Raw genomic sequence first — 55741 nt, 5'->3', positions numbered from 1 at the left:
GCTGGGCGCGCCGGCGGGGGCGGTGCCGGCCGTCGGCGGGCCGGGGGCCGCGGCGGGGGAGCTGGTGCTGCCGCCCGCGCCGAGGGCGGTGCCGAGGGCGACGCAGATACTCAACGCGGGGACGACGGGGTTTCTGTGGGCGCAGGAGGGGGACGACCGGCTGCTGTGGACGGATTACGCGACAGGGACCGCGACCGCGCTGCCGGAGGGACTGCCCGCGCCGGTCGAGTACGACATCGACAGCGGCTACTTCCGTGAGGCGGCTTCCTTCCATCCGGGCTGGTACGGCGACGGATCGGACACGGTCGCGCTGTACTCGGAGGATCCGGCCCCGCACGTGAGCCTGTTGAAGGGTTCGGGCGCCGACGGGGGCCGCGGCGTGGTGCCGGTGCCCGCGGGGCACTCGTACCGGGGGACCTTCGGCGACACCGTCGTCACCCGCAGCGGGGACGACGGCGGTCCGGCCGCGTACCACCTGTGGCGCGTCCGGGACGGGCGCGTCGCCGAGACGCCGGTGAGCGGGCTGCCGGCGGGGGCGTACGAGGTGGTGGTCGAGGACGGCGACGCGCGGTCGGTCGTCCTCCGGTACAGGATCGGCGGCTTGGACGACACCGGGTCGCGCTGGGGGATTCTCGATCTCGCGTCCGGTGTGCTCGCGCCGCTGCCCGACCGGATCCCCGAGGAGGGCAGCTGGGAGGTGTCCGGCTTCCGGCTCGGGAACGACTCGGTGCTGCGGCTGCGGCCCGGCCGGTGGGCGGTGGACGTGTACGACCGGGGCGATCTGACGGCTCCGCCGCGCACCGTCGACACGGGCGGGTTCGGTGACGAGACCGAGTACGGGGTGGTCGGCTCCGCGCTCCTCGGCGTCAACGGGGTGCAGCCGGGCAACAACCAGTACCGGGGCCGGCCGCTGGAGGCGGTGGTGCCCGGGGGTGAGGGCGAGGACGCGGTGTGGTCCACGGTCATGGACCCGGCCGCGCATCAGATCGTCCAGGCCCCGGACGGCTCGGTGCTGGTGGCGGGCGCGGAGCGGTATGTCGCGCAGGGCGATCTGGACTGGGGGATCCACCGGATCACGCAGGCGGCCGACAAGTCGGTCACCCGCACCAGGCTGACCGCGGTCCGGCCGATGCCCGCGCAGATCCACGGGCTCTCCCTCGGCAGCGGGGTGCTCACCACGGCGGACAACAGCACGCTGTACGAGCCGGGCACCTACCTCGGCGCGTACCGCAGCAGCTGGCTCACCGCGCCCGCCCCGGGAGCGCTCCCGAGCGTCATGAGGACCACCGTGGACGGGCTGCTCAGCGGGCGGGACGGGAACTGCTTCAGCGACACCCCCCGCTGCGTCCGGATGTTCGACGACGGCACCGGCAGACACGGCCGCCGGGAGTCCACCGAGTCGGATCTGACCATGCTGTACCTCAACGGCACCGCGAAGTGGGGCCCCTCCGTCAGCACGGGTGACAGCAGCCCCGAGCTGGCCGGGCTCTCCGGGCGGTACGGGATCGTCGACGGCGGTTCCTCCGGCAGGCAGTACATCGCCGAGTTCCCCGCCGAGGGCCCGGCGAAGGTGCTGCACAGGCGCGACCGGGTCGCCTCGGCGGTCTGGGGCTCCACCCTGTGGAGCGGCGCGGCCAAGGGCGGCAGGGTCACCGCCACCAGGCTCCCCGGCACCGGCGCGGTGGAGAGCTTCACCACGAGGAACGGCTGCACCCCGTCCGACCTCCAGGCCGTGGGCCGCTGGGTGTACTGGAACTGTCTGAGCCCCCACGGCGACCCGCTGGGCTCGGGCGTCTACGACCGCACCGCCAAGCGCACCGCCACCGCCCCGGCGGGCGAGGTCCTCCTCGGCGACGGCCATCTCGTCCACCGTGTCCCGGGCATCGCGGGGAACAGCGGGCTCAACCTCGTCGATCTGCACGGCGGACTGCCGGCCGGCGGCTCGTACACCGATCTGCCGAGCCGCAAGCTCGCCGACTGGACCGACCTCGGCCGCGACAACACCGGGGTGGGCACCACCTGGACCGTGGACCGCTTCGGCGGCGGTGTCGCGTACGCCGACGACGAGCAGCGGGTCCGGATCGTGCCGACCGGGGTGCCGGCCTCCGCGCTGAGCGCGATCGACTCCACGGTCACCGCCGGGGCGGCGAGCTGGTCCGGGACCTGGTGGCTGTCGAAGCCCGCAGCGGAGTGGAAGGTCACCGTCCGGCACAAGGCGTCCGGGGCCACCGTCCGCACCCTGTCCGGCTCCGCCGCCCGGGGTCTGCTGAAGGCCTCGTGGAACGGCAGGGACGCGGCGGGCCGCCTCGTCGCCAACGGCGAGTACACCTGGACGCTGAGCGCCCGGCCCGCCGACGGGAAGGGGGCCGCCCTGGCCCTCTCCGGCAGGGTCGGGGTGACCGCCGGGACGGCGGCCCCGCGCGACCACGCGGGGAACGACGGCTTCGGCGACGTCCTCACCCTCGACCCCTCCGGCACCCTCGCCGTCCACCGGGGCACCGGCAGGGGCACGCTGAGCGGCAAGGTCTCCGGCTCCGGCTGGCCCGCCGGCTCGCTGGTCGTGCCCTTCGGCGACCTCGGCGACGGCAGGTGCAACGACGTCCTGGTCCGGACGAAGGCGGGCGCGCTCCGCGCCCACCACCCGGCCTGCGGCAAGGCGGCGACGCCGAAGACTCCGTACACCTCGCTCGGGACCTCCGGCTGGAACCAGTACGACATCCTGACCTCCCCGGGCGACATCGACGGCGACCGCAGGCCCGATCTGGTGGGCCGCCACTCCGCCACCGGGGACGTCTACCTCTTCAAGGGCACGAGCGCCGGAAAGCTCTCGGCCCGTACGAAGATCGCCTCCCGCTGGAACGGCCACAAGAAGATCATCGGGGCCGGTGACCTCAACGGCGACGGCCGGGGCGACCTCCTCGTCCAGGACAAGTCCGACAAGCTCTGGCGGTACGAGGCCAACGGCACGGGCAAGGGCGGCCTCAAGCCCCGGGTCAAGGTCCTCGACGGCTGGGGCACCTCGTACAACGCCACGGTCGGCGTCGGCGACTTCACCGGCGACGGCCGCGCGGACCTCGTGTCCCGGGACACCTCCGGGAATGTGTGGCGCGAGAGCGGGAACGGCAAGGGCTCCTTCGGCAAGCGCGTGAAGATCGCGTCGGGCTGGAAGAGCTACACGTCCGTCTCGTAGCGGGCCGGCTGCCCGGGGTGCTCGGCGGCGGGGGCGGGGGCCGGGGCCGGGGCCGGGGCCGGGGCGGCGAGATTATCGGCCATGTTGAACAGTGGCCGCCCACTCGCCGTCAACTCGGCTTCCCCGTCCGACAGTTGTCGGTACTGGGCACATACACGGAGGGGAACGCGGGAGCGCGCGGCCCCTACGGTCCCGGAGGCCCCCGCGTCGAGTCCAGATCCGGACATACGAGGTTTAGCGCTCAACAATCGCGCCACTGACAGATTTTGGAGCATGTGTTTCACTCCCTGACAGGTACTCGGCCAGTGCGGGCGGCGCACAGCTGTGCCTGATGTGATCAGTGGGTCCCGAGCAGACGCCCCGGCGTCCGACGGGCCGGATGCCCTGCCTCGCCAGCTCGTAGCGCCAGATGTCGGGAGCGTTTCATTGCCAGAGCAGCAGAGCCGTCCGGACGCGCCGTCGCCCGCACGCGCCGAACCCGAGGCATCGAACGCCCCTCCCGGCCCCCTGCCGCGATGTCCGCGTCGCGTCCTGGCCGGATGAGCCGGATGAGCCGGGCGGGACGGACAGGACGGACGGGACGGACGGGACGCCACTGAGCCGCGAGGCCCGGACACCGGCCTCCGGCACCGTCACCACCACCAGCACCACCACCACCGCGCCATGACGCCCGCCCCGGGCACGACCCGGTTCGGGGGGTGTCCGGCGGGTGGCCTCGCGCGTTGAGCGCCGTCCCACCCGTATCAACGGAAACACCAACACCCCTGCGCACCAAGGGAAGACGGCATGCCATGGCCCGGCGGGGCCACGGACCGGCCGCCGCTCCCGTTTCCCCGTTTCATCGATGAGTCCGACCGAGGAGATGACATGCGACAGCCCCCTCCGCCCTGGAGCAGAAAGATGTCCGACACCGGACAGGAGCGGTTCGTCCGCGCGAAGTCGCTGACCCGCCGTGCGGCGGGTCCGGCGGACGATGCGCAGCGGACCTACGACAGCATCGTTGACATCGCCGGCAGACCCCGAGGACGAGCCCATGTCTGAGACCACGGCCATCCGGCCGGTCACCGTACCCGCGCAGCCGGCATCGGGCCCCGGCGACTCCGCTTCCCAGCGGTCCTACCGCCCGGAACTCGCCGAACTGATAGCGGACATACCGCTTCTGGACGTCGGCGACCCGGCCGGCGCCCGCCGGACGCTGAAGGGCCTTGAGGCGCAGTGGCCGCCGCCGGACACCAGCGCGCTCGTCATCACCGAGCACACCGTCCCGGGGCCCGACGGAGCACCCGATGTGCCCGTACGCGTCTACACCCCCAAGACCCCCGGCCCGCACGGCGGCCTGCTGTGGTTCCACGGCGGCGGCTTCGTCATGGGGGACCTGGAGACCGAGCACAGCCAGTGCGTGCGGTTCGCCACCGACGCCGACTGCGTGGTCGTCAGCGTGCAGTACCGGCTCGCGCCGGAGAACCCCTTCCCGGCGGGGGTGGAGGACTGCTACAGCGCGCTGGAGTGGACCGCCAAGAACACCGGCGACCTGGGCATCGTCCCCGGCCGGCTGGCCGTCGCCGGATGCAGCGCGGGCGGCGCGCTCGCGGCGGGCGTCTCCCTGATGGCCCGCGACCGGAGCGGCCCCGGGCTGGTGCTCCAGCTCCTCACGTACCCGGTGATAGACGACCGGATGGACACCCCGTCGGCCCGCCGCTTCCAGGACACCCCGGTCTGGTCCACGCCCCAGTCGAAGAAAATGTGGCGGCAGTATCTGGGCGAGGGGCACGAGGAGCGCGAGACCTCCCCGTACGCCGCCCCCGGCCGGGCCCGTGATCTGTCCGGGCTGCCGCCCGCCCATATCGTCACCGCCGAGTTCGACCCGCTGCGGGACGAGGGCATCGGCTACGGCCTGCGGCTGCTGCGGGCGGGAGTGCCCGCCGGGATCAACCAGTGGGCGGGCACGTTCCACATCTTCGACTCCTTCGGCACTCCGCTGGGAGACCGGGTGATGGTGGATCTCGTCGAGGCGCTGCGCAACGCGTTCGCCGACTGACCCGCTCCCGCTCCCCCACCCTCACCTCCATCTCCACCTTCACGACGATGAAAGGCAGCACCACCATGTCCACCGTTCCGGAACGCGTCCTCGTCACCGCCGATCCCGACTGGTACGCGTCGGCCGGCATCTCGCTCGGCGTCCGGGTGGGCGATCTCGTCTTCACCTCGGGCCAGGCCCCGGTCGACGAGCACGGCGCGACCGTCGGGGCGGGCGACTTCGAGGCCCAGACCAGGCAGGCGCTGGCCAATGTGGCCACCGTGCTGGAGAACGCGGGCTCGGGCCTCGACCGGCTGGTCAAGGCCACGGTGTTCGTCACCGACATCGGACAGCAGGATGTCTTCGCGAAGGTCCGGAGGGAGCTGATCGGGGCGCACTCGCTCGCCGAGTCGCTGGTCGAGGTCTCCGCCCTCGCCGATCCGGCCTGGATGATCGAGATCGAGGCCGTCGGACTCGTACGCCAGGACCCGGCCTGAGGGTCTGACAACGGCCGACGCCGTCCCCGCCAGGTGGCGGGGACGGCGTCGGCCGTCGCGCTCTCGCGCCGCACGGGACGGTTCCGCGCCCGGACACGACGAGCCGGGTGAGCCCCTCCCCGGGAACACGCGGGACGTACGGCGTCGTCGACGCCGGTCCGGCCCCGGCCGGGGTTACCTGGGCTGCGGTAATCCGCGCGGTGGACGGCCCGCGCGGGCCCAAGGTCGAGGGGACCGGGAAACCGGGAACGGAATCGGCGCGATGAGGGAGAGAAGCCGTGGTGGGTGGAGTGTGCTCGCTGGAGGAACTGGTCGGGGCGGTCGCCGGGGTGCGGGGGCGGCTGGAGGAGGTGAGCCTGGCGATCCACGCGAGGCCGGAGCTGAAGTTCGCGGAGGGGTACGCGCGGGATGTGCTCACCGGGTGGCTGGTGGACGAGGGGTTCGCGGTGGCGCGGCGGCCCGGGGGGATGGAGACGGCGTTCGTGGCGGTGCACCGGGGGCGGGAGCCGGGCCCGTGTGCGGCGGTGCTCGCGGAGTACGACGCGCTGCCGGGGATCGGGCACGGCTGCGGGCACAATCTGATCGCGGCGGGGGCGGTGGCGGCGGCGGTCGCCGCCGTGCGGGCGGTGCCGGGGCACCCGGGGACGATCGCGGTGATCGGCACGCCCGGGGAGGAGATGGGCGGCGCGGGAAAGGTCCGGCTGGCGGACGCGGGGGTCTTCGACGGGGTGGACGCGGCGGTGATGTTCCATCCGGCGGACCGCTCGGTGACCGCGCAGCACGGACTGGCGGCGGCCCATCTGCGGGCGCGTTTCACCGGGGTGAGCGCGCACGCCGCGAAGTCCCCGTGGGAGGGGCGCAGCGCGCTCGCTGCGGCGCAGCTCTTCCTCAACGCCCTCGATTCGATGCGGCAGTTCATTCCGCCGACGGCCCGGCTGCACGGGATCGTCTCCAACGGCGGCCAGGCCCCGAACGTGGTGCCGGCCGTCGCCGCCGTGGACTTCTATGTACGGGACCGTACGGCGGCGTCGGTGCGGGAGCTGGTGGAGCGGGTGCGCAGGGCGGCGCTGGGCGCGGCGCTGGCCACGGAGACGGAGGCGGAGGTGTCGGAGACGGGTCCGCTGTACGCGGAGCGGCGCAACAACATGGTGCTGGCGGCCCGGTTCGGGGCGGTGGTGCGCGCGCTGGGGCTGGAGATCGGGCCCGGTGACGCGGACGACCCGGCGGGCTCCTCGGACATCGGCAATCTCTCGCAGCTGCTGCCGGTGATCCATCCGTACATCCAGACGGCCGCGCCGGGCACGCCGAGCCACTCGGACGCCATGCGGGAGGCGTCGGCGACCGCGTTCGCCCACGACCGGACCGAGATCGCGGCGACCGGGCTGGCCCGGGTGGTGCTGGATCTGGTGACCGACCCGGAGCTGATGGCGGCGGCGCGGGCGGAGTTCACGGCCGGGAGGGAGCCGGCGGGCACCGCTCGTACACTCCGGCCATGACGGTGGTGATACTCCTGGAGGGGGCGCTGCCCAGCCACTTCACGGTGGCGGTGTCCCCGCTGGCGGAGCTCGCCGCGAGTCTGCACGTACTGACCGAGTACGGGCACCACACGGATCGCGCGCCGTGGGCGGAGGCGGTCGTCCGGGACGCGCCGGAGGCCTTCCGGGACGGGCTGCGGCGGTTCTCGCCGCTGTGGGCGGCGCTGCGGTGGCGGGGTTTCTACGCCGGGCTCGACCCGGCGGTCCCGGGCGGGGCCACGGCCGCGCCGGGGACGGCCGCCGCCCGGACGCCCGCCCCGGCGCGGCTCTCGCTGGACGCGTTCGCCGAGCTGACCGCGTACTCCTGCGCCAGCGGCTATCTCGGCTTCGCCTTCGACCGGCTCCTCCACGAGCCCCGGCAGGCCGCCGCGCTCCGGCGCGCGGCCTCCGGGCTGCCGGAACCCCATCTGGCCCTGGCGGAGGATCTGTTACGGGACGCCCGGCGGCTGCGCTCGGAGGTGCTGGGCTTCCTCGATCTGTGCCGGCCGGTCTTCTTCGGCGCGCTGTGGGCGGAGACGGGTCCGCTGCTCGCGGGGGCCGCGCACCGCATCCGGCAGCGGCTCGCCGACGAGGGCCCGGCCCGCGCGCTGGGCGCGCTCAGCCCCTCGGGCCCGCCCGGCGGGGGCGGCCCGCCGCGCGTCGTCTTCGACAAGGTCCATCACGCGGTGATCACTCCGGTCCGGACGCCGGTGCTGCTCATCCCCACGCTGTACGGGGCTCCGCATCTGATCGTGAAGAACGAGCCGGGGCTGCCGCCGGTGGTGCACTTCCCGGTCGGTGCTCCGGTGGTGGGTGTGACCCTGGCGCGCCGCCGCATGCTGGCGCTCACCGATCCGCGCCGGGTGCGGCTGTGCCGGCTGATCGCCCGGCAGTCGATGACCACCGCCGACCTGGCGCACCGGCTGTCGATGACCCGTCCGCAGGTCTCCCGCCATCTGCGGGCGCTGCGGGATCTGGGGCTGGTGCGCACCGAGCGCCAGGGGCGCTATGTGCTCTACGGGCTCGATGTGAACGCCGTGGAGCGCATCGGCCAGGACGTGGCCACCGCGCTCCAGTTCTGACCCGGGTCCCGTCTCATGGGATACCGTCCTGCGCCATGGCGATACGACCGACGAGGAACCCCCTGACGATCCTGGTGGTGACGGCGGCGCTGCTGCTGCTGGCCGTACCCGCGGGGTACTTCGTCCTCACCTACGGCTGCGGCGACCGCGAGGACCGGCTCGCCGCCGCGCTGGCCGGGGACCCGGCGCTGAACGCCGCGCCGGACGGGGCGAGGAAGGGCGAGTCGTACCGGGAGTGCGACGAGGACGATCTGTTCGTCTCCGTCGGGACGGAGTTCGCGCACGAAGGCTCTCCGAAGGACCCGCTCGCTCCCCACCTCGGGGCCGCGCGGGCCGAGGGCTGGCGGCCGGTGGCCGGTTTCGACTGCTACAGCAAGCGCCTGGACGGCAGGACCGCCTATCTCACCGTGGACGCCGCGGGCGCCGGCAGGGTCGAGGTGTCGATCACCGCCAACCACGAGGGGGACGAGTGGTGCTGACCCTGCCGCCGCCAACACCCCTGCGGGCAGTGGCAGTTGCCCCAGGGACCGCCGTACGCTCGAAGGCATGATCAAGACCGACCGGCTGATCCTGCGCCCGCTGACGACCTCGTACCTCGACGCCTTCGTCGATCTCCACGCCGACCCCCGGGTGAACCGGTTCGTCGGCGCGTACTCCCGCGAGCGGGCGGCCGAGCGGCTGACCGCCGTGGAGCTCCAGTGGGAGACCCGGGGGCACGGACTCTTCGCCGTGGAGCTGAGATCCACCGGCGAGTTCATCGGCCGGAGCGGGCTCCAGTACTGGGAGCGGTACGACGAGGTCGAGCTGGGCTGGACGCTGCGGGCCCGGGAATGGGGGCACGGGTACGCGACCGAGGCCGGGCGGGCCTGTCTCGACTGGGGTTTCACGAATCTGGACGCGGAGTACTTCACCGCTCTGATGCGCCCCGGCAACGACGCGTCGATCCGGGTCGCCGAGCGCCTCGGATTCGCCCCGCGCCGGCAGGACACCCTGTCCGGCGATCCGGTCACCGTCTACGCGATCGACCGGCCGACGCGCTGACCGGTCTCCCGTCCCGGAAGCCGGTGATCACGCCGTGCCGGGGAACTTCTCCGTAGCGCGCCGCGACCAACTCAGCACAACGCGGATCGCGTTGTTCCACCGACGACGGAGGTCCCCGCCATGACATCGATCGATCGCAGAAGCGCCCTGGTGACGGCGGCCGGGGCCGGGGCGGCGGTCACCCTCGGCGCGGGCGTGGCCGCCGCCGATCCGGCCGACCGCCGCCACCGGAACCGGTGGAGCAAGGAACGCCCCCTGCGGGTGGACATCGTGGTCTTCGACGGTGTGGAGGAACTCGACCTCTTCGGGCCGCTCGAAGTCTTCGGCCTGGCCGCCGCCATCGGCCAGCCCATCGCCGTACGGCTGGTCACCAGCGGTCTGCCGGGCACCGCCAAGCTCTCCTTCGGCACGGAGATGACGGTGCCCGGGGCCTGGGACGCCCGGTCGGCGGATGTGATCGTGGTGCCCGGCGGCGCTTTCCGCAGGAAGGACAAGCCCGGCATCTGGACCGAGATCGAGAAGGGGGTGCTCACCCGTGAGCTGCGCCGCGCGGTCCGGCCCTCGCTGACCCTGATGGGCGTCTGCACCGGAGTGGTGGTGCTGCACGCCGCCGGGGTGATCGGCGACCGGCCCTGCACCACCCACGAGGGCGCGAAGAAGTATCTGCGGGACGCGGGGGCGGACGTCCGCGACGCGCGGGTGGTCGACGACGGGAACCTGGTCTGCGCGGGCGGCATCAGCTCGGGCATCGACGGGGCGCTGTGGCTGGTGGAGCGTGAGCTGGGCCCGCAGGCGGCCGTGACCGTCGAGTCCGTGATGGAGTTCGACCGCCGGGGCACGGTCCTGCGCACCTGAGAGAGCGGGCACGGAGCGGCTCCGGGGCGGGCCCCGGGCGGGATCAGACCCGCCGGGCCATGCCCACCGAGGCGGGCGCTGTCTCGGTGAAGCCGAACTTCGCGTAGAGGTGGCGGGCGTCGCCGTCGGCGATGAGGGAGACATACGCGCCGGCGGGGGCCCGCCGTTCCAGTTCGCCGGTCAGCTCGGCCATGATCAGCTTCCCCAGGCCCTGTCCCTGGTGCTCGGGGAGCACACAGATGTCGACGATCTGGAAGAAGCAGCCGCCGTCGCCGACGATCCGGCCCATGCCGACCGTCTCCCCGCCGTGGTGGACGAGGACTCCGTGCCAGGTGTTCGGCAGTCCGGCCTCGGCGGCGGCGAGCGGCCACACGGTGAGGCCGGTGGCGCCCCGCAGCCGCCGGTAGGTCTCGACGGAGGGCACACCGGCCCGGACTTCGTAATGACCGCTGAGCGTATTCATGTGTTACACACTAGAACACTGCCCGGTCCGAGCAGCTCGGGGGCGCTCGGAGCGGATCGGGGCCTTACGGGTCCGGGTCGGCGGGTCGACGGGCCGGGTGTGCCGGTGTGCCGGTGTGCCGGTGTATCGGTGTGCCGGTGTATCGGGTGGGCTCAGTGGCTGTCGCCGGCGGCGGCGAGCGCGCGGTCCACGCCCTGGCCGCGCAGCCGGTAGCTGTCGCCCTTGAGCGTGATGATGTCGGCGTGGTGCGCGAGCCGGTCGATCATGGCGTAGGTGACCGGGGTGTCGCCGAACACCTCGCTCCAGCGGGCGAAGGGCTTGTCGCTGGTGACGACGACAGAGGCCCGCTCGTAGCGGTGGGAGACGAGCCGGAAGAGCAGATTGGTCTCCTCGGCCCCGAAGGAGAGATAGCCGATCTCGTCCACGATGATCAGCGCGTACCGGTCGAGCGCGGCCAGCTCCTCGGTCAGCCGCCCGGCGGCCTGGGCGGCGGTGAGCCGGGAGACCCACTCGGAGCCGGTGGCGAAGAGCACCTCGTGACCCGCCCGGCAGGCCCGCATCCCGAGCGCGATGGCCAGATGCGTCTTGCCGGTGCCGGGCGGGCCGAGGAAGACCGCGTTCTCGTGCGTGTCCACGAAGTCCAGCGTGCCGAGCCGGGTGATGGTCTCCCAGTCGAGGAAGCGCTGATGGTCGTCGTCGAACTCCTCCAGCAGCTTGCGCGCGGGGAACCCGGCGGCGCGGACCCTCAGTTCGGCCCCGCCGGCGTCCTTGAGCTCCCGGGGGCCGTTCTTGCCCTGGGCAGGGATGTACTCCCGCAGGACGACGGGGGCGGCGGGATCCCGTTCCGCCGAGACCGGGCGGCCCGCGTCGCGCTCGGAGCGGTCAGCGCGCTCGGACCGGTCCGAGCGGTCCGAGCGGTCCGGCAGCTCCGGGAGTTCGCCCAGCTCCGGCAGGTTCAGATCCCCGGACGGCAGGGTGGCCCGCCGCCGGCCCGGGACCGGGTCGCCGGGCATCGGCTGGCTGTGCCCCTCCATCGGTCCCGACATGTACGCGAGGATCGCGGCCGAGAGGATGAAGGCCATGTGGATGATGGTTCCCCACATCAGCGAGTGGTGCGAGGTGTGGTCGACGTCGACGAACATCTGGAGCAGGTGCACGGAGGAGATGCCCACGATCGCCGTGGCCAGCTTCACCTTCAGCACATTGGAGTTGACGTGTGAGAGCCATTCGGGCTGATCCCGGTGGCCCTGGAGGCCGATGCGCGAGACGAAGGTCTCGTACCCGCCGACGATCACCATGATCAGCAGATTCGCGATCATCACCACGTCGACGAGCTTGAGCACGGCGAGCATCACATGGGTCTCGTTCACCTGACCGCTCAGAACATGCAGTACGAGGTGCCACAGCTCATTGAAGAATTTGTAGACATAGACACCCTGTGCCGCCACCAGGCCGAAGTAGAGCGGGGCCTGGAGCCAGCGGGTGGCGAACAGCGCGTATCCGAGTGAGGGAGCCGCGTAACTCCTGAAGTCGGGTTTGGGTGTGTGGGTGGGGGCGGACATGGCGTGGCCGAGCAACGGCATCTCCAAGGTGCATGGCGAAGAACGGGCGCAGCGCCCGCTTACACGCCTCCAACGACCCAGCGCGGCCGGGCGTCACGGACGCCACGCCGATGACCGGCCCGTTGAACTCGCGCACAAGAGAGATCATCAGGACTCGCGAAGCTCCCTTCCGGCCATTCTCCGGCTTGTATCGAGCAAGCGGCCGGAGATCATTTACGTTGTGTGGGCACCCGACTCCCCAGGGTGACTCCCTTCGGGGAGCCCTCCGGAGCCGGGCGCCGGAGCCCGGGAGCGAGCCGGATCCGCCGGGCGGAGGCCGCCGACACGCCGCCGCGACCCGGCCCCTTCCCGTGACGGGCCCCGCTGGCGTACACCGGTTTCCTACGATCACTGAAGGGCGGTGACCGTGATGCTCATGGAAGCGTTGCGCGATCTCCCGCCGCATCTGCGGCTGCTGGCCTGGCCCGCGCTCAATCTCCAGGGTGAACTCCCCGGGGTGCGGGTGACGGTGCCCGTCGAACTGACGACGAGTCCGGCGTCCCTGCTCAGCTACAGCCGGGGCACGAGCGTCGAACTGTCCCCGGAGGCCGAGGCGGACCCGGGGGCGCTGCTGACGGCCGAGAAGCCGGCCCGGCTGCTGGCCGAGCCGCTGCGGCTGGTGACCACGCTGGCCCTGTGGGACGAGGTGGTCCGCGAGAGCGGCGTCTACCCGGGCAGCATCTATCTCGCCTCGGAGGCGGCCGTCGCCCGGCTGCTGACCACCGCGCACGACTGCGCGCCGCCCTCGTCGGTGGAACTCCCCGAGCTGCTGGAGCAGTTGCACGCGCTGGAGCTGCTCTACCGCTTCCCGGTCCCCTGCAAGTTCCGGGGCGGGCACGGGCGGGAGCGGCAGTGCCGGATCAACGGCTGGGGGAGGCTGCTCTTCCGGCTGCTGTGCGAGGCGGACACCGATCCGTACGGCATCGGCGCGGCCCGCGAGCGGCTGACCGAGCACCTGGGCACGCACCGGGAGGCGTATCTGCGCGGGGTACGGGCGGCGACCGCCGCACCGGACGGCGCGGGGGCCGGGGTGTGGGAGTCCATCCACGCCGAGCAGCCCATTCCGGTACTGATCTGAACGGCCTTGCCGGGCAGTCCGATTGACACCGCGCGACAGATTCCGCACCCGCATCCGTACCCGCACTCGCACCCGAGCCGCGGCCGGAGCGGCCGAAGACGAAGGAGACATACGTGATACGCGCCGCACGCAACCCCGCCGGGCTCTCCGCGATCGGCTTCGGGGCCCGGGAGCCGGGCGGCTCCGGAGGCCGCCGCCCCTCGTCCGGCGAGCCCGCCGAGGCGATCCGCGCCGCGCTCGACGGCGGGGTCAACTGGATCGACACCGCCGAGGTCCAGGGCGGGGGCGGCGGCTTCGAACGGATCGTGGGCGAGGTGATCGCCGGGCGGCCCGAGGCCGGGGTGTGTACGAGGGTCGATCCCGAGCGGGACGACCATCTCGGCGGCAAGGGCATCCGGGCCGCCCTGGAGGAGTCCCTCACCCGGCTGGGCCGGGACCGGGCCGAGGTCGCCCTGCTGCACCGGCCCGCCGAGGACGTGCCGGTGCGGGAGGCCTGGGAGGCACTGATCCGGCTCAAGGCGGAGGGGCTCGTCGGGGCGATCGGGCTCGCGGGTTTCCCCGTCGCTGAGGTGAAGGCGTGCGCCGCCACCGGCGAGCTGGACTATCTCCAGGTCCGGGCCTCACTGCTGCACCGGAGCGAGCTGTCCTCGCTGGGGCCGCTGTGCGAGCGCTACGACGTCGGTCTGCTGGTCGCCGGTCCGCTCGCCCACGGTCTGCTCGCCGGAGGGCCGCCGGGAGGCGCGGACGCCGGGCCGGCGGACTTCCGCCGGGCCGGGATCCACGCCCGCTACTTCGCGCCCGGCGTCCTCCCCGGCCACGAGCGCACGGCGGCGGCCCTGCGCGCGCACGCCGCCGGAACCCGGCAGTCGCTCCCCCGGCTGGCCCTGAGATGGCTGCTCGCCCGGGGCGAGGTGACCTGCGCCCTGGTCGGGGCCCGGACCGCCGGGCACGCGGCCGACAGCGCCGCCGCCGCCGGGCCCCTGCTCACGGCCGACGAGTTCGACGAGATCAACGCCGTACTCGCTCTCGCCGAAGATCACTGACCCGGGGCCGGGGCCGGGGCTCCGGCACGCCGTCGCCCGACGGCGCGGGCGGTCTCCTCGTCCACGAGATCGTGGTGCAGCGCGATCGCGGCGGCCGAGCCCGCGCCGGCGGCGGTGATCAGCTGGGCGCGCCGGTCGGCGACATTGCCCACCGCCCACACGCCGGGCACGCTCGTCCGGCCCGAGGAGTCGACGCGCACCCAGCCGGTCTCGTCCACGGCGCAGCCGAGGCCGGTGAGCAGGGCGTCGCCCGGCACCGGGCGCGGGAGGACGAAGACGGCCTCCCGGGAGATTTCGCGGCCGTCGGCCAGCTCGACGCCGCGCAGCCGGCCGTCCGCCGTCGACAGCCGCTCGACCGGGCCCTCGACGGTACGGACGCCTCGCGCGTCCAGCCGTTCGCGCTCCTCGTCCGTCACTGCGGCGGTGTGCGCGAAGAGGATCACATCGGGCGACCACTGGCGCACCAGCAGGGCCTGCTCGACCGCGCCCGGCCGGCCGCCGAGCACCCCGAGGGGCCGGTCGCGGACCTCGTGGCCGTGGCAGTACGGGCAGTGCAGGACGTCCTTGCCCCACCGCTCGCGCACTCCGGGGAGGTCGGGCAGTTCGTCGCGCAGACCGGTGGCCACCAGGACCCGGCGGGCGGTGAGGGCCGGGCCGCCCGCGAGCCGTACGGAGAAGCCGCCCGGGGCGGGGGCGATGTGGTCGGCGCGGGCGTCGACGAGGTGCGCGCCGTACCCGGCGACCTCGGCCCGGCCCGCCGCGAGCAGGGCGGCGGGGGCCGTGCCGTCCCGGGAGAGAAAGCCCTGGAGGTGCGCGGCGGAGGCGTTGCGGGGCTCCCCGGCGTCGATGACGGCCACCCGGCAGCGGGCCCGGGTCAGCACCAGCGCGGCGCTCAGCCCGGCCGCTCCCGCGCCGACGATCGCCACGTCGTACCGAGGATCCTCTGCGGTCCCGTTCGTCGTCTCGTTCATGGGGGCAGCGTGCGCCCGGCTTCCCTGGAGCGGCAACCATTGTTGCTGTTTCCGGGACGGCCGGGGTCCAATGGACGCATGGACCACGCACCCGCCATCGCCCACGCGCTCGCCGGGGTCGGCCCCCGGCTCAAGCGTCTCCGTACCGAGCGCGGTGTCACGCTCACCGCGCTGGCGGAGGCGACCGGCATCTCCAAGAGCACCCTGTCCCGGCTGGAGTCCGGCGGCCGGCGGCCCAGCCTGGAGCTGCTGCTGCCGATCTCCCAGGCCCATCAGGTCCCGCTGGACGAGCTGGTGGGAGCCCCTGAGGTGGGCGACCCCCGGGTCCGGCTCACGCCCCGGAAGGGGAACAACGCCACTGTGCTGCCGCTGACCCGGCAGCCCGGACCGCTCCAGTCGTTCAAGATGATCCTCCCGGCGACCCGGAGCACCCCCGAGCTGTGCACCCACGAGGGGTACGAGTGGATGTACGTGCTGGCCGGACGGCTGCGGCTGGTGCTGGCCGACCACGATGTGGTGCTGGGGCCCGGCGAGGTCGCCGAGTTCGACACCCGGCTCCCGCACTGGTTCGGCTCCACCGGCGAGGCCCCGGTGGAGGTCCTCTCCCTCTTCGGCCGGCAGGGCGAGCGCATGCACGTCCGGGCCAAGCCCGCCGCCCGCCGGGAGAGCGCGGGGTGATCCCCGGGTGGCCGGGGTCCGTCGCCCGGCCGGCCGTCCCCGGATGCCGTCCGCCCGGCGACCCGGCAGGGTGATCCCCAGCAGGGAGTTCCCGTACAGACAAGGACCGCCCATGTCCGTGACCCATCGCCGGCGTCTCGCCCCGGCCGCCGGGGCGGTGTTCCTGGCCCTCACCCTCGCGGGCTGCTCCGGCCTCGGCCGTACCGCGCCGGGGACCTACTCCTACGACACTCCCGGCCATCGCCATGTGCTGGAGTCGAATCCGCTGGTCACCGGGTGCCACAAGCTGGGGGAGGACGGGGCTCTGAAGCTGGAGAACAACACCCTCGTGGACATGCAGATGTATCCGACGGAGGACTGCTCCGGCGAGTCCTCGGCGTACATCGCCACGACGACGTCCAATGTCGTCGCCCCCGGGGCGGTGCCCTGGCGGGCGTTCAGCCTGATCCACTGAACCTGCCCCGGAACCCTGCCGTCCGCCGGCTGACCGCCACCCCGCCCCCATCCGCCCTTCCGGACGGGGTAGTTGGCCGGATCCCGCCCGGCCCGGTGCGGGGGTGCCGGGCACGGGCGGGAAAGGTGGGGCCGTGCGGTCAGGAGGCGAACGAGGCGTCCGAGTAGACCGCTATCAGGGCGAGCTGGACGCGGTCGCGCGCGCCCAATTTGGCCATCAGCCGGCTGACGTACTTCTTGGCGGTGAGAGGGCTCAGGCTGAGCCGCTCGGCGATCTCGTGATTGGTGCAGCCCTGCCCGATCAGCGCGGTCACCTCGCGCTCGCGGGCGCTCAGCAGGGCGGTGAGGGACCGGACCCCGCGCGCCGTCATGGGCGGGCGGGGTCCGGTGCGCGAGACGTACTCGGTGATGAGCCGGCGCGTGTGCCGGGGTCCCAGCCAGGAATCCCCCCTGGCCAGCACTCTGATCGCGGAGAGCACGACCTCGGGCTCGGTCTCCACGGCGAGGAAACCGCTCGCACCCGACGCGAGCGCGGGAAACAGGAACTCCTCCTCGTCCTCCCGGTAGTTGCTGTAAGCGAGAACCCTGGTGTGGCCGGGGCCGGAGCGCGCGGTGATACGGGAGATGGCCTCCAGACCGCTCATTCCCGCGAGCCGCACCTCCAGCAGGGCGATGTCGGGGCGGGTCTCCGCGACCAGGGCCACCGCCTCGTCACCGCTGGCCGCGTCGCCGATGACCTCAATGCCCGGGTCCGACGCGAGAAGCAGCGAGAAGGCGGCGCGCACCGCGGCCCTCGGCTCGGCGATCACAACTCGGATGGGCACGTACGTTCCTCTCACAAACCTGAGTCAAATGACCGTGGCAGTACCTGCCTAGCGGATCGTAAAGAGATCGCAACGGACTGCTCAACCACGTGTCAATGAAACGAGTCGGCAAACGTCAACGACGCATATGAATCGGCCAGATGTGCCGGTCTCCCCCGAGTGCGCCCACTCCACCCACTCCACCCACATCGGTGGAGATCGCACCCCTGCATGTCCTCCCCGGAGGACATGACCGGTCACTGCGACGGCCTGCGAGTGAGGCAAGTGTCTCCCGTGGCGTCTGGTGACGGCCGCCCCTTGCTGCCTAACGTGCACATGCCATGACGACCGGTGCCCATGGACACCGCGCCCGGTCCACAGGTAGCCCCCGGCCTCGCCCGGGGCGTCGGGAGGGGGATACGGACATGACCACGGCCTTGCCAGGACAGCTCTCGCCCTGTCCCCGCGCCCACGCTCCCGCCCGGCGGACCGCCGGCCGCTCCCCGGCCCGCTCCGTCCGCACGGGACTGACCTGAGGGTCGCCCGTACCCCTGGCGGACCGGCACGGGAGCGCGAGCGCGCCCCGGCCGGAGCACCGGGCCCGCGAGGCCCGGCGAGCACCCCGAAGGCGCACCCGTCCCGTGGCGAGCCCTGGACCCCGGCCACCGAAGCCCGGGCCCCGCCGGCACCACCGCCCTCAGGCCCCCGTCGGCTCCCCGGAGCCGGCCCGTTCGCAGGAGACCGTCGGTGCTCACCCTTCTCATCGATAATTACGACTCGTTCACCTACAACCTGGGCGATCTGATGCACCGTGTGTACGGGGTCGCGCCGCACGTCGTCACCCATGACACCCCCTGGCGGGAGATCGACCTCGACGCGTACGACGCCGTCGTGGTCTCCCCCGGCCCCGGCCGTCCACAGCGCGAGGCCGACCTCGGGATCTCGGCCCACGCGCTCCGCCAGGACCGGGTCCCGGTGCTGGGGATCTGCCTGGGCCACCAGGGCATCGCGCACTTCGCCGGGGCCAGGATCGGCCACGCGCCCGAGGCGACGCACGGCCGGACCTCGGAGGTCTTCCACCGGGAGGGGGACGGGCTCTTCGACGGCATCCCCTCGCCGTTCACCGTCGTCCGCTACCACTCGCTCGCGGTCACCGAGCTGCCCGACCGGATCGCCCCCCTCGCCTGGACCGCCGACGGGGTCGTGATGGGGGTGCGCCATCTCGAAGCGCCGCAGTGGGGCGTGCAGTTCCACCCCGAGTCCGTACTCACCGAGTACGGCGCGGAGCTGCTGCGCAACTTCCGCCGGCTCGCCCTCGACACCGGACCCGACACCACCCGGGAGGGCGCGCGCACCCGCCCTCCGGATCCGGCCCCGGACAGCGCGCCGGACGGCGACAGCGGCAGGCGGCGCGTCGAGAGCCGGGAGATCGACTGCCACCCGGACGCACCCGCGCTCTTCCGCGAGCTGTACGGGGAGTCCGAGCACTCCTTCTGGCTGGACAGCTCCCGTCACTCCCTTCCCACCAGCCGCTTCAGCATCATGGGCGACGATTCGGGACCGCTCGCGGAGTATCTGTCGTACTCGGTGCCCGAGCGGGCCTGGACCGTCGAGCACGACGGGCGCGTCACCACCGTCTCCGCCGGTTTCTTCGACCACCTCGGCGAGCGGCTCGCCGAGCGCCGCACCCCGCCGCCCGCGTCCGGGCCGCCGATCGACTTCAACCTCGGCTATGTGGGGGCGCTGGGGTACGAGCTGAAGGCCGAGACCGGCGGCGGCGCCGCCCATGTCTCACCGCTCCCGGACAGCCGCCTGATCTTCGCCGACCGGGCCGTGGTCATCGACCACCAGGAGCGCCGCACCCATCTCCTCGCCCTCACCGACCCGGCGCTTCCGCACACCGCCCGGGCGAACGCCGAGTGGTTCGCCCGTACCGCCGAGACGGTCCGCCGGCACCCGGACAGCGGACCGGACAGCGGACCGGGCAGCGGACCGGGCAGCGGACCGGAGCAGCCGTCGGTGCCGGCCCCCGGGGAGCCCGGGGAGCCCGTCCGCACCTTCCGCTTCGACCAGCCCAGGACCGCCTACCTGGGGAGCGTGAAGTCCTGCCTCGACGCGATCAACGACGGCGAGTCGTACGAGATCTGCCTCACCAACACCGCCGAGTCCGAGCCGCTCGACGCGCCCCTGGCGAGCTATCTGCGGCTGCGCGCCACCAGCCCCGTCCCCTTCGGCGCGTATCTGCGGTTCGGCACGGACTCGGTCCTCAGCGCCTCCCCCGAACGCTTCCTCCAGGTGCGCGGCGACGGCCGGGTGCAGGCCAAACCCATCAAGGGCACCCGCCCGCGCGGTGCCACCCCCGAGGCCGACGAGGAGATCCGCCGCGCGCTGGCGGCCCATCCCAAGGACCGCGCCGAGAATCTGATGATCGTGGACCTGCTGCGCAACGATCTCAACCGGGTCTGCGCCACCGGCTCCGTCCAGGTGCCCACCCTCTTCGACGTCGAGACCTACTCCCATGTCCATCAGCTGGTCAGCACCGTCGAGGGCCGTCTCGCCCCCGGCCGCTCCGCCGTGGACTGCGTACGCTCCGCCTTCCCCGGCGGCTCGATGACCGGCGCGCCCAAGATCCGCACCATGGAGATCATCGACCAGCTGGAGCGGCGGGCGCGCGGCTACTACTCGGGAGCCATCGGCTGGTTCTCCCTGAGCGGGGCCGCCGACCTCAGCATCGTGATCCGCACCGTCGTCAGCGGCGAGCGGTCCGCGACCTTCGGCGTCGGCGGGGCCGTCGTCTCCCTCTCCGACCCGGCGGAGGAGTACCAGGAGACGCTGGTCAAGGCGGAGGTCATGCTCTCCGCGCTCAACGCGGCGGTCGACGAGCCCTGAGCGGAGGACGGGGCAGGAGCAGGGGCACCCGCCCCCGGGCCGCGCATCCTCCGATCGGCCGACCCCCGTGTCGGCCGATCGCCCCGGCCCGCCCTCCTGAAGAAGGAGGAAAGGCCTCCGGTCGTTGCCGGAGGATGGAGGGGACCTTCTCCGCCTTCGTTGGGAGCCGCCCGTGACCACCGCTGACCGCATACTGCTGGAGGCCGCCGGACGCGGTGACGACGCCGGGGTGCGCGGGGCGCTCACCGCGGGGGCCAGGATCGAGTCCCGCGACGAGAATCTGCGCACCCCGCTGCTGCTGGCCGCGCTCGGCGACCATGTACCGGTCGCCCGGACGCTGATCGAGGCGGGTGCCGACCCCGACGCGCAGGACAGCAGGCACGACAGCGCCTGGCTGGTCACCGGGGTGACCGGCAGCGTCGCGATGATGCGGGTCCTGCTGCGCGGCGACCCGGACGTACGGCTGCGCAATCGTTTCGGCGGGGTCTCGGTCATCCCGGCGAGCGAGCGCGGGCATGTCGCCTATGTCCGCGCCGTCCTCGCGGAGACCGCCATCGACGTGAACCACGTCAACAACCTCGGGTGGACCGCCCTGCTGGAGGCGGTGATCCTCGGCGACGGCGGCCCGGCCCACCAGGAGATCGTGGAAGTACTGCTGGCGGCGGGCGCGCGCCCGGAGCTGGCGGACGCCGACGGGGTCACCGCCCTGCTGCACGCCGAGCGCCGTGGGTACGAGGAGATCGCGGCCCTGCTGCGGGCGGCCCGGTGAACCGCCGCCCGCTCACCGCCCTGGTCCTCGCCCCCGTGGTGGCCGCGCTGCTCGCCGGGTGCGCCGCCACGGCCCCGGACCCGGCCCCGGACCCCGCGCCCGACCGCCCCGCCGTAGCCACCACGGCCCCGGTCCCGGTCCCGGTCCCCGAAGACAAGACCCCCGGCCGTGCCACCCCGCCGGGCACCCTCCTCGTCGCCGACTTCGGCGGCGACACCGTCACCTTCCTCCACCCCGAGCGCGGACCCTTCGCCTCCGTCCGGGTGGGCACCGCCCCCTACGGTCTCGCCGTCGGCGCGGACGGCCGCGCCTGGGTCGCCACCGCCGAGGGCGTCGCGATCGTGGACACCCGTACCCGCACCCGGCTGGGGCGGATTCCGTACCGTACGGACTCCGGCCCCGTCACCACCGGCGAGTACCGGGGCGGCGGCATGGGCATCACCCTCTCCCCCGACGGCCGGCGGCTCTACGTCGGCGTCAACGTGCCCGACGGCCCGGGGGTGCTGGAGGTCGTGGACACCGCGACCCGGAAGGTCACCGGGACCGTCCCCGTCGGCCGCCGCCCCTTCGACGTCGACGTCTCCCGGGACGGCCGCGAGGTGTACGCCACCAACCACGACTCCTTCGACGTGACCGCCGTCCGCACGGAGGACCTGCGCCCCCGCCGTCACGAGGTCGCCCCCTACGGCACCGAGGGCGGCCTCGGCTCCTGGCTCAAGCCCCACTACGCCGTGGTCCGCGCCGACGGCCGGCTGCTGCTCCCCTTCGAGGGCGAGCGCCTGGCCGTACTCGACCCCCGCACCGGCCGGGTCACGATCGAGCGCATGACCGCCAACACCCACCAGCACGGCGCCGCCCTCACCCCCGACGGCACCCTGCTCGCCGTGGGCACCGGCCCGATCGGCTCCGGCGACCGCGACGCCTCGCTGACGGTCCGCCCCGAGGACGGCACCGAGCGCGTGATCCCCCTCGACGGCCCCCACGAGGACGTCGCGGTGTCGGCGGACGGGCGCACCGCCTATGTGACCGGCGGCTTCACCCGCGACGGGTACTGGGACGGCATCACCGTGGTCGACCTCGAACAGGACACCACCCGCCGGCTGCCCGGCGGATCCCGGCCGCTGGGAATCGCGGTGCTCGGCGGGTGACCAGCCCTCTTTCCCTCTCCCCCGAGTGCACCGCGCGCGAACCGTGCCGGTGTGGGGGATGGTGGATCTGTGGATCTGCGGATCTGCGGATCTGCGGATCTGCGGATCTGCGGATCTGCGGAGGTAGGAGAGGGCGATGAGCAAGGACCCACCGTCGCAGGAAGAGCTGTACGAGCGGGCCATGCCGAGGGCGGCGGGCTGGTCGTGTACGCCGGAGGGGACGCCCCCGAGCAGGCTCAGATGTACACGGCCGGGTTCGCCGAGACGTACCCCGACCTCGACATCGAGGTCACCGTCGATCTGAGCAAGTTCCACAACGCGCGGATCGACGCGCAGCACATCCGCGGGGACAACCGCGTGGACGTGGTGCATGTGCAGACCGTCAACGACTTCCCGTACTGGAAGGAGCAGGGTCTGCTCCAGCCCTTCCGGCCCGAGGGTCTGGACCAGGTCGACCCGGACTTCGTGGACCCGGACGGGGCCTACTACGCGCTGTTCGTGTTCGCGTTCTCCAATGTCGTCGACACCAATGTCATCCCCGAGGAGCGGGCCCCGAGGGAGGCGGCCGACTATCTGCGCCCGGACCTCAAGGACCGCATCGTGCTGACCTATCCGCACGACGACGACGCCGTCCTGTTCCAGTTCGAGCGGATCATCGCCGGGCACGGCTACGGCTGGCTGGAGAAGCTGCTGGCCCAGAACCCGATGTGGGTGCGGGGGACCGCGACACCGCTGGCGGTCATCGGCTCCGGTGAACGGGCGGCGACCTTCACCTCGTTCTACTGTCTCAACCCGCCCGAGGGCGACCCGATGAGGTTCATCCTGCCCAAGGAGGACTTCTTCCAGGCCTGGTACCAGACCGGAGCGATCCTCAAGGACGCGCCGCACCCCGCCGCGGCCAGGCTGTACATGAACTACCGGCTCTCGCTCCAGGCCCAGCGGGCCTCGGCCCAGTGGCCGGCCCGCCGTGATGTGCGGATCCCCGGCTGGAAGCCGATCGACCAGTACCCCAACACCGACCCGCGCGGATTCCGCGACTTCATGCTCGACCGCGCCCGCGTCGAGCGGCTGCGCGGCATCATGGAGGACTTCATCGGCCCCGTACAGGGCGACAACCCCACCGGCGTCGACCGCGGCTGGCACTGAGGCACCGCCTCTCCCGCCCGGTGTATGGCATTCCGCGCGCAACCCGTGGGGCCTCTGTTACACAGCAGTAGGGGAGTTGTGAACACAGCCCCGTAGTTTTTGAGATGTGCCGCCGACCGGGGGGAACCGGGGGAAGCGGCGGGCACATCAACGAGGGGAATCTCCACCATGCGTACGCGCAGCATCGTCATCGCCGCCGTGACCTCCGTCAGTCTGACCATGGGTCTCGGCGTGGCGGGAGCCGTCGCGACGGCCCAGGCCGACACCGCCAAGTCCACGTCGGTGTCGGCCGTCAAGGCCGCCGCGCCCGCCAAGAAGAAGTCGAAGACCAAGAAGATCGTCGGGCAGGTCGAGTACCTCGCCCCCGGCAAGATCATCGTGACCCCGCTCAACAAGACGGGGCAGGCTCTGTGGCTGGCCACGGACACGAAGATCAAGGACGAGATGGGCGACCTCTGCTTCAAGGACAAGCCCCTCCCGTACACCTGCACGCCCGACGAATTCGAGGAGACGCTGAAGAAGCTCCCGTACCACCCCTGGGTCACCGTCACCCACAAGAACGGCGTCGCGCTGACCATCACCAGCGTCGTCCCGGTCTGACGTACAACGGCCATGACACCGCCCCGACCAGGCGGTGTCATGGCCTTTTGGCGTACCGGGTCCGTCACCGGGACTGTCACCGGGAGCCGTCGTTCTCCTCGAACAGTTCCCGGGTGCGGCGCAGCAGCGTCTCCCGGACGGCGTCCGGGGACAGTACGCGCAGTGGGGTGCCCAGGCCGAGCAGATACGCGGCGAGCTGGCCGGCGTCGTTGCCGCCGATCTCGACGACGGTCGCGTCCGGGCCGTCCGGGCGGTGGGTGCCGATCGTCGGCGGGACGATCCGCAGGGCCCGGTCCATGGGGTGCGGAAGCCGTACCGTCGCGTAGAGCGGGTAGACGACGCCCGCGATGCCCTGCGCGACGAGCAGGGCCGGGTCGGGCGGATCGACGAGTTCGGCCGGGTGCCCGGTGGGCAGCGCCCGCACCACCCGGTCGGCGCGGAAGGTCCGCCACTGGTCCCGCGCCACGTCCCGCGCGACGAAGTACCAGCGGTGGCCCGTGCGCACCAGCCGGTGGGGGTCGACCTCCCGGACCGTGGTCCTCCCCGCGTGGTCGCGGTACGACAGCCGGGTCCGCTCGCCCCGGCGGCAGACGGCGGCCAGCTCCAGCAGCCTGCCGGGCGGTATCCGGGGCTCCTCGGGCCTGGGGGTGTGCACGAAGGTCGCGTCCATCTCGCCCAGCCGGTCCGCGATCCGCGGCGGCAGGAACTGCCGCAGTTTCAGCAGCGCCGACAGCGCGGCCTGGTCACTGCCGAGTACGCCGCTGAGCGCGGCCTCCCGCAGCGCGACGGCCACGGCCAGCGCCTCCTCGTCGTCGAGGACCAGCGGCGGCACCCGGGTGCCGCCCCCGAGGCGGTAGCCGCCCCACGGCCCCGGGTCGGACTCGACGCCGTACCCCAGCTCCCGCAGCCGGGCGACGTCCCGCCGGACCGTGCGGTCGGTGACCGCCATCCGCTCGGCCAGTTCACGACAGGTCCAGACGGGCCGCGCGGACAGCAGCGAGACCAGTCGCAGCAGGCGGGCGGAGGTGCTGATCACGTCCCGCAGTGTGCCCCACGACCAGGACCGGATCTGTCCTGGTCCCGTCCTAACGTCCCTCCCATGAGCACCGATCCCGCCGCCGGAACCGTCACCGCACCGGCGATCCGCGTCCTGTCCGTCGACTTCGACGGCCCCGACCCCGCCGCACTGGCCCGCTTCTACGGCGAGGCCCTCGGCCTGCCCGTCGCCCTCTCCAGCGACGATTTCGTCCTCCTCGGCCGGGAGGGCTCCCCCGGACTGGGCTTCATCCGCGTCGCCGACCACCAGCCCCCGACCTGGCCGGACCCCTCCCAGGGCAAGCAGGCCCACCTCGAACTCGGCGTCGACGCCGACCAACTGGACGCCGCCCACGCCCGCATGCTCGCCCTGGGAGCCGTGGAGCCCCCGTCCCAACCCCACCCCGAGCAGCGGAGGGTCCTGCTGGACCCCGCCGGCCACCCGTTCTGCCTCTCCACGCTGAGCTGAGCACCCTGGTGGGGGCGGGGCCGTCGAGGGGCTCCCCGCCCCCGCTTCCCATTCACTTGCCCAACCAGGTATCTTGCATCGCATGGAACCAGGCGATCCGACCAAGCAGGCCCGCGCAGCCACCCAGCTGCGCAAAGGGGTCCTGGAGTACTGCGTACTCGCCCTGATGCGGGACCGCCCCCGCTACGGCGTGGAACTCCTCCACGCCCTGGAGGACTCCGGCGCCCTGGCCACCAGCCAGGGCACGGTCTACCCGCTGCTCTCGCGGCTCCGCCGCGACGACCTGGTCACCACCACCTGGCAGGAGTCCGCCTCCGGTCCGCCCCGGCGCTACTACGCGCTCACGGAAAGCGGCCGGGCCGCGCTCGACGAGTTCACCCGCGTCTGGCCCGGCTTCCGCGACGCGGTCGACACCTTCCTGACCGCCCCGCCGTCCCCGTCCTCCTCCCCCTCCTCCTCCACCGGAGACCTCGCATGAAGACTTCCGCCGACCCCGTACGCGACTACCTCTCCGCCGTCGAACGCGAGGCCTCCGCACTCCCCGCCGACCGCCGCCAGGAACTCCTCGCCGACCTCGCCGAACACATAGAGGTCACGCGTGCCGAACGCCCGGGCGTCGCGACGGGCGAGATCCTCGCGGAGCTGGGAGACCCCCGTACGATCGCGGCGACCGCGCTGTCCGAGGCCGGCGGCGAGGCCGGCGTGTCCGAAGGCGCCCCGGCCCCCGCCCGGCGCGGCAAGGTGCACCCCCTGGTCCCGCTCCTGATGCTCACCCTCTCCCTCCCCTTCACGATGGTCTTCTCCATCGGCCCCGACGCGGCCTTCGACCCCGGCCCCGTCTTCGGCGTCCTGTTCCGCATCATCGGCGCGGTCCTCCTCTGCACCTCGGTCCACTGGACCGCCGTCCAGAAGACCACCGGCGTCCTGCTCACCGTCGTCGTCCCGACCGTCCTCTTCGTCACCTGGAACCTGATCAGCGGCTGGGCGGCACCCGAAACCCAGGCCCTCCTGGGCAGCCTGGGCGCACTCGCCCTGATCACCGGCACGTCGGTCTGGCTCTGGCGTACCCGCCGCGTCTGAGCCCCTCCGGCGACACCGGTAGGTTCTCCGCGGTGACTTCCATGGAGACTCACGGACTCGTATCGACGACCGACGGGGCACGGCTGCACTGGACAGCCCTGGGCGACACCACCCGGCAGCCCGCCGTGATCCTGCTCCACGGCGGCCCGGGCCTGCCCGACTACCTCGGCGACCTCGCCCCCATGATCGCCGACCTCGCCCCCGTATACCGGTACGACCAACGCGGCACCGGCCGATCCCCCTGGCAGGGCCCCCACTCCCTCACCCGCCACACCGACGACCTCGCCGAACTCCTCGACGCCCGGAACCTACCCGGCGCCGTGCTCATCGGCCACTCCTACGGCACCGACCTCGCCGTCCGCTTCTGCCTGCGCCACCCCACCCGCGTCGCCGCGACCCTCCTGATGTGCGGCCCCTTCACCGGCGACTGGCACACCGCATACCGCGCGGAACGCCTCCGCCGCATGTCCCCCGCACAGCGCGACCGCCTCCGCGCCCTGAAGGAACTCCCCCGCCGCACCGAGGACCAGGAAGCCGAACTCCTCACCCTCTCCTGGTTCACCGACCACGCCGACCCCGCACACGGCCTGCGCCAAGCCGCCCTCGCCGCCCGCCGGCGCCGCCCCGTCAACTCGTCCATGAACCGCCAACTCAACGCGGAAGCCCTGACGGATCCCCTGGACGACCACCTCACCGACCTGCGCGCCCGTCTGCCCCAGCACGCCGAACTCCTCGGCGGCACCGAAGACCCCCGCCCTCTCGCCGCACTCGCATCGCTCGCACACCGCCTCGGGCTTCCCCTGACCCGTATTGAGGGCGCGGGGCACGAGCCCTGGGTGGAGCGGCCCGAGGTGGTGCGTGGGCACCTTCGGCGCTTTGTGCGGGGGGTTGTGGGCAGGTAGGGATCCCTCCCGTACGGGCCCGGCCGCCTACTTCCCGAAGAAGGCGTTGTACACGGTCACCTGCGCCGTACCCCCCTGCTTGTCCGTCACCTTCGCCCGCAGAGCGACCGCCTTCCCCCTGGCCGGGTTCTTCAACGTCGCCTTGTCCTTCACGACCTTCAACCTGGTCCAGGTCTTACCGCCGTCGTACGACGCATGCGCGGTCACGGACTTCACATTGCCCTTGGCCGCCGCGCCGTGGATCTGGAGCGGGACGGTCTGGGTGGCACCCGCCGGGGCGGTGCTGTCCGGGCCGACCCGGGCACCGGTGAAGCGGACGGTGGAGATCGGCAGTACGGCCTCGTCGTTGGTGGGTGCGGCGGGCGCGCGGAAGGTCCAGTCGGCGTCGATGCGGGTGCTCACGCGGGCCGTGGCGGCGGCGCGCCGGACCGAAGTGGTGAGCTTGAAGTCTCCCGCTTCCTGGCCGATCGCCAGCGGTTCACCGTAGATCAGCGGATCGTTGTTTTCGCTGATCTTCTTCCCGTCCCGGTACAGGACGGTCCTGGCGGACTCGAACGAGAAGTCCTTGGAGCTGCTCCCGCTGCCGTCGGAGAAGAGCGGGACTTGGGCGCTCAGAAGGCCCCCGTAGCGCGAGAAGCCCGACTTCCGGTCCAATGCCGGGCCGAAGACGGCGGTGTTGAGGAGTTCTTGATGGGTCTTGCCCGCCGTGTACGTCTTGGGCTCGGATTCCAGTCGCAGTTCCGTCTTGTGGCCGCCGTCCGGGTCCGGCTTGACGGCCTCCTGCCTGAAGGCAAAGTTCCACTTCGCCTTGTCCACCGTGGAGACGTACATCGTGCGGGTGTCGGGCAGTGGACGCGCGCCGCTCTCGTTCCTGTACTCCACCAGGCTCCCCGGGAGGTGGCCGTTCGCGCTCAGGACGGCTCGCTTGCCCTTGGCGGAGACGCCGAGGCCGGCCTTCACCGTGGCGAACTCCGACGCCTTGAAGGCTCGGGTGTAGCCGGTGGCGATCCGCTTCACCACGCCACCGGAGGCGGTGTTGTACTCGGTGGTGGAGTTCTTGCGCCAGTTGCCTTTCCAGGACTGGCTCAGGGAACCATCGGTGACCTGCGGTCCGAGGTGGGCGACATACAGATGGGAGAAGGAGTTCACGGGGTAGTACTGCCCGACGCTCTGCTTCCTGTCCGGCGAACTCCGGTTGACCTGAAGCACCCCGTAAGCGGCCTTCGCCTTCGCGTCGGGCACGGTGATCTTCACCGGCTTGGTGGTACGGGCGTCGACGGTGACCGTACGTGCCTTGTCAACGACGAGTTTGGGCTGGAGCACGATGTCGTGCCGGACGGGCGGATGTTCCGTCGGGTCGGCGGGGGCGACGGCCTCGAGGAAGTACTCGCCCTTGGGCAGGCGGAAGGTGGTGTCACCGTTCGACGAGTCGAAGGAACGCACGACCCAGTCACTGGACAGGGAGTTCAGGTTCGACTGGAAGCTCTTGCTCGGCTTTCCGTCGCGTCCGATGTGCTTGAAGGTGATGTTGTGCATCTCGATCTCGCGCTCGACCGCGGCGGTCGTGCGTACGGTCTGACCGCCGCCGGACGCCACCACGGCCGCCGCGTAGTGCCCGTCGACGTCACCGCCGATACGGGTGTCGACGGTGAGGCCGACGGAGGCCGTACCCCCGGCCGGGACGGTGACCCGGTCCGTGCCGAGGGTGAAGAACCCGGCCGGGACGGGCTTGCCGTCCGGGCCGTGCGGGTTCACCTTCAGATCGAGCGCGATGTCCTTCGTACCGTGGTTGCGGTAGGTGACCTTCTTCGTGACGGGCTTGTCGTCGGTGTGCGGCCACAGCTGCTTGCCGAAGCCGAGGGAGATCTCCTCGGTGGTGACGCTCTGGGTGATCGCCCGGTCTGCGGCGATCCGGCCGGCTCCCTGCTCATGGGGGGTGTGCCCGCCGTCCTCGGCGGACGAGGCCAGCGCGCTCTTCAGCTCCTTGGCCTTCCAGTGCGGATACCGCTGCTTGAGCAGGGCTGCGGCACCGGCGACATGCGGGGCCGCCATCGACGTACCCGACATCTCCTGATGCCCTCCGCCCGGGGCGGCGGCGGTGATGTCCACACCCGGCGCGGTCACATCCGGTTTGGCCGCGCCGCCGCCGACCCGGGGCCCGGTGCTGGAGAACCCGGCGAGCTTGTCCCGGTCGTCCACGGCCCCGACGGCGAACGCGCCGTCGGCGCCGGCCGGCGAACCGATCGAGTTCGGACCCGAATTGCCCGAGGCGACGGCGAAGAACACCCCCTTCTCCGCCGTGACCTTGTTGATCTGTGCCTCCACCGGGTCGATCTCCGGGGTGTCCCGGCCACCGAGGCTGAGGTTGACGATGTCGGCCCCCTGCGCGACGGCCCAGTCGACGGCCGCGACGATGCCGGACTCGGTACCGCCTCGCCCGTCGTCACCGAGCACCTTGCCATTGATGATCCCGGCCTTCGGCGCGACGCCCCTGTACCTGCCGTTCGACCCCGCTCCGGAACCCGCCGCCGTGGCCGCGACATGCGTTCCGTGGCCGTCGCGGTCCTCACTGTCCGGGGAATCACTGAAGTTCCGCGCGGCGACCACCCGGCCCTTGAGATCGGGGTGCTCGCCGTCCACCCCGCTGTCGAGGACAGCGATCTTCACCCCCGCGCCCTCATACCCGGACTGCCACACCTTCGGCGCGCCGATCCGCCCCGCGCTGGTCTCCAGATTCGCCCTGCGGATGCCGTCCAGCCAGATCCTGCTGATCCCGGACGCGGCGGCCCGCGCCCGCCCGTCCTCACCGCTGGTGAGCGTCTCCCACAGCTCGGGCGTGCTCTTCGCCGAGACGGTCACGGCATCCGCGTTCAGCGCCTTCAACGAACGACTCACCTCCGTGCCGTCCCCGCCCCGCACCGCCCTACGGGCCCCCGGCCCGGCCGAGCCCCCGCCGTACTCCACGATCAGCCTCAGCCCGTCCCCGTACACCCTCCGGCTCTCCGCCCGGCCCAGCTCGGTGACGTCGAACAGCCGCCGGTCCAGCTTCCCTTCCGCGATCAGCCCATGCGCGTCACGCGGCACCACATGGGTGTGCCCACCCTCGGTGTAGGTCTGCACGGGTATGCCCGTACGCCCCCTCCCGGGCTCGAACCCGACGACCTTGCCCTTGCCGTCGACCGTCACCCTGTCCCCCGTGATCAGGGTGACCTGATGAACACCACCGACCGCCGAACCCGCCTGGACGGCGACCTCCCCGGGCGACGCGGACGCGGTGGTGGGTGCCACCCCGCTCAGTCCGGCGGCCAGCGCCAGCGAGATCGCGGCCGTCAGCGCCGCGATCCCGGCGTTCCGATGTCTCTTGCTGAGCATGTGTCCTCCTGGGGAAGCGGCGGGGCCGAAGCGGCCCGCTCGCCCTGGGAGAACAGAGGTATCCATGGTTCGGGTTGGGCCGCCCTTCCACGATGTCCGGAAGCCGCCGACCGAGAGACGCTTTCGGGCCGGGGCCCCGGCACCGGTGAACGACCCTTCCTTCGCCGCCGTCTTACGGCGAATTGGGACCGTACGCGGGATCCACAGCGCCTGAGCGCGGCCACCGCGCTATGAGCTTCCCCGGACGCCCCGGATGCCCCGGACGCCCCGGACGAACAGCGTGCCCGTGCGCCGGCTCCCCGGGGGCGCGTCGATCACGGAGGCCGACACATCCGCGTAGCCCTGCTCCTTGAGGATCGCCTCCCACACTGCGGGCTCGTAGTCCCACCGCTTGACGACGGCCGGGTCCTCGTCGGGCCCGCGCGGGATGTACGAGGCCTGGCAGCCGTAGCACCCTTCGACCGGGGGCCGCTGGGAGAAGGCGAACACGCCCCCCGGCTTGAGGTTCGCGTGAACGGCCGGCAACAGCAGCCCGGGGTCGGTGAACCAGGCCGCGCCGAACACGCTGTAGACCGCATCGAAGACCGCGACCGTGTCTTCGAAATAAGCGAGGGCATCGGCCTCGTGGAGTTCCATCCCGTCCACGCCGGGCCATCGCTCGCGCGCCTTGTCGAGCTGCTTGACCGAGAGGTCGACCCCCACGGCCCGCATACCGATCGCCGCGAGGTGAGCGGCGTTCCCTCCGGCCCGCACCCGAGGTCCAGCACTCTGTCTCCGGGGGCGAGGTCGAGCACGCCGGCCCCGGGGCCGTGGTCCGGGTACTGGGTCCAGTTGAACCAGGTGGTCTCGCCGTTGGCGTTGGTCTTCCGCCGCTGGGGCTTGCTCTGGGAGTAGGCGTCCCATGCGGTGGTGCGGGTGTCAGTCACTGCCTGTCCGTTTCGGCTGGAGTATGGGAGGAATGACAACGCGGCAGCCGTGCCGACGGATACGGTGCTCCTAGAGCTTGTCGTCAAAGTGATCTTGGATTGTGGATCATGGAGGGGTGATACGCCGCCATGAACTGTCCGATGCCGAGTGGGAACTCATACGGCCACTGCTGCCCCGACCTGTGCTGGGGCGGCCTCGGCTGGACGACCGGACGGTCCTCAATGGGATCGTGTGGAAGTTCCGGACCGGGGTTGCCTGGCGGGACGTGCCTGAGCGATACGGTTCCTGGACCAGCCTCCATACCCGTTTCCGCAGATGGGCGGCGGACGGCACGTTCGACCGGATGCTCCAGGCCGCGCTGGCGAAGGCCGATGCGGCAGGAGACATCGAGTGGCTGGTGTCGGTCGATTCCACCATCGTCCGCGCCCACCAGCACGCGGCCGGAGCCCGAAAAGGGGGCTCCGGAGCCCGGCCCTGGGCCGGTCCAGAGGCGGATTGACGAGCAAGATCCACCTCGCCTGCGACGGGGACGGCCGCCCTCTGGCCTTTGTCCTGACCGGCGGGAACACCAACGACTGCACCCAGTTCACGGCCGTGATGGACGCGATACGAGTCCCTCGGATCGGGCCGGGCCGACCTCGCATCAGGCCCGACCACGTCATTGGCGACAAGGGCTACAGCTCGAAGGCCATCCGCACATGGCTCAGGCGCCGCGGCATCGCCCACACCATTCCCGAGCGGGCCGACCAGACCCGAAACCGGGCCCGGCGAGGCCGTACCGGCGGCCGTCCGCCGGCCTTTGACCGTGAGACCTACAAGCACCGCAACGTCGTGGAACGGTGCTTCAACCGCCTCAAGTAGTGGCGCGGCATCGCCACCAGGTACGACAAGACCGCGCAGTCCTACCAAGCAGCCGTCACCCTCGCATCGCTCCTGATGTGGGCCTGACACTTTGACGACAACTCCTAGGTTGCCCTGTGCCGATGAACAGCGCCTGGGGCCGCTCCTGGAGCAGGTAAAGCAAAACAGCATGATCACGTGGCAACGCCCCAGGTCATGAAGTGTCGGCCCCGCACGCGCGGGGGTAGCCCGGCGGCGGCGGCGCTCGATGGGTGAGGCTCAGCGTCGGCCCCGCACGCGCGGGGGTAGCCCCCCGTCCCGCGTGACCGCGCGCGAATATGAGAAGTCGGCCCCGCACGCGCGGGGGTAGCCCGATCGCGGCCCCTGCGGAAGAACTTGCAGAACTGTCGGCCCCGCACGCGCGGGGGTAGCCCCCTGACAGGCCGAGGCGGTTCGGTTTTAATCAGGGTGCCGGGCGGGTTGGGTGCGGAGGACGGCGAGCCTTCGCTGATAGATCTGGCCCGAGTAGTAAGAGGTCTCGGCCGGGCTGTCCGCACTGGTCTCGATCACGTGCTGGGCGGCGGCCTTCAGAGCCGCCGCCCAGGCGAGGGTGTGGTGCCGGCCGTCACGTCCGCACTCCTGGGGCTCCCCGGCGAGGCAGAGAGGAAGAGTAGGGCCGACCTTGTTCGCCGCGTGCCTCACGTACATGGCGATCCGGTGCCACTGTTCTTCCGCACGCTCCACTGCCGGTCTGTGGCCCTCGATCCATGCGGTGAAGTCGTCGCCGTGATCGTCCATGGTGCCTGCCTCCGGCTCGATCGGTTGGGTGGGCGATGAGCGATCGTAGACAGCGCTCGGGGGTCGGGCGGGGCCTTTGGGGGCACGGTCCCCCTCACGGGAGGCAGGGCCCGCACGCGGGGAGGCAGACCGGGCCGGCCGCGCAGGCCTGGGTGGTGGCCTGCGCGATCCGAGTCCTCGCCGTTGTCATCTCGGTGCTGTTCCAGATGGCTGTCAGGGACGCCTCACGGACGTTGCCGACAGGGATGAAGCGGCCCATGGTGCACGGCCACACGTCGCCGTTGGGGCCGATCGCCAGTCGTCCCTGGGCGCAGTGCCCGCACAGGTCTGCGGGCGTTGGCTTCGCTCCCAGGCTCGCCCGGCCGAAGGGCCGCTGCCGGTCCCCGCCCACGTTGCTGACGCCGAGGGCCAGAAGGTCCTGGTGTGCGGCCGGGCCGCGCTGGTCCGGGCTGATGTGGACCGTGGCACCTCTGACCGTCAGCCCCAGCGCTTGAGCCTTCTGGATGTTGGCGCGGGTGCGGGTGTGGGACCCCGGGCGGGCGGTGATCGTGTCGTGCTCGGCGGCCGTGTCCGAGTAGTACGAGGTCGCGAGGTCGACCCGCTGCTTCACGAAGGTCTCCCAGAGGGAATCACTCACACGGATGAGGTTGCTGAAGACCTCGATCCTGATCCCGGTGATGCTCCGGGTCCTGACGTGGTCGATCAGCTCCGCCAGGTGCGGGTAGAGGCAGGGCTCGCCGCCGATGAACTGGAGGCTCTCGACGCCCATGTCGGCGAGCTGGTCGATGGCGGACTTCCAGTCGTCGGTCGTCATCGTGCCGTGGGTGCCCTTGGGGCTGGAGTCGGCGTAGCAATGGGTGCATGCCAAGTTGCAGAACCCCGTGACCTCCAGCCAGGCGAATGTGAGCTGAAGCGGGGGAATGGGCGGTAAGACGGCAGTGCTCATCAGACATCATGTCCTTCTCGTCTGGTCAACCTGCTCCAGGCCAGCGCGGCCGGAGCAGGCCGTTCCGCCGGGCGGGGCGGGGTCTGGTGGCACGGGTGGGTGCAACGGATCGTGTGGACCGGTGTCTCGGCTGCGGACTGCCACGGCAGGCGGATCTCCTGCGGGCCGGGGCACAGTCCGCACTCGCCGAGGTGGCACTCCGGGGTGAGTCGGGGTGCCGGCGGGCGGCCGGTCATCGGGCGGGGCGGCAGAACTCCCGCACGGGTGGTCCGGTGCTGATGACGAGGGCGGTCGCGGCAGCATCTGCGCTCGGACGGTTGTACGAGCAGGCGGAGGTGGTCGTCATCGGGCTCCCCAGTCGTATGGGCTGATGCCGACGACACTAGGGAGGCTGAGTGTGCGCACATATGGCGGTTGCGCAGGATTGCGCGCTGGGGCTCTACCGGTGCGCCGGATTGCTCACATCGCGTCGAAGAAGGCTCGTGCCCGGTCGATGGCGCGCTGTGCCTGCCGACCGGCTACAGCCGACTCGGCTGCCCAATTCCACGCGCGCTCGTACAGCTGGATCGAATCCTCGTCGTCCAGCCACATCTCGGTGGAGATGGTCTCCACGATGACGAGCCGCTGGTCGTAGATCCAGAAGCCATGGGTCGGGGTACGCCGGAGCTGGGCGTCGAATGGGATGACTCCCAGCTCTACGGTGTCCAGGCCGATGAGCGAGACCAGCCGATCCAGCTGGCCCGCGTGGACCCCGCGTGGGCATGTGCGCACGTAGAGCGCACCTTCCCAGATCAGGAATCTGAACTTCTTTCCTGGCTGGTACAAGGCTTCTTGGCGGCGGATCCTAGTCCGGACAGCACCCTCGATGTCCGTGGTGGTCTGCCGAAACTCGGCTGACGCCTCGAACCCGTAGCGCGCGTACTCCGCCGTCTGAAGCATTCCGGGGATTCGGGAGACCTCCAGGCCCCGGATCGTCTGCGTCGCGGCAGTCTCCGCGATCGCCAGCTCCTGTCGTGCACGGTATCCGCCCGCGAGCTGACGACGCCACGACCGGTACTTCGTCTCCAGCCCCGACAGCCGGCCCTGCAACTCGCCCGCGAGTTCTGGGTGTCCAGCCGCAGTCGCCCACGCGGTGAGGTCAGCGGGCGAAGGAGTCTGCTTGCCGTTCTCCAGGCGGGAGATCTTCGATCGCTGCCAGCCGAGCTCTTCGGCGAACGCTTTGCCCGTGAGCCCTGTCTCGGCGCGCAGTTCGCGGAGCCGGGCACCGAGGGCGATCCGAGCGGTCTGGAAGTCGGTGGTCACATGGTGGAACGTACCTGGCGCGCGACGTCGGCGGTACGGATGGCGTAGTGCCAGGCGGTGTCCCGGGCCTGGCAGGCGGCGAGGACCTCGGTCGGGTCTTCGGTGACGTACACGCCCAGGGTGGTGTCATCCTCGTCGAACGCGAACCGGGCGAGGACACGGGAGTCGAAGAGCCAGAAGTCGAAGTCCGGCAGGCGCAGCTCCTGAGCCCGGGCGCGGGGCAAGTACCGGATGTCCTCCCCGGCCGCGATGTTGCCGAGGCCGGAGTCGAGAAGGAACCGCTGCCCTTCTGTCAGTGGCTCGTCCACCAACCGCACCCGCTCGAATCGCTTTCCCTTCGCGACCTGATCAGCAACGTTCTGCCTCCAGGCATTGGCTGGATCTGCGGCGATGTCCTCGCCGGCCTGCCAGCGGGGCCATACCGGGCTGTTCCGGTCGGAGGCGTAGCCGCGCCGCGTCTCCAGACGCCAGGCGGTGTGCTTGAACTCCCTGAACAGGTGGGCGATCGACGGGAACGGTTGCAGCTCCGGCGCGGGAAGGCTCGGCGTGTAGCGGACGAGGAGGTCTCGCGGCACGCGGACGAACGTCTCGGAGTCCTTCACGTCCCGCAGCTGGACGAGGTGGCCCGGGTCTGTCTCCCGGTCACCCTGGACAAGGATCTGATCCGTGCCCTCGATCTCGTAGAGGGTGGGGCAGTCGCCATCGCCGCTGGTCGTGCCGATGAACCTGAGCGTCATGTGGGCGTCCTCCGTTGAAGTGTGGTTCAGGAACAGGATGCTCAGAACAGCTCCCGCATGCCGAAAAGTTGCAGCAGATTGCTCAACGGGTCGACTGGCGAGTGGTTGCGCGCAACAGCGATGGGACGATCCAGAGACGACTGCCGAGGAGGAACGGCAGCGCGGCAGCCGTGATGGCGGGTACGGTGCTGCAAGGTTGCCCCTGTGGTGGTGGACAGCGCCTGGGGCCGCCTCCGGAGCAGGTAAAGCAAAACAGCATGATCACGCGACAACGCCCCAGGTCGGGAAGTGTCGGTCCCGCGCGTGCGGGGGTAGCCCCCAGGGCCGGGCCGTGAACGTGCTGATGTGGCAGTCGGCCCCGCGCGTGCGGGGGTAGCCCGCCCTACGGGCACGACGATGGCGTCACCAGGCAGTCGGCCCCGCGCGTGCGGGGGTAGCCCGGCTATTTCCACCGAAGGGAAAATGCGCCGCCCGTCGGCCCCGCACGCGCGGGGAACCTGGCCGCCCCCTCCCCCACTACCGCCTCACCCCAAAGCCAAACCAGCACCCCGCCCACACCGAACATCCGGGCAGCGAATCGCCGTTACAGCCCCGGTCTCGCCGTCCCTGAGTACATGAGTGTGTGAGGTCGCGTGCGCGTGCGTACGGACCTGGACACCCCAGCGGGTGAGGCGCGCCGCGACCCATGGCGCGTGTACGTCGTACGTCCGGGCGATGGCTTTAAGCGAATCGCCACGGGTGTAGCGGTTGATAACGGTGGCGCGGTCGGAGATGAGGCGGTTTCGGGCGGCGGCTTTCTCCGCTGGGGTACGGGGTGGCACTGGGGGCTCCTGTTCTGGGGTGGGTGGCCCCGGCCGGGGCGGGGGAATGGACGGCCGGGGCCGGAGGGGGCGGGGTCAGAGGCGGAGGGTGTTGGCGTTGGCCTCGGCGACGGCGGGGGAGGGCTGGTCGGAGGTGGTAGCGGGGCGGACCTTGGTCTTGGGGACGTCCCATTCGCGGCCGCCGCCGAGGGGGCGGAGGAAGTAGAGGGTGCCGTATTCGGCCATGAGGACGCCGAGGGCTTTGGACTGGGTGTCGTAGGCGATGTCGCCGACCGCGAGAACGTTGTTTGGTACAGGGAATTCGGAAGCATCGGCCGTCGCCATTCCCCACTCCTCTCCGTAGTGCTTCCACTACTCTGGGCGGCCCAGCGTGACGGGGAGTTGGGGACTCTTCAACAGGCCAGAGGTGAAGGAAGGATTGGTCCCGATCGTGAATATCAAGGAACTCGACCCCGAAGAAGGGCCGGTGGCGGCCTACGGAGCACGCCTACGGGCGGCGAGGGAGGCTCGGGGCTGGACGCAGGAGCAGTTGGGCGACCGGATGAAATATTCCGGGCAGCATATTTCGGCGCTCGAAACTGCCCGAAAGCCGCCAACTCTGCGAAGCTCGGTGAGCGCCGACATGGCCTTCGGAATCGCAGGGAAGGTCGAATCCTTCAAACGGGCGTACTACGAGATCAGGCGTGGTTCGCTGATGGAGGGCTTTCCGGAGTACCTGATGCGGGAGTCTCAGGCGGCGGAGATCCGGCTGTTTGACTCAGGGCTGGTCCCAGGGCTGCTCCAGACACACGCGTACGCATGGGAGCTTGCCAACGGTGCGGTGCAGCGAGACGAGATCACGCCGGAACAGGCCGCTGAACGGGTCGAGTTCCTGATAGAGCGACAGGCCGCTCTCATCCAGACGCCACCGCCACTGATCTTCGCGGTGCTGGATGAAAGCTGCATCCGTCGCCCCATCGGCGATCAGAGCGTCATGGACGAACAGCTCGCACGACTGATCGAGTTCTCACAGATGTCGAACACCTCGCTTCAGATCGCCCCGTACTCCATGGGGGCGCTCAGGCCGTTCGACCGGTTGGTAAATCTTCTGACGATGCACGACAGATCTCTGATGGCCTACACCGAATCGCAGAGTCAGGGGTATCTGGACCGCGAACTCACCTCTGTGGTACCGCTGATGAAGAGATATCATCAGCTCCAGACCCATGCGGCTTCCCAAGCTGAATCCGTCGCCATGATCGAACAGCTACGAAAGGGCACCCCGTGACGACCACGACCGACTCCCACCTCCACTGGGTCAAGTCGAGCTACAGCAACAATGGTGGTTCCTGCGTCGAGTGGGCCCCGTCGCACGTGTCCGTCACCGGTACCGTCCCCGTCCGGGACAGCAAGAACCCCACCGGCCCCTCCCTCATGGTCAGCCCCTCCGCCTGGACCGGACTGATTGCCCTCGCCCGGTCCGCCGACCTCTAGGCAGGACCCTCACCAGCGTTCGGGGAGCCCCTTCCGGACTCCTCGGGCGCTGAGCCGTGCTCAGCGGTGCTCAGGCTCCACGGCCAGCCACAGTTCCGCGTCCGCCTCGGTCTTCTCCGGAGACAGGCGGGTACGCAGGATTTCGGGGCCGGTGCGAGTGCGGTACGGGTTGGACGGGAACCACTCGGTGAAAACGTCCCGCCACAGTTCCTGGATGGCCTGCGGTATCGGCCCGGAGGCGGTGAAGACCGCCCACGTGCCGGCCGGGACCGACAACATGGTCGTACCCTCCAGAGCGGCGGCGGAGGTGATCACGCCGTGGTGGTAGTCGAGGAGAGTGCCCTCGGCGCGGCCGGGGTCCATGCCGTCGCAGACCGAGACGATGCCATGGGGCTCCTGGTCCGAGAGCTTCTCCAGGCGCTCCAGGGTCCGCGGGTTGATCCTGCGGACGAAGTCCATGATCGCTCGGTTCGGCCCCGTATGCACCAGCGGTATCCGGGTCTTGAGCCCGACGACGGTGAAGGCCGCCTTGTCCACGACGCGGTACCGCATGCTGCTGCTCCCCTCGACGGTGAGGCGGAAGGCCATCCGGGGCTGGGAGGTGAGTGCCGCGCCGGTACGCCGGGCCTCGCCCGGTCCGATGCCGTGCATGGCGCGGAAGGCCCGCGCGAACGCCTCGCCGGAGCCGTAGCCGTGGCGCACCGCGATCTCCAGCAGCGTCCCGCGTCCCGCGAGTACTTCGGCGCCCGCGAGGGTGAGCCGACGGCGGCGGACGTACTCCGACAGCGGCATTCCGGCGAGCGCGGAGAACATCCGGCGCAGGTGGTACTCCGAGGTGGCGGCGATGCGTGCCGCCTCGGCCATGTCGAGGTCCTGGCCGAGGCGGCCCTCGATGTGCTCCATGGCCTGGTTCAGCCGCTCCAGCATGCCCGGTGGCCTCCTTCCGTCTACCCGATGCCGCGGTGGGGGCCGTCTCCGTCCGGACCGGGGGTGTCCTGGCCCAGACCTCGGCGGATCGCGATCTCCACGGGGGAGTACGCGCCGTCGGCCCGCTCCAGTTCGTACGGTGCCGCAGGCATCAGCGGCCGCTGCGCCATGAAACGCGGGCGCACACCATGATGCGGCTGCGCCGCGTGCACCAGGAACGGATGGCACAGGAAGACATCGCCCGGGGCCCCGGTGGCAAGGGCGAGTGGCCGGTGGTCGGACGCCGCCACCAGATCGGGGGCGAGGGCCGGCCCGCTCGCCCCGTCCTCCCCGTACTTCTCCAGCACCTTCGGCACGTCGAGGTGGGAGCCGACCCGGATCCGGGTCGGGGCGTCCTCCTCGCCGACCTCGCTGAACAGGAACAGCATCAGCAGCGCCCGGCCCCGGGAGCGCAGATTCGTGAAGTACCAGCTCTCGCCCTCCGGGAGATAGCTCCCCTCGATGTGCCAGCCCGCGTCGTCCGGCTCCTCCGCGTGCGGGAAGCGCAGCGGGAACGTGCCCAGCGAGTAGCGCGGCTCCCAGCGTCCCGCGCCGACGAGCAGGTCGTACGCACGCTGTAGCGAGGGGGAGTTGGGCGCGGCGGCGAACGGCCCCTGCGCCATGCCGCCCACCCAGTGGACGGGCCGCGTCCACGTCGACGGGTCGTCCGGGGCACAGCCCGTCTCCCGCCACAGCAGCCGCGCGCAGTCCGCCGCCACGCGCGGCGCGACAGCGCCCTCCAGCTTCACGAAGCCGTCGCGAAGGAAACGGGATACCAAGGCCGTGTCATCCATGCCCCCATCGTGCGGCGGCACCGGCCCCGGGCACCCGACATTCCCCGCACCGCCTTTGTCGGGCGAGCGCAGTCGGAGACCGGTCAGGACCCCGCGCGCGGCGGCTCACCCTGTTCCAGATAGACGGTCGAGCCCTCCGCCCGCGCCCGGATACCGGCGGTGATCCGGCGTACGAGCCGGGGGACGGTCAGCTCCGGCAGCCGTTCGGCGGGGTGGAAACCGTACCCGCGAAGCTCGTCGGCCTGGAGCCTGACCCGCCGAAGCTGCTCCGCGCCGAGACGGCCGCCGTCGAAGAGGTAGAGGACCTTGTCACCCTCTCCCGGGTTCGGCGCCCAGTCCACGACGAGCAGTCGGCCGATGCGGGGCGCGATGCCCAGTTCCTCCTGGACCTCTCGCGTACAGGCCCGCAGGGGGGACTCGCCGCGCTCGACGTATCCACCCGGGATGTCGCGGTAGTCCTTGTAGGACGGCTCGACGAGCAGGACGCGGTCGGCCTCGTCGAAGAAGAGAGCACCGGCTGCCATGCGGGGGTGGGCCATCTTCGCTTCGTGCTCGTTCACAGGGCGGACTCTAATGCCGCGAATCCAGTCGATGGCCGGTTCCCGAAGGGGAACCCCCGGATCCCGCCGGGCGTTCTTCCGGTGGACCGCCGGGGGCGACACCCAGTCGCTCTTGGGCCATCACACCGCGAGGACCGTGCGCATGTTCCAGTTCACCAAGCCCGTCGAGACCGCCCGGCTGACTCTTCGACCGTTCGCCCTGGGGGACGAGGCGGACATGCTGGAGTTCGAGTCGCGGCCGGATGTGGCGCGCTATCTGTACAACGAGCCGCGTACGCCTGAGAACAATGCCAAGGAGCTGGCGGCGCGGACGGCGCAGACGGTGCTGCTGGCGGAGAAGGACGCGCTGACGCTGGCGGTCGATCTGGACGGCAAGGTCATCGGGTATGTGCTGCTGGTGTGGCTGAGTGAGGAGCACCGGCAGGGGGAGTTCGGGTTTGTCTTCAACCCGGAGTTCCAGGGCCGGGGTTATGCCACGGAGGCGGCGGCGGAGATGCTGCGGATCGGGTTCGGGAAGCTGGGGCTGCACCGGATCATCGGGCGGTGCGATGTGCGGAACACCGGGTCGGCGCGGGTGATGGAGCGGCTGGGGATGCGTCAGGAGGCGCATTTCAGGGAGGCGGAGATCTTCAAGGGGGAGTGGGGCGGGGAGCTGCACTTCGCGATGCTGGCGTCGGAGTGGCGTGCCTCGCCGCTCAGCGGGGGAGCCGAGGAGGCGACGGCCTGAGACGATCCCGCTAACCCCGGCCGCCCTCATGGGGCCGGGGCTAGCGGGGGAGCCGAGGAGGCGACGGCCTGAGACGATCCCGCTAGCCCCGGCCGCCCTCATGGGGCCGGGGCTCGCGTGTGTCCGGGTGAATTCAATGAACTCGCCATTGGGCGAGTGGCATTGGCCTCCGTGATGCGGAATCCGCTACGATCACGGCATGATTACGGAGCGGCCACCCTTCGGTGCGCTGCGGGCCCGGGAATACCGGGGTCCGCTGCGTGTCCTGTGGCTCGCCCTGTTGGTGATCAGCCTGATGTACGCGCATGGGCTGTATGGGGAGAATCCCGCCCACCACCTCTCCAGCACTGCTTTCTCCGCTGCGAATTCCGGCCATTCATCGGCCGAATCCCATGGGGGCCCGGGGGCCGGGAGCGAGTCGTCGCCGGGCCACGCCCACCATGAGAGCGATCTGGCACAGCCTGACGAGCAGTGCATGCCGGGACAGCCCCAACTCACGGTCACCCAGCAGGTTTCCGGCTCGGACGGCCTGGGGCAGAGCACGCTCCGCGACCGGACGGCCGAGCGGGTGCGGCCCGCCGAGGGCGGCAGTGGCGGCTCGTCCCCCGCCTGCCCCAGGACTCCCAGCATTCTGCGCATTTAGGCCGCGAAGGCTTTTCGACGGCTGGCCGAAAGCTGTTTCCGCGCTTTCGACGGCACTTTCCGTGACCTCAATCAGCCTTTCAACCGGTGAATGCCGCACAGGGATTCGCGCTGCCCGAAAGTAAAGCGCCATTCCCTTATTTCGTGCTGCCCGTAAACAACCGGTTCGGGGCATCATCACGAAACGAGAGCCCAGCGATGTCATCTTCCGCGCCCACGATCCGTACGAGTCTGTCCGGGCTGGTCGGCAATACCCCGCTGCTGCGGGTCGCCGAGCCCTTCACCCCGGGCGACCGGGGGTTCTGGGCCAAGCTGGAGGGCTTCAACCCCGGCGGGATCAAGGACCGGCCCGCCCTGCACATGGTCGAGCGGGCCCGCGCCCGGGGCGAGCTGCTGCCCGGGGCCAGGATCATCGAGTCGACCAGCGGGACCCTGGGTCTCGGTCTGGCGCTGGCCGGGATGGTCTACGGGCACCCCGTCACCCTGGTCACGGACCCGGGCCTGGAGGGGTCCATGACCCGGCTGCTCACCGCGTACGGAGCGCAGGTGAACGTGGTCTCCGAGCCGCATCCCACCGGTGGCTGGCAGGAGGCCAGGCGGGAGCGGGTGGCCCACCTCATGGCGCGGCATCCGGACTCGTGGTGCCCCGACCAGTACAACAACCCGGACAACACGACCGCGTACACGCCGCTCGCGCTCGAAATCGCCGCCGAGCTGGGGCATGTGGACGTCCTGGTGTGCAGTGTGGGCACCGGCGGCCACTCCGCCGGGGTGTCCAGGGTGCTGCGCGGGCTCTATCCGCAGCTGCGGATGGTCGGCGTCGACACCATCGGCTCCACGATCTTCGGACAGCCGGCCCGGCCCCGGCTGATGCGCGGTCTCGGCTCCAGCATCTATCCGCGCAATGTCGCGTACGACAGCTTCGACGAGGTCCACTGGGTCGCCCCCGCCGAGGCCGTGTGGGCCTGCCGCGAGCTCGCCGCCTCGCACTACGCCACCGGCGGCTGGAGCGTCGGATCGGTCGCCCTGGTCGCGGGCTGGCTCGCCCGCACCCTGGGCCCGGACGCCCGGATCGCGGCGGTCTTCCCCGACGGGCCGCAGCGCTATCTCGGGACGGTGTACGACGACGACTACTGCGCCGCCCACGGACTGCTGGACGGCCCGCCCGCCTCCGAGCCCGAAGTCGTCGGCCGGCCCGACGAGAAGGAGGTGACCCGCTGGACCCGGTGCACCGATGTCGCCGACCCGCTCACTCTCGCCCGTACCGGCGGATCCGGTGAGGACCTGTGACGGCGGGCGCGCTCGCGCAGTTCCGCTCCCACCGGTCCAGCGTCCAGCTGCTGATGGTGAATCAGTTCACCATCAATCTGGGCTTCTACATGCTGATGCCGTATCTGGCCGCCCATCTCTCCGGCAACCTCGGACTCGCGGGCTGGACCATCGGGCTCATCCTCGGCATGCGCAACTTCAGCCAGCAGGGCATGTTCCTGGTCGGCGGCACCCTCGCCGACCGGCTCGGCTACAAACCGCTGATCGTCGCGGGCTGTCTGCTGCGGACCGTCGGTTTCGCCGCGCTCGGGCTGGTGGACTCGCTGCCCGCGCTGCTGGCGGCGTCGGCGGCGACCGGGCTGGCCGGGGCGCTCTTCAACCCGGCGGTGCGCGCCTATCTGGCGGCGGACGCGGGCGAGCGGCGGGTGGAGGCGTTCGCGCTGTTCAACGTCTTCTACCAGGCAGGGATCCTGCTGGGGCCGCTGGTGGGGATGGTGCTGACCGGGGTCGACTTCCGGCTCACCTGTCTGGTGTCGGCGGCCGTCTTCGCCGTACTGAGCGCCGTCCAGATCCGCGCGCTGCCCGCGCGCGGGTCCGGGAAGACGGCACAGGACAGCGGCGGGAGCGGGGAGAGCGTTCTCGCGCAGTGGCGGAGCGTGGTCCGCAACCGGCCGTTCCTGCTGTTCGCCGCCGCCATGATCGGCTCGTACGTGCTGACCTTCCAGGTCTATCTGGCGCTGCCGCTGGAGGTACGGCGGGCGGGCGGCGAAGGAGACTTCGGTACGGCGGCGGTGGCGCTGCTCTTCGCCGTCTCCGGGCTCTCCACCATCCTCTTCCAGACCCGGGTCACGGCCTGGTGCCGGGCGGGACTCGCCCCCGGCCAGGCGGTGACCCGGGGCGTGCTGATCATGGGGCTGGCCTTCCTGCCGCTGCTCGCCGCGACGGCACTGCCGGTGCCGGACGGCGACGGGTACGGCGGTGTCGCGGGGCGCTGGCTGCTCGCGGCCGGGCCGCCGGTGCTCGCCGCGCTGCTCCTCGCGCTGGGGACGATGATCGCGTACCCCTTCGAGATGGACACCATCGTCCGGCTCTCGGGCGACCGGCTGGTGGCCACGCACTACGGGCTCTACAACACCGTCTGCGGAGTCGGCATCACCCTGGGGAATCTCCTCACCGGCGCGGCCCTGGACACCGCCCGCGCGGCGGGGCTCGCCGCACTGCCCTGGCTGGCCCTGCTCGCGCTCGGCCTGCTCTCGGCGGCGGCGCTCCGGGCGCTGCACCGCACGGGCCGCCTCGAAGCCGCACCGGAACCGGGCTGATTCCCGTCCGGGCTCACACCCGGATGTCGGACGGAGGACGTACGGAGAGGAGGAGGTCCTCGTAGGCGTGGTGGCGGCGGGTGGTGGTGCGGTGGTGCAGCAGGCCGGCCGCGCGGGCGGGCTCGCCCGTGTCGACAAGGGCGCGGGCGAGGGTGTCCTGGATGATCTCGCGCTCGACCCGCACCCCGCCGATCCGTTCCGCCTGGTCGCCCAGGCCGGTCAGCAGCTCCGCCGCCGCGCGGGGGCGGCCCGCCGTGATCTCCGCCAGCGCCCGCACCACGGGAGCCAGGACATCGCGGTAGTCGGGGCGTTCGTCGGCGGCGGCCCGGCGGGCGAGGACGTGGAGGTCGTCGGTGGCGGCCTCCACGGCCAGGGCGAGGGCGAGATTGAAGGTGTGGAAGATCTCCGCCGTCCCGCCGGGTGCGGCGAGGAGTTCCCGGATGTGGTCCGGGTCGCTTCGCCCGGCCGGTGTCTGCCCGGCCAGGAGCAGACGCCAGTTGGTCGCGGCCCGCATGCCGACGTCCGAACGCGCCAGTGCCGTGTCCGCGCGCCGGCGCGCGGCGGGGAAGTCGCCGCAGGCGATGGAGTGCAGCGCGGCATGCCAGTTCAGATGCCGTGACTGCACCGCCCGCGGGTCAGCCGCGAGCCACTCGTCCAGGAAACGGATGGAGGCCGGTCCGGCCCCCAGCTCGTGTTCGGCGTGCGCGAGGGCGTGCGCGGCCACGCCCGAGCGGGGATACAGGGCGAGGGCCCGCCCGGCCAGCGTGTGCGCCTCCCGGGCCCGGCCCTGTTCCGCCCGGGTCACGGCCAGCCAGCTCGTCCACGGCCAGCTGTCCGGTCCTGCCAGCGCCGCCTGGCGCTCCGTCAGCGCCTCGCCGTGCGCGCGGTAGGCGGCGTCCCCGCACTCGGAGAACGCGCCCAGCATCAGCCCGGCCTGCTCGTCGGCGGGCCAGCGGTCGAAGTGGCCCACCAGATGGTCGGCCGTCAGCCGGTACTGCCGGTGGGTGTGGAGGAACACCCCGTACACGAGGCTCGCCTCGCGCTCACCGGCGGCCAGCGCGTCCCGGTGGGCGATCACCAGTTGCTCCTTCAGCACGGTGTCGTCCCACCGGTCACCGGTCGCCAGTGCCAGCAGCGCCCGCGCCACACCGCAGCCCGGGTCCGAGCCGACCCACTGGCGCAGCAGCGGCAGCGCCCGCCCGCTCAGGGCGAGCAGCCCGGTCACGGCCCGCTCCCCCACCGGCGTGCCCGCCGCCGTCAGGCCGGTCACACGCTGGAACGGAACAGGGCGGTGCAGATGATGCCGCTGTTGCCGCACTGGTTGCGCGGCAGGCTGAGCGGCAGACCGGCCTGGTTGGCGCTGCCCACCCCGCTCCCGGCCACCGTGGCGCCCTCGGCGCGGACGTCGCCCTGGTTGACGCAGGTGTTGCCGAACACCGCGTTCCCGATGCCGAGCACGGCCGCGTGAGCCGCGCCGGCCGGGAGCAGTGCCGCCCCGGCCACCGCGCCCAGCACCGCGGCCCGCACACCCGCGCCACTACCCGTACTCCGTGTCTCCACGCCCATCACGCTTCTCCCTCACCCGGGACCGGAGGAGCCCGGACCGCACTCCCGTCAACGAGAGAGCACCCGCTTCCGACACGAACGCCGGTCAGCGGAGGGTACGGAGGAAGATGTCCGTCTTGCCGTTGGTGTCGCCGGGCACGATGTCGTCGGCCGCGGACTGGAAGACGACATGGCGTCCACCGGTGCTGACGGCGTCGACCTCGGCCGAGGCGGGCCGGTCGGTGACGGTCTCGTCGGTGCCCGTGACCAGGTCGCGCAGGGTGAGCGGGGCCGGGCCGGTGGTGCCGGAGGGGGTGTGGAGCAGATAGCGGCCGGTGGGGTCGATGGCCACGCCCTTGACGTTCGGCACCGTCAGGGCGGTGCCGGAGGCGGTGTCGTGGACATAGGTGTCGGAGCCCGAGAGGTAGACGGCCTTGTCGCCCTCGTCGCTGAGCTGGACCAGCTCCGCCGCCCTGCCCGGACCCTCGATCGGGCCGGTGACGGCGTTGCCGGACCAGTCCCACAGGAAGACGTCCTTCTCCCCGCCGTCCTGGTAGGCGAGACGGGTGCCGTCCTTGCTGATGGACGGCCGGATCGGGGCCAGATTGTGGACGACGTCGACGGTTTGCAGGGCATGGGTGTCCGGTCTGCGGACCTCGACGCGCTGGTTGGTCTCCGGCCGCCTGAAGCTGACGCTGAACGCCTGCTGGCCCTGGCCACCGCCCATGGCCGCCTCGCAGCTCTGGACCGCGCAGGTGTAGGCCGTCCACCACCCCATGCTCCCCAGGTCGTACTGGTAGAGGGAGGTGTGGTTGAACCTGGGCCCCAGGTGGGCGACGATCTCCCCGTCGCTGCTGAGCATCGGCGGCCCCTGCGGGTACGCGTTGCCGAACTTCCTGTGCTGCCCCGTCGCCGACTCGCGGACGAACACCTCCTCGGTCCTCCCCGAGTCGCCGGGGCCGAGGTTGTTCGCGTACGACGAGAAGGCGATGCGATGGCCGGCGGGCGCGATCGACGCGCCGGAGGAATCGTCGTTGGCCTGAGTGCCGTCGGCCGCGACACTGACCCTCTCGACACCGGTCTGCCGGACGCTCCCCGCGTCCGCGGGCTCGGCCGAGGCGGCTCCGGGCAGGACCGCTGTGATCGCGCCGCAGATCATGGCCGCGCTCAGGGCGGCCCGTACACGTCTGGTGGTGCTGGTGCTGGTGCTGGTACTCCGGTTCGCGTTCGCGTTCGCCGTCATTTTTCTCCCAGGAAGAGACAGCACACGGTTTCTCCTCCGGTTCCCCACCGGAGGAACACATGCATGCAACCACGGGCGCACGGCGGGGTCGAGACGCGGTTTCGGTCAGACGGGGTTCAGGCGGGAGTTCGGGCGAGGCTCAGGCCGAGTCCCGCTCCGCCGCCTTCCAGCCCTGGCGGCGCAGCACCTCGGCGATGTCCGGGGCGCGGTAGTGGTCGCCCTTGAGGACCTTGCCGTCCGCGCGGAGTACGGGGGTGCCGTCCGGGCCGAGCTTCGACATATTGGCGCGGTGCACCTCGGCGAGGACCGCGTCGAGGTCGATGCCGTGGACCAGGGCCGTGCCGTAGGCGACGTAGACGACGTCGGCGAGTTCGTGGGCGAGGCTGTCCAGCGGTCCGGCGACGGAGACCTCCTCGACCTCGGCGACCTCCTCCGCGAGCAGCTCGTGGCGGTGGGCGGCCAGCTCCGGCGGGATCTCGGACGGGGTGGTCCGGGCGTCGAGCCCGAAGGCGTGGTGAAACTCCCGGACGAGGACGGCGGGCGACTGCGCGGGCTGCTGCTGCTTCATCCGGCCGACTCTACGTGCGGGGTCGCCTCCGCGTACGGGGTCGCCCCCGCGCACGGGGTCCCCTTCCGTCGCCACGCCCTGGGCCCGGCGGCAGAAGGTGACCCCGACGGCGACCAGGGCCACGGCCAGCAGCACCGCGCTGAGCGTGTGGCCGAGACCGGTGTCGGAGAGTATGGGCTGTACGCCGCTGTCCGGGCCGCCGTACGAGGAGCCGCCCGGGCCGTCGGCCCGCGGTGAGGCCGGGGCCGCGGCAGCCGCCGGGGCCGTACCGCCGGCGATGACCGCCGCGAGGCAGGCCGCGCACAGCAGCAGCGCACTGTGCCAGCCGCCGCCCATACCGACGCCGCCGACGCCGCCTCCGCCGCTGTCGCCTCGTACGAGAACTGTCCGGCCGATGTGTCCCACTCGCGAGGAATCCACGAGGACTGTCGCCGCCACCGCCCCACCCTTCACCGCGTCCGCCCCACTCTCGGCGCTCTCGCCATGTCCCAAGACGGCGAACACCATCGCCCTGGTTGTTCAGCTATCACAGGAAATTTCGCGAACCGTTCCTCTGCTCGTCGCACAGGCGGCTGAGCAGGGGCGACGCAGGGGCCTCACTCGTACGGTCGGTGTTTTCACTCTCCCGCGCCGTGCGGCGCGCGCTCCGGGGCCGGGGCGCGAACGCTGATGAGCGACAGCCCTCCGTCAGAAAAGAGAGCGCCATGGCTGTGTCGTCGTCCCCCGGTCCGCTGAACCGCCGCCGGATATCCCTCATATCGCTTATACCCAGGACGACCGCCTTGTCCCGGACCGGTGCCCTCCCGCTGGCTCTCGCCATGACGGCGCTCTGTGCCGCGCCCGCCGTGGCCGCCGCGCCCACCGCCCCCGCCCCGGGCGACGGCGAGCGGGTCCGGCCGACGGTGGTCCTGGTGCACGGCGCGTTCGCCGACGCCTCCGGCTGGAACGACGTGGTGGAGCGGCTCCAGCACCACGGGATCAAGGCGGTGGCCCCGCCGAACCCGCTGCGCGGCGTCAGCAACGACTCGACCTACGTGGCCTCGGTCCTGAAGTCGATCGAGGGCCCGATCGTGCTCGCCGGGCACTCCTACGGCGGCGCGGTCATCAGCCAGGCCGCCGCCGGGAACCCCAACGTCAAGGCGCTGGTGTACGTCTCGGCCTTCATGCCGGACGTGGGCGAGTCCCCCGAGGGGCTGTCGTCCAAGTTCCCGGGCAGCGAACTGGGGCCCGCGCTGAACCCCGTCCCGTACACGGACGCGCACGGCAGCGGCACCGACCTGTACATCAAGAACGACAAGTTCCACTCGGTCTTCGCCGCCGATCTGTCCACCGCGCAGACGAAGGTGATGGCGGTCGAACAGCGGCCGGTCGCGGCGGCGGGATTCGCGGAGAAGGCGACGGCGGCGGCCTGGAAGACCATCCCGTCCTGGTACATCGTCGCGAAGAACGACAAGGCCATCGCTCCGGACCTGGAGCGCTTCGAGGCCCGGCGGGCCAAGTCGCACACCATCGAGGTCAACTCCTCGCACGTGGCGATGATGTCCCACCCCGACGCCGTCACCAAGGTGATCCGCGAGGCCGTGTCCGCCGCCGCCGGCGGCGGGTCCGAACGGCCCGTACTCGCCGCGACGGGCTCCAAGACCAAGACCCTCGCGGGCCTCGGCGGCCTGGCGGGCGCGGCCCTGCTCGCGGGCACGGCGCTGGTGGTGAGCGCCCGCAGGCGCGGCGGCAACGCCCGCGACTGAGCGGGGGCGGCACGTACACGGACGCGTACGGAGACAGGTACGGCGAAGGCGGTGGGCCCGGCACCCAAACATGCCGGGCCCACCGCCGCTCAGTGGCCGCCGATGAAGTCGAGCACCGCGCCGTTCAGCGCGGGGGCGTTCTCCTCGTGCATGAGATGGGACGCGTGCAGGATCTCGATCCGCTCGCTGTCGGGGAGGAGTTCCTCCAGCCGGTCGACGAGCCGGTGGAACAGGGGCGCGCTGTGGCTGCCGGTCACCAGCAGGGTGGGCACGTGCAGCGCGCTGACCTCGGCGGGGTCGAGCGGGGGCGTTCCCGCGTCGAAGAGCCCGGCCTTGAGCGCGGAGAGGTTCTCGCGCATCTGCGGCAGCCGCTCGGGGACGATCCCCGCGTACGCGTGCTCGTCCAGCACCCCCCGCAGAAAGATCCGCATCGCCCGCTCGTCCTCACCCGCGCGGAAGGCCCGCCCGGCCGGGAGCACGGTCCCGAGCTGGAAGCCGAGAAGCGCGCGCAGCGCGCCGGGCCTGCGCAGCAGCAGCCTCAGCTCCGCCGCCCGGTGCGGGCCGCCCAGATAGAGCGGCACCACCGGCGGCTCCTCCAGCACCAGGCTGCGCACCGCCTCCGGCCGCCGGATCGCCGCGAGGAGGCTGATGAACGCGCCCCAGGAGTTGCCGACGAGATGCGCGGGAGCGGCCCCGGTCCGCTCCAGGAACGCGAGCAGATCGTCCACGTGCGGGCCCATCGGGTTGGCGACCCCGGGCGGGATGTCGGGGTTCGGGCGCGCGTACCGCCTGCTGTAGGCGATGGCGCGGTACGAGGCTCCCACGGCCGGAAGCTGCGCCTCCCAGGTGCGGAGATCGCTCAGATCGCCGTGGACGAAGACGACGGGGGTGCCCTCGCCGGTCTCCTCGTAGGCGAGGGAGACGCCGTTGACGTCGGCGGTCCTCATGACGTGGGGCCTCCCGTCCGGCCCCGGGCACGCGCACCGGCTCCCATGAGAGCCACCTCCGTTCCGCTCCGCCCCTCAGGGGCTCTCCCCGCTCGGCCCGGCCGCGTAACGGTCCCCCACCCGGGCCTCACCCGGGCCGGTGGCCCATCCGGCGTACACCGGCGTGCGCCCGGGTGCGGGCGCTCCTTGACTGGAGCCCGGGACCGGAGTCCCCACGACGCAAGGAGGCGGACGGCTTGATCGCGCGCTGGCAGCGGGGAATGGCGGGAGCGGGACTCGCGGTGGCGGTGGCCGTCGCGGGGGCGGGGTGCTCCGAGGTGAAGAGCACCGCTTCGGGTATCGCGACCGCGGCGGTGGCGTCGGCGACCGCCGCCGTCGACCGGAAACTCGACGACATCAAGGACGGGGCCGACGCCAAGGACGAGATCACCCTCGGCGCCCCGGGCAAGGACGGCGACGGCCGGACCACCGTCAAGGTGACGGCGGCGAACACCGCCGACAGCGCCAAGTCCTTCGCCGTACAGGTCGACTTCCGCGACAGCGGCGGGAATCTGCTGGACACGACGCTCGTCACCGTCTCCGACGTGCCCGCCAAGGGATCCAAGGACGGCACCGCGCGCAGCAACCGGAAGCTCTCCGGCGACGAGGTGAAGACCGAGGTGGGCAGGGCGCTGCGGTACTGAGGGGCCCGGGTGGCCGGCGCGCTCGTCAGGAGCGGGCGGGCCGGGTCGCCCAGAGGCCCGCCGCCGAGCCGAGCAGCAGGACGCCGGCCCCGGCCCGGACCCCGATGGTCATCGCCGTCGAGTCGAAGTCGGCGACGTTGCTCGTGTAGAGCGCGGCGACGAGGGCGAGTGCGAACAGCAGCCACAGGGCGGACCTCATGGGCGGATCTCCTGGCGGTCGGGGGAAGCGGTCGGGTGTCGCTCTCCATGATGGCGAGGGGGCGGTGGCCGGCGCGGCGGGGCGGACTCCCCGGTTCGGGGTGTAGCCGGCTCCACCAGGAAGAAACGCGCCGGTCACCTAATATGACCGATGTGCGTGAGACGGTCCGCCAGGCGTGGAAGGCATCGCTCCACCTGCTGACGGGTGCCGGGGTGAGTCTGCTCTGCTATCTGATGGTCGGCGTCGTCCTCTTCACCGCCGTGCTGACCGCCACCGTCATCGGCGCGGGCGTGCTCCCCGAGGCCGTCCTCACCCTGCGGAGACTGGCGGGCCTGGAGCGCCGCCGTACCGCCGCCTGGACGGGCGAGCCGGTGCCCGAGGCGTACGAACCGCTGACCGGGACGCTCACCGAGCGGGTCCGCGCGGCGACGGGCGACCCCGGCACCCACCGGGATCTGGTCTGGGGCGCGGCACAGCTGGTCTACGGGATGGTGCTGCTGTACGCGGCGATGATCCTGTGGGCGCCCGCGCTGTTCGTCGACGGATTCTGGTACGGGATGGCGGGCCGCAAACCCGTCGCGCTGCCGCTGATCACCCGGCTCGCCGACCTCCAGGCGCGCCTCTCGCGCACCCTGCTGCTGCCCTCGCCCAGGGCGCGGCTGGCCGAGCGGATCGAGCAGCTCACCCTGACCCGCGCCGACGCGGTCGCCGCGCAGGGGGCCGAGCTGCGCCGGATAGAACGGGATCTGCACGACGGGGCGCAGGCGCATCTGGTGGCGCTCTCGATGCGGCTGGGGCTGGCCAGACGGGCGTACGACAGGGATCCGGCGACCGCGCTGCGGCTGCTGGAGCAGGCCCAGGACCAGGCCGAGTCCGCTCTCACCGAACTCCGTCACGTGGTGCGGGGGATCCATCCGCCGATCCTCACCGACCGGGGTCTCGCGGGCGCGGTGCGGGCGCTCGCGGCCGGCAGCGGGCTCGATGTCGCCGTCGACACCGGCGGGGCCGAGGACGGGCCGCGCGCGCCCGCCGCCGTGGAGGCCGCCGCGTACTTCGTCGTCGCCGAGACCCTGACGAACGCGGCCAAGCACAGCGGCTCCGACCGGGCCGAGGTGCGGCTGCGCCGGGGCCCGGGGCGGCTGTGGATCTCCGTACGGGACGAGGGCCGGGGCGGCGCGTCGGAGGGCGGCGCGGCGACGGGAACCGGCACGGCGGGCGGTGGCTCGGCGACGGGCGGCGGGTCCGGGATGCTCGGGATGCGCCGCCGGGTGGCCGCGCTCGACGGAACAGTGGAAGTGACCAGCCCCCCGGGGGGCCCGACCGTGATCGAAGTGGAGCTGCCGTGCGCGTGGTGATGGCCGAGGACAACGCCCTGTTGCGGGAGGGGCTGATCCTGCTGATGACCTCGGCGGGCCACGAGGTGGCGGGGGTCGCCGCCACCGGCCCCGAGGTGCTGCCCCTCCTCCTGGAGCACCGCCCCGACATCGCGATCCTCGACGTCCGGATGCCTCCCGGCTTCCGGGACGAGGGCCTGCGCGCCGCGCTCGACGCCCGCAAGGAGCTGCCGGAGCTGCCGGTGCTGGTGCTCTCGCAGTACGTGGAGGAGACCTACGCCGCCGAGCTGCTGGCCGGCGGCGCGCGCGGGGTCGGCTATCTGCTGAAGGACCGCATCGGGCGGGTCGACGAGTTCCTCGACGCGCTGGAGCGGGTGGCCGCCGGGGGCACCGCGCTCGACCCGGAGGTGGTCACCGAGCTGATGGCCCGCCGCCGAGACGATCCGCTGGACGCGCTGACACCGCGCGAGCGGGAGGTGCTGGAGCTGATGGCGCAGGGGCTCGACAACGCGACCATCGCGACCTCGCTGGTGATCACCGAGCGGTCCGTGCACAAGCACATCGGCAATGTCTTCGCGAAGCTCGGCCTCCCGCCGAGCGACAGCGGCCACCGCCGGGTCCTCGCGGTCCTGGCGTACCTCAACGCCTGATCAACGCCTGATCAGCGCTTGAGGACACGGCGGGCCGGGGGCAGGGATCCGGCGTACGCCACCGCCACCGTCGCCAGCGCGATCGCGCCCGCGTGCGCCGCCGGGAGATGGGGCAAGGTCCCCGCCGCCGTGGCGGCGAAGGCGAGCAGCGGCACGGCGGCGACCGCCGCGCCCACCGCCAGACCGGTGACGATCACGACGACGGCCTCCGCCCGGAGCATCCGGCGCAGCTGGGCGCGGCCCGCGCCCACCCGGCGCAGCAGGGCCAGTTCGGGGCGGCGGCCCGTGGTGATCAGCGCCAGGGTGGTCAGCACGGCGACGGCGGTCAGCGCGCCGATCGACGCCACCGCCGCGAGCGAGAGGGCCGCGCCCGCCCGCTGGTCCTCCGAGATCGGCCGCTCGGGCGCGGGAGCGGTGTCCAGACGGGCCCCGGGGATCCGGCCGACGGCCGCCCGCAGCCGCGCCGGGTCGGTGCCGGGAGCGGTCGCGAGCAGCACCCGGGCCGGGAGCGGCGAGGTCATGTGCCGGGACAGCTCGGCGGCGGAGAACAGGAAGTCGCCCAGGCCCAGCGAGTCCCGGTAGACGGCGGCGACCGTCAGCCGGCGTTCCACGCCGTCCCCCATCCGTACCGTGACCGGTGAACCCGGGCGTACCTCCAGCGACTCGGCGCGGCGCTCGCCGACGGCCACCGTGCCCGCGCGGCTCAGCCCGGCCGGTTCACCGGCGGTCCACCCCGGGTCCAGGGTGCGGCTCAGCCCGGCGGGGGTGACGCCGAGCACCGGCAGCCGCTCCAGCCGGGGCGTGCCCGCCTCCGCACCGGCGAGCACGACCGTGCTCCGCAGTACCTCGGTCGCCGTGTCCACGCCCGGGAGCGCCCGCAGCCGCGCCGCGTCCGCGCCGGTCACCGCGTACTGCGCGCGCAGCGCCCGCTCGGCCTCCAGGTCGCCCGCGCGCTGCATGGTCGCGCCCGCCGAGAGCTGCACCGAGGCGAACGCGGTCATCAGCACCAGCGGGGTGATCGCCGCGCCGAGCCGGGCCGCATCGGCGGTGCACGCGGCGGCGGCCAGCTTTCCGGCCGGGCCGCCGAGGCGGCGCAGCGGAGCGCCGAGGAGCCGCAGCGCGCCGCGCGCGATCCACGGTCCGAGCAGGGCGCAGCCCGCGACCATCGTCACCACGGCCGTGCTCACCAGCGCGGCTGCCGTGCCGCCGCCCTGGAGCGTCGCGGTCGCCGAGGTGCTCACCCCGGCGAGGAGCAGCACCAGGCCGGTGATCCGCCGGGCGTCGCCGGGGCGCTTGTCCCGGGAGGGTGCGCCGGGGCGGGCGAGGAGGACGGCGAGCCGGGCCGCGCCGACCGCGAGTGCGGCGGTGAGCAGCACGGCGGGGTACAGCCACCAGGGGGTGGGGAGTTCGAGTCCGGCGGGGAGCACGCCCCGGCCGCGCAGCCACTCCTGGAGCGCGAGGTGCGCGGGGATCGCGGCCAGTGCGCCGATGAGCGCGGCGGCGGCGGCGACCGCGCCCGCCTCGCGGCCGGCGGCGGCCCGGATCTGGGCGGTGCTCGCGCCGACCGAGCGGAGCAGGGCCAGTTCGGCGGAGCGCTGGCGCAGCGCCTGGGCGACCAGGGAGCCGAGCACCAGCACGACGACGAGCAGGACGGTGCCGCTGACGGCGGCGACCATCGCGATCAGTCCGTCCCGGGCGGGGGCCGCGTCCAGCTGCTCGGGCGCGCCCCGGCCGTCCCCGGTGAGGACGCGGGGTTTGTTGCCCGCCGCCGTGTCCCGGGTCTCCGCGCGGTCCAGCGCGCCGCGTATCCGCGCGTGCAGCTCTTCGACGGGTACGCCGGGTTCGGCGAGTACGCCGACCGCGTCCACGGTCGTGGGGTTCCCGGCGAGCAGCCGGGCGCGCGCGGGGGTGAAGTAGAGCGCGGCGGGCCCGTCGGCGACGCCGACGACCTGGTGCGTACGCGCCTGTCCCGCCGCGCGCACGACGATCCGCTCGCCCGTGCGGATGCCG

General features: G+C 72.0%; 54 protein-coding genes and 1 pseudogene (2 of these 55 running past the window's edge). 33 read left to right on the top strand and 22 right to left on the bottom strand.

Translation table 11 applies throughout. The annotated features are described in order from the left end of the window. The 9 genes from ABD371_RS13935 to ABD371_RS13895 all read left to right on the top strand — a co-directional run. Positions 1-3190: the 3' portion of an FG-GAP-like repeat-containing protein gene (locus ABD371_RS13935; RefSeq protein WP_344476514.1), read on the top strand. It extends 20 nt beyond the left edge of the window; 3190 of the gene's 3210 nt are visible here — the last part of the coding sequence; its start codon lies off the left edge, out of view; its stop codon occupies positions 3188-3190. Between the two features lie 867 nt (positions 3191-4057). Next, positions 4058-4231 (top strand): hypothetical protein, encoded by a 174-nt coding sequence (locus ABD371_RS13930; RefSeq protein ID WP_344476512.1) that lies wholly within the window; start codon positions 4058-4060, stop codon positions 4229-4231. Beyond that, entirely contained in the window at positions 4224-5228 is a 1005-nt protein-coding gene (locus ABD371_RS13925) for an alpha/beta hydrolase (RefSeq protein ID WP_344476510.1), read from the top strand. Before ABD371_RS13930 ends, ABD371_RS13925 begins: the two co-directional genes overlap by 8 nt. A 47-nt stretch (positions 5229-5275) precedes the next feature. Then, the gene (locus ABD371_RS13920; protein ID WP_344476508.1) at positions 5276-5704 is read left to right on the top strand and encodes a RidA family protein; all 429 of its coding nucleotides are present in this window, start codon (positions 5276-5278) and stop codon (positions 5702-5704) included. 278 nt (positions 5705-5982) lie between these two features. After that, on the top strand, positions 5983-7200 hold the full coding sequence (locus tag ABD371_RS13915; protein WP_344476505.1) for an amidohydrolase: 1218 nt from the start codon (positions 5983-5985) through the stop codon (positions 7198-7200). After that, on the top strand, positions 7197-8300 hold the full coding sequence (locus tag ABD371_RS13910) for an ArsR/SmtB family transcription factor (protein ID WP_344476502.1): 1104 nt from the start codon (positions 7197-7199) through the stop codon (positions 8298-8300). Before ABD371_RS13915 ends, ABD371_RS13910 begins: the two co-directional genes overlap by 4 nt. 35 nt (positions 8301-8335) lie before the next feature. Further along, positions 8336-8779 carry a hypothetical protein gene (locus tag ABD371_RS13905; RefSeq protein ID WP_344476500.1) on the top strand — a complete coding sequence of 148 codons (444 nt, stop codon included), beginning with the start codon at positions 8336-8338 and terminating at the stop codon, positions 8777-8779. A gap of 67 nt (positions 8780-8846) precedes the next feature. After that, positions 8847-9341: a GNAT family N-acetyltransferase gene (locus ABD371_RS13900; RefSeq protein ID WP_344476498.1), complete on the top strand. Its 495-nt coding sequence runs from the start codon at positions 8847-8849 to the stop codon at positions 9339-9341. Positions 9342-9461: 120 nt separating this feature from the next. Beyond that, a complete protein-coding gene (locus ABD371_RS13895; protein WP_344476496.1) occupies positions 9462-10196 on the top strand; it encodes a DJ-1/PfpI family protein in 735 nt (244 codons plus the stop codon). Between the two features lie 43 nt (positions 10197-10239). On the opposite strand, the gene ABD371_RS13890 is transcribed toward ABD371_RS13895, so the two are convergent. Next, complete coding sequence (locus tag ABD371_RS13890) at positions 10240-10659, bottom strand: GNAT family N-acetyltransferase (protein ID WP_344476494.1); 420 nt, start codon at positions 10657-10659, stop codon at positions 10240-10242. 152 nt (positions 10660-10811) lie between these two features. Beyond that, positions 10812-12242, bottom strand: coding sequence for an IS21-like element helper ATPase IstB (gene istB / locus ABD371_RS13885; RefSeq protein WP_344476492.1), 1431 nt, complete (start codon positions 12240-12242; stop codon positions 10812-10814). Positions 12243-12636: 394 nt separating this feature from the next. Between istB and ABD371_RS13880 the strand changes: the two genes are divergently transcribed. Together ABD371_RS13880 and ABD371_RS13875 are read left to right on the top strand one after the other, a co-directional pair. Continuing rightward, on the top strand, positions 12637-13338 hold the full coding sequence (locus ABD371_RS13880; protein WP_344476490.1) for a hypothetical protein: 702 nt from the start codon (positions 12637-12639) through the stop codon (positions 13336-13338). A gap of 113 nt (positions 13339-13451) precedes the next feature. Next, a complete protein-coding gene (locus ABD371_RS13875) occupies positions 13452-14381 on the top strand; it encodes an aldo/keto reductase (RefSeq protein ID WP_344476488.1) in 930 nt (309 codons plus the stop codon). Here the strand turns inward: ABD371_RS13875 and ABD371_RS13870 are convergent. Next, positions 14375-15352: an NAD(P)/FAD-dependent oxidoreductase gene (locus ABD371_RS13870; protein ID WP_344476486.1), complete on the bottom strand. Its 978-nt coding sequence runs from the start codon at positions 15350-15352 to the stop codon at positions 14375-14377. The genes ABD371_RS13875 and ABD371_RS13870 overlap by 7 nt on opposite strands. Before the next feature lie 78 nt (positions 15353-15430). On the opposite strand from ABD371_RS13870, the gene ABD371_RS13865 reads away from it, so the two are divergent. Together ABD371_RS13865 and ABD371_RS13860 are read left to right on the top strand one after the other, a co-directional pair. After that, the gene (locus tag ABD371_RS13865; RefSeq protein WP_344476484.1) at positions 15431-16030 is read left to right on the top strand and encodes a helix-turn-helix domain-containing protein; all 600 of its coding nucleotides are present in this window, start codon (positions 15431-15433) and stop codon (positions 16028-16030) included. Positions 16031-16142: 112 nt separating this feature from the next. Further along, positions 16143-16484, top strand: a complete 342-nt coding sequence (locus tag ABD371_RS13860; protein ID WP_344476481.1) for a hypothetical protein — start codon at positions 16143-16145, stop codon at positions 16482-16484. A gap of 139 nt (positions 16485-16623) precedes the next feature. Here the strand turns inward: ABD371_RS13860 and ABD371_RS13855 are convergent, their stop codons facing one another. After that, complete coding sequence (locus ABD371_RS13855) at positions 16624-17307, bottom strand: LuxR C-terminal-related transcriptional regulator (RefSeq protein WP_344476479.1); 684 nt, start codon at positions 17305-17307, stop codon at positions 16624-16626. A gap of 726 nt (positions 17308-18033) precedes the next feature. On the opposite strand from ABD371_RS13855, the gene pabB reads away from it, so the two are divergent. The 5 genes from pabB to ABD371_RS13830 all read left to right on the top strand — a co-directional run bounded on the left by pabB (position 18034) and on the right by ABD371_RS13830 (position 23838). Next, on the top strand, positions 18034-20175 hold the full coding sequence (gene pabB / locus ABD371_RS13850) for an aminodeoxychorismate synthase component I (protein WP_344476477.1): 2142 nt from the start codon (positions 18034-18036) through the stop codon (positions 20173-20175). Between the two features lie 172 nt (positions 20176-20347). Beyond that, the gene (locus ABD371_RS13845; RefSeq protein WP_344476475.1) at positions 20348-20944 is read left to right on the top strand and encodes an ankyrin repeat domain-containing protein; all 597 of its coding nucleotides are present in this window, start codon (positions 20348-20350) and stop codon (positions 20942-20944) included. Further along, a complete protein-coding gene (locus tag ABD371_RS13840; RefSeq protein ID WP_344476473.1) occupies positions 20941-22092 on the top strand; it encodes a YncE family protein in 1152 nt (383 codons plus the stop codon). Before ABD371_RS13845 ends, ABD371_RS13840 begins: the two co-directional genes overlap by 4 nt. A gap of 204 nt (positions 22093-22296) precedes the next feature. After that, positions 22297-23238 (top strand): ABC transporter substrate-binding protein, encoded by a 942-nt coding sequence (locus ABD371_RS13835; RefSeq protein WP_344476470.1) that lies wholly within the window; start codon positions 22297-22299, stop codon positions 23236-23238. Positions 23239-23406: 168 nt separating this feature from the next. Further along, positions 23407-23838 (top strand): hypothetical protein, encoded by a 432-nt coding sequence (locus ABD371_RS13830; protein WP_344476468.1) that lies wholly within the window; start codon positions 23407-23409, stop codon positions 23836-23838. A 76-nt stretch (positions 23839-23914) separates the two neighbouring features. Here ABD371_RS13830 and ABD371_RS13825 read toward each other — a convergent pair whose 3' ends face one another. Beyond that, positions 23915-24874 (bottom strand): helix-turn-helix transcriptional regulator, encoded by a 960-nt coding sequence (locus ABD371_RS13825; RefSeq protein WP_344476466.1) that lies wholly within the window; start codon positions 24872-24874, stop codon positions 23915-23917. A gap of 63 nt (positions 24875-24937) precedes the next feature. Here ABD371_RS13825 and ABD371_RS13820 point away from each other — a divergent pair, with 63 nt between their 5' ends. From ABD371_RS13820 to ABD371_RS13805, 4 genes are all read left to right on the top strand, one after another. Next, the gene (locus ABD371_RS13820) at positions 24938-25342 is read left to right on the top strand and encodes a VOC family protein (protein WP_344476464.1); all 405 of its coding nucleotides are present in this window, start codon (positions 24938-24940) and stop codon (positions 25340-25342) included. Between the two features lie 82 nt (positions 25343-25424). After that, positions 25425-25820 (top strand): PadR family transcriptional regulator, encoded by a 396-nt coding sequence (locus ABD371_RS13815; protein WP_344476462.1) that lies wholly within the window; start codon positions 25425-25427, stop codon positions 25818-25820. Further along, a complete protein-coding gene (locus tag ABD371_RS13810; RefSeq protein ID WP_344476460.1) occupies positions 25817-26422 on the top strand; it encodes an HAAS signaling domain-containing protein in 606 nt (201 codons plus the stop codon). Before ABD371_RS13815 ends, ABD371_RS13810 begins: the two co-directional genes overlap by 4 nt. Positions 26423-26463: 41 nt before the next feature. Beyond that, positions 26464-27324 carry an alpha/beta fold hydrolase gene (locus ABD371_RS13805; protein WP_344476457.1) on the top strand — a complete coding sequence of 287 codons (861 nt, stop codon included), beginning with the start codon at positions 26464-26466 and terminating at the stop codon, positions 27322-27324. A gap of 27 nt (positions 27325-27351) precedes the next feature. Here ABD371_RS13805 and ABD371_RS13800 read toward each other — a convergent pair whose 3' ends face one another. Beyond that, positions 27352-30696, bottom strand: a complete 3345-nt coding sequence (locus tag ABD371_RS13800; RefSeq protein ID WP_344476455.1) for a S8 family peptidase — start codon at positions 30694-30696, stop codon at positions 27352-27354. Between the two features lie 228 nt (positions 30697-30924). Continuing rightward, the gene (locus ABD371_RS13795) at positions 30925-31398 is read right to left on the bottom strand and encodes a methyltransferase domain-containing protein (protein WP_344476453.1); all 474 of its coding nucleotides are present in this window, start codon (positions 31396-31398) and stop codon (positions 30925-30927) included. 343 nt (positions 31399-31741) lie between these two features. Between ABD371_RS13795 and ABD371_RS13790 the strand changes: the two are divergent. Beyond that, positions 31742-32571, top strand: a pseudogene (locus ABD371_RS13790) (IS5 family transposase). Positions 32572-32922: 351 nt separating this feature from the next. Here ABD371_RS13790 and ABD371_RS13785 read toward each other — a convergent pair. The 5 genes from ABD371_RS13785 to ABD371_RS13765 all read right to left on the bottom strand — a co-directional run bounded on the left by ABD371_RS13785 (position 32923) and on the right by ABD371_RS13765 (position 37391). Next, entirely contained in the window at positions 32923-33261 is a 339-nt protein-coding gene (locus ABD371_RS13785) for a hypothetical protein (protein ID WP_190121017.1), read from the bottom strand. A 94-nt stretch (positions 33262-33355) separates the two neighbouring features. Further along, complete coding sequence (locus tag ABD371_RS13780; protein WP_344476448.1) at positions 33356-34207, bottom strand: radical SAM/SPASM domain-containing protein; 852 nt, start codon at positions 34205-34207, stop codon at positions 33356-33358. A 459-nt stretch (positions 34208-34666) separates the two neighbouring features. Beyond that, positions 34667-35509 carry a helix-turn-helix domain-containing protein gene (locus ABD371_RS13775; protein ID WP_344476446.1) on the bottom strand — a complete coding sequence of 281 codons (843 nt, stop codon included), beginning with the start codon at positions 35507-35509 and terminating at the stop codon, positions 34667-34669. Then, positions 35506-36246 (bottom strand): DUF6879 family protein, encoded by a 741-nt coding sequence (locus ABD371_RS13770; protein WP_344476444.1) that lies wholly within the window; start codon positions 36244-36246, stop codon positions 35506-35508. Before ABD371_RS13770 ends, ABD371_RS13775 begins: the two co-directional genes overlap by 4 nt. An 896-nt stretch (positions 36247-37142) precedes the next feature. Beyond that, positions 37143-37391, bottom strand: coding sequence for a hypothetical protein (locus tag ABD371_RS13765; protein WP_344476441.1), 249 nt, complete (start codon positions 37389-37391; stop codon positions 37143-37145). Between the two features lie 103 nt (positions 37392-37494). Here ABD371_RS13765 and ABD371_RS13760 point away from each other — a divergent pair, with 103 nt between their 5' ends. Together ABD371_RS13760 and ABD371_RS13755 are read left to right on the top strand one after the other, a co-directional pair. Beyond that, complete coding sequence (locus tag ABD371_RS13760) at positions 37495-38334, top strand: helix-turn-helix domain-containing protein (RefSeq protein ID WP_344476569.1); 840 nt, start codon at positions 37495-37497, stop codon at positions 38332-38334. After that, entirely contained in the window at positions 38331-38540 is a 210-nt protein-coding gene (locus tag ABD371_RS13755; protein WP_344476439.1) for a DUF397 domain-containing protein, read from the top strand. The genes ABD371_RS13760 and ABD371_RS13755 overlap by 4 nt, the downstream gene beginning before the upstream one ends. 60 nt (positions 38541-38600) lie before the next feature. Here ABD371_RS13755 and ABD371_RS13750 read toward each other — a convergent pair whose 3' ends face one another. From ABD371_RS13750 to ABD371_RS13740, 3 genes are all read right to left on the bottom strand, one after another. Beyond that, positions 38601-39467: an AraC family transcriptional regulator gene (locus ABD371_RS13750; protein ID WP_344476437.1), complete on the bottom strand. Its 867-nt coding sequence runs from the start codon at positions 39465-39467 to the stop codon at positions 38601-38603. Between the two features lie 20 nt (positions 39468-39487). After that, a complete protein-coding gene (locus tag ABD371_RS13745; protein ID WP_344476434.1) occupies positions 39488-40300 on the bottom strand; it encodes a phytanoyl-CoA dioxygenase family protein in 813 nt (270 codons plus the stop codon). Between the two features lie 83 nt (positions 40301-40383). Further along, complete coding sequence (locus ABD371_RS13740; protein ID WP_344476567.1) at positions 40384-40839, bottom strand: NUDIX domain-containing protein; 456 nt, start codon at positions 40837-40839, stop codon at positions 40384-40386. 163 nt (positions 40840-41002) lie between these two features. On the opposite strand from ABD371_RS13740, the gene ABD371_RS13735 reads away from it, so the two are divergent. The 4 genes from ABD371_RS13735 (at position 41003) to ABD371_RS13720 (ending at position 44817) form a co-directional block, all read left to right on the top strand. Continuing rightward, positions 41003-41587: a GNAT family N-acetyltransferase gene (locus ABD371_RS13735; protein WP_344476431.1), complete on the top strand. Its 585-nt coding sequence runs from the start codon at positions 41003-41005 to the stop codon at positions 41585-41587. A gap of 199 nt (positions 41588-41786) precedes the next feature. Beyond that, on the top strand, positions 41787-42230 hold the full coding sequence (locus tag ABD371_RS13730; protein WP_344476429.1) for a hypothetical protein: 444 nt from the start codon (positions 41787-41789) through the stop codon (positions 42228-42230). 197 nt (positions 42231-42427) lie between these two features. Continuing rightward, a complete protein-coding gene (locus tag ABD371_RS13725) occupies positions 42428-43519 on the top strand; it encodes a PLP-dependent cysteine synthase family protein (RefSeq protein ID WP_344476427.1) in 1092 nt (363 codons plus the stop codon). A gap of 53 nt (positions 43520-43572) precedes the next feature. Next, positions 43573-44817: an MFS transporter gene (locus tag ABD371_RS13720; protein ID WP_344476565.1), complete on the top strand. Its 1245-nt coding sequence runs from the start codon at positions 43573-43575 to the stop codon at positions 44815-44817. Between the two features lie 13 nt (positions 44818-44830). Here the strand turns inward: ABD371_RS13720 and ABD371_RS13715 are convergent, their stop codons facing one another. The 4 genes from ABD371_RS13715 to ABD371_RS35945 form a co-directional block, all read right to left on the bottom strand. Next, positions 44831-46087, bottom strand: coding sequence for a tetratricopeptide repeat protein (locus ABD371_RS13715; RefSeq protein WP_344476425.1), 1257 nt, complete (start codon positions 46085-46087; stop codon positions 44831-44833). Beyond that, complete coding sequence (locus ABD371_RS13710) at positions 46084-46383, bottom strand: chaplin family protein (RefSeq protein WP_344476423.1); 300 nt, start codon at positions 46381-46383, stop codon at positions 46084-46086. Before ABD371_RS13710 ends, ABD371_RS13715 begins: the two co-directional genes overlap by 4 nt. 85 nt (positions 46384-46468) lie before the next feature. Further along, the gene (locus ABD371_RS13705; RefSeq protein ID WP_344476420.1) at positions 46469-47605 is read right to left on the bottom strand and encodes a TolB-like translocation protein; all 1137 of its coding nucleotides are present in this window, start codon (positions 47603-47605) and stop codon (positions 46469-46471) included. Between the two features lie 139 nt (positions 47606-47744). After that, positions 47745-48611, bottom strand: a complete 867-nt coding sequence (locus ABD371_RS35945) for a pyrophosphohydrolase domain-containing protein (protein WP_465270026.1) — start codon at positions 48609-48611, stop codon at positions 47745-47747. Positions 48612-48877: 266 nt separating this feature from the next. Here ABD371_RS35945 and ABD371_RS13695 point away from each other — a divergent pair, with 266 nt between their 5' ends. Further along, a complete protein-coding gene (locus ABD371_RS13695) occupies positions 48878-49918 on the top strand; it encodes an alpha/beta fold hydrolase (protein ID WP_344476418.1) in 1041 nt (346 codons plus the stop codon). An 89-nt stretch (positions 49919-50007) separates the two neighbouring features. Here ABD371_RS13695 and ABD371_RS13690 read toward each other — a convergent pair whose 3' ends face one another. Next, positions 50008-50865, bottom strand: a complete 858-nt coding sequence (locus ABD371_RS13690; RefSeq protein WP_344476416.1) for an alpha/beta fold hydrolase — start codon at positions 50863-50865, stop codon at positions 50008-50010. Positions 50866-51101: 236 nt separating this feature from the next. Between ABD371_RS13690 and ABD371_RS13685 the strand changes: the two genes are divergently transcribed. Beyond that, a complete protein-coding gene (locus ABD371_RS13685; RefSeq protein ID WP_344476414.1) occupies positions 51102-51548 on the top strand; it encodes a hypothetical protein in 447 nt (148 codons plus the stop codon). Positions 51549-51573: 25 nt separating this feature from the next. On the opposite strand, the gene ABD371_RS13680 is transcribed toward ABD371_RS13685, so the two are convergent. Then, positions 51574-51747 carry a hypothetical protein gene (locus ABD371_RS13680; protein ID WP_344476412.1) on the bottom strand — a complete coding sequence of 58 codons (174 nt, stop codon included), beginning with the start codon at positions 51745-51747 and terminating at the stop codon, positions 51574-51576. A 152-nt stretch (positions 51748-51899) separates the two neighbouring features. Here ABD371_RS13680 and ABD371_RS13675 point away from each other — a divergent pair, with 152 nt between their 5' ends. Then, positions 51900-53102 (top strand): sensor histidine kinase, encoded by a 1203-nt coding sequence (locus tag ABD371_RS13675; RefSeq protein ID WP_344476410.1) that lies wholly within the window; start codon positions 51900-51902, stop codon positions 53100-53102. After that, positions 53090-53731: a LuxR C-terminal-related transcriptional regulator gene (locus ABD371_RS13670; RefSeq protein WP_344476408.1), complete on the top strand. Its 642-nt coding sequence runs from the start codon at positions 53090-53092 to the stop codon at positions 53729-53731. Before ABD371_RS13675 ends, ABD371_RS13670 begins: the two co-directional genes overlap by 13 nt. Before the next feature lie 11 nt (positions 53732-53742). Here ABD371_RS13670 and ABD371_RS13665 read toward each other — a convergent pair whose 3' ends face one another. Beyond that, positions 53743-55741, bottom strand: the 3' portion of a protein-coding gene (locus ABD371_RS13665) for an FtsX-like permease family protein (protein ID WP_344476406.1). Its footprint extends 485 nt past the window's final position; only the last 1999 of its 2484 coding nucleotides appear in the window; its start codon lies beyond the right edge, outside the window; the stop codon is at positions 53743-53745.

This window comes from Streptomyces amakusaensis (genome assembly GCF_039532665.1).
Taxonomy (GTDB): Bacteria; Actinomycetota; Actinomycetes; order Streptomycetales; family Streptomycetaceae; genus Streptomyces; species Streptomyces amakusaensis.
This window is presented reverse-complemented; position numbering and strand designations above follow the sequence as displayed.

Bases quoted from the DNA above. Each gene is read 5' to 3' on its own strand.
- ABD371_RS13930 (WP_344476512.1), top strand. From the start codon at position 4,058: ATGCGACAGCCCCCTCCGCCCTGGAGCAGAAAGATGTCCGACACCGGA.
- ABD371_RS13820 (WP_344476464.1), top strand. From the start codon at position 24,938: ATGAGCACCGATCCCGCCGCCGGAACCGTCACCGCACCGGCGATCCGC.
- ABD371_RS13770 (WP_344476444.1), bottom strand. From the start codon at position 36,246: ATGACGCTCAGGTTCATCGGCACGACCAGCGGCGATGGCGACTGCCCC.
- ABD371_RS13780 (WP_344476448.1), bottom strand. From the start codon at position 34,207: ATGAGCACTGCCGTCTTACCGCCCATTCCCCCGCTTCAGCTCACATTC.
- ABD371_RS13925 (WP_344476510.1), top strand. From the start codon at position 4,224: ATGTCTGAGACCACGGCCATCCGGCCGGTCACCGTACCCGCGCAGCCG.
- ABD371_RS13705 (WP_344476420.1), bottom strand. From the start codon at position 47,605: ATGACGGCGAACGCGAACGCGAACCGGAGTACCAGCACCAGCACCAGC.
- ABD371_RS13865 (WP_344476484.1), top strand. From the start codon at position 15,431: ATGGACCACGCACCCGCCATCGCCCACGCGCTCGCCGGGGTCGGCCCC.
- ABD371_RS13860 (WP_344476481.1), top strand. From the start codon at position 16,143: ATGTCCGTGACCCATCGCCGGCGTCTCGCCCCGGCCGCCGGGGCGGTG.
- ABD371_RS13920 (WP_344476508.1), top strand. From the start codon at position 5,276: ATGAAAGGCAGCACCACCATGTCCACCGTTCCGGAACGCGTCCTCGTC.
- ABD371_RS13745 (WP_344476434.1), bottom strand. From the start codon at position 40,300: ATGGATGACACGGCCTTGGTATCCCGTTTCCTTCGCGACGGCTTCGTG.
- ABD371_RS13750 (WP_344476437.1), bottom strand. From the start codon at position 39,467: ATGCTGGAGCGGCTGAACCAGGCCATGGAGCACATCGAGGGCCGCCTC.
- ABD371_RS13880 (WP_344476490.1), top strand. From the start codon at position 12,637: ATGGAAGCGTTGCGCGATCTCCCGCCGCATCTGCGGCTGCTGGCCTGG.
- ABD371_RS13735 (WP_344476431.1), top strand. From the start codon at position 41,003: ATGTTCCAGTTCACCAAGCCCGTCGAGACCGCCCGGCTGACTCTTCGA.
- istB (WP_344476492.1), bottom strand. From the start codon at position 12,242: ATGCCGTTGCTCGGCCACGCCATGTCCGCCCCCACCCACACACCCAAA.
- ABD371_RS13910 (WP_344476502.1), top strand. From the start codon at position 7,197: ATGACGGTGGTGATACTCCTGGAGGGGGCGCTGCCCAGCCACTTCACG.
- ABD371_RS13905 (WP_344476500.1), top strand. From the start codon at position 8,336: ATGGCGATACGACCGACGAGGAACCCCCTGACGATCCTGGTGGTGACG.
- ABD371_RS13890 (WP_344476494.1), bottom strand. From the start codon at position 10,659: ATGAATACGCTCAGCGGTCATTACGAAGTCCGGGCCGGTGTGCCCTCC.
- ABD371_RS13800 (WP_344476455.1), bottom strand. From the start codon at position 30,696: ATGCTCAGCAAGAGACATCGGAACGCCGGGATCGCGGCGCTGACGGCC.
- ABD371_RS13740 (WP_344476567.1), bottom strand. From the start codon at position 40,839: ATGGCCCACCCCCGCATGGCAGCCGGTGCTCTCTTCTTCGACGAGGCC.
- ABD371_RS13725 (WP_344476427.1), top strand. From the start codon at position 42,428: ATGTCATCTTCCGCGCCCACGATCCGTACGAGTCTGTCCGGGCTGGTC.
- ABD371_RS13895 (WP_344476496.1), top strand. From the start codon at position 9,462: ATGACATCGATCGATCGCAGAAGCGCCCTGGTGACGGCGGCCGGGGCC.
- ABD371_RS13680 (WP_344476412.1), bottom strand. From the start codon at position 51,747: ATGAGGTCCGCCCTGTGGCTGCTGTTCGCACTCGCCCTCGTCGCCGCG.
- ABD371_RS13815 (WP_344476462.1), top strand. From the start codon at position 25,425: ATGGAACCAGGCGATCCGACCAAGCAGGCCCGCGCAGCCACCCAGCTG.
- ABD371_RS13870 (WP_344476486.1), bottom strand. From the start codon at position 15,352: ATGAACGAGACGACGAACGGGACCGCAGAGGATCCTCGGTACGACGTG.
- ABD371_RS13710 (WP_344476423.1), bottom strand. From the start codon at position 46,383: ATGGGCGTGGAGACACGGAGTACGGGTAGTGGCGCGGGTGTGCGGGCC.
- ABD371_RS13730 (WP_344476429.1), top strand. From the start codon at position 41,787: ATGATTACGGAGCGGCCACCCTTCGGTGCGCTGCGGGCCCGGGAATAC.
- ABD371_RS13805 (WP_344476457.1), top strand. From the start codon at position 26,464: ATGGAGACTCACGGACTCGTATCGACGACCGACGGGGCACGGCTGCAC.
- ABD371_RS13695 (WP_344476418.1), top strand. From the start codon at position 48,878: ATGGCTGTGTCGTCGTCCCCCGGTCCGCTGAACCGCCGCCGGATATCC.
- ABD371_RS13810 (WP_344476460.1), top strand. From the start codon at position 25,817: ATGAAGACTTCCGCCGACCCCGTACGCGACTACCTCTCCGCCGTCGAA.
- ABD371_RS13785 (WP_190121017.1), bottom strand. From the start codon at position 33,261: ATGGACGATCACGGCGACGACTTCACCGCATGGATCGAGGGCCACAGA.
- ABD371_RS13830 (WP_344476468.1), top strand. From the start codon at position 23,407: ATGCGTACGCGCAGCATCGTCATCGCCGCCGTGACCTCCGTCAGTCTG.
- ABD371_RS13690 (WP_344476416.1), bottom strand. From the start codon at position 50,865: ATGAGGACCGCCGACGTCAACGGCGTCTCCCTCGCCTACGAGGAGACC.
- ABD371_RS13765 (WP_344476441.1), bottom strand. From the start codon at position 37,391: ATGGCGACGGCCGATGCTTCCGAATTCCCTGTACCAAACAACGTTCTC.
- ABD371_RS13720 (WP_344476565.1), top strand. From the start codon at position 43,573: ATGGTGAATCAGTTCACCATCAATCTGGGCTTCTACATGCTGATGCCG.
- ABD371_RS13900 (WP_344476498.1), top strand. From the start codon at position 8,847: ATGATCAAGACCGACCGGCTGATCCTGCGCCCGCTGACGACCTCGTAC.